Origin of the sequence: Microvirga makkahensis, assembly GCF_009830105.1 — a bacterium.
Classification (GTDB): Bacteria; Pseudomonadota; Alphaproteobacteria; order Rhizobiales; family Beijerinckiaceae; genus Microvirga; species Microvirga makkahensis.
On sequence record NZ_WURB01000012.1, the window covers coordinates 1 to 56,359 of the forward strand.

The following is a 56,359-nucleotide window of genomic DNA, read 5'->3' on the forward strand; positions in this document are numbered from 1 at the left end:
CCACCTCGGACTACGACCGTGAGAAGCTCCAGGAGCGCCTCGCCAAGCTCGCGGGCGGCGTCGCGGTGATCCGCGTCGGCGGCGCCACCGAGGTCGAGGTGAAGGAGAAGAAGGACCGCGTCGACGATGCCATGCACGCCACCAAGGCTGCGGTGGAAGAGGGCATCGTTCCCGGCGGCGGCACGGCTCTGCTGCGCGCCAAGGCTGCGGTCGCCAAACTCTCGAGCGACAATGCCGACGTGAAGGCGGGCATCAACATCGTGCTGCGCGCTCTCGAGGCTCCGCTCCGTCAGATCGCCGAGAACGCTGGTGTCGAGGGCTCGATCGTGGTCGGCAAGATCGTCGAGAACAAGTCCGACACCTTCGGCTTCAACGCTCAGACGGAAGAGTTCGTGGACATGCTCCAGGCCGGTATCATCGATCCGGCGAAGGTCGTCCGCACGGCTCTCCAGGACGCGGCCTCCGTGGCCGGTCTTCTAATCACGACCGAGGCCATGGTCGCCGACGCTCCGAAGAAGGAATCTGCTCCGGCCATGCCCGGCGGCGGCATGGGCGGCATGGGCGGCATGGACTTCTAAGTCCAGCCACCACGCGAGTACACAGAGAGGCCCTGGAGAAATCCGGGGCCTTTTATTTGGGCTCAAGTGAGCTAGAGCATCGCGCGGAAAAGCAGATCGAGTTCTTTGCAAGATGCTCTTAATTCTGGAAGACAGCATCTTATAGGCCTGTGGTGGGGGCCTTCGATCTCACCCTGCAACGGTAAAGGTCTCTCAATGGGCGTAGCCCAATCTAGGCAGCGCTCAATCATCCATCTCCCTGCGATACGTCATTGACGTCGAAGGAGTGAGACTGGCAGGAGCCGAGGGATTCAGGGTCAGCGGCACATTCCACGGCACAGTGCCAGCGGAATGCCCTATACGACTGCGGGAAGTCCTTGGCGGCCCTATACCGGCGCTCTACGCATGTTCGACTGATCCGCAGGGATGCAATGGCTACGATCCGAAAGCTGCGTCCTTCACAAGAAGCAGCGTATACGGACCTGGACTTCAGTCGTCGGTTGCAGTGACTTTCCAAGGGAAGCCAACCTAGAGGCCGAGTTTGAACGGTCTCACGCTTCTTTGAGTATGGCCTCACTGTTCCTGAGGCAGCCCTCATCAGCGGCCATCGTGATCCACGGATGTTGAGCCGATATACGCGCCTGGGGCCGGAAAAGGTGGCTGAGAAGCTAGACCAGGTGGCGGCCGGCTGACTCAAAAAGAAAAGCGCCCCGAAAGAGGCGCTCCCAAGTGGTCAGCCGTAGGGGCAAATCATGGCTGATGAGCAACACTAGACGAACAATCAGCGAAGCGGCAGTAGCTAAAGGTTCTACCACTTATGGCTACCTGTTCACCTGTAAACCAAATCAGATGCTCCTGAGCAGACCGTAGGGGCATACGGGCACAGGGCTGCAGACTTGGACCATCAGAGTTCAGGCGCGGCCCTTTTCATGGCCGGCGTCTTGTCCAACAGCAACAATCAGGAGCTTCGTTCGTTAGAAACCCGAAGGTGCTTCCTCCCGAAACCTTCTCACTGGCCCCATCGGTTGAGCACTTCCCGGTGGGGCCTTTTCATATCTGAAGCTCCTATAAACCCTGCTCATCCGGAGCTTCAGGCTTTCCAGCGTCTTCAACACCTCTGAAGGGAACCGTCAGAACCGTCTGATCCGCCTCGTCTACGATCTCAACCACGAAGTCATTCTGTTGATCAGGGGTCAGGGTTTTCCAGTAGGGCACAGCCTCGATGAAGGCTCTCGCTATGCGCAAGGCAACGCCTCTCACTTCGTCAGTATCAGCCAAGTTAAAGCTTTTCGGATACCTGACACGAGTCTGCTGGTTTGAGACGAAGAACCTGAACCGAGGCATGACGGGAATATTAGCTCCGCCAGCCTCAAAATTAAGACGCTCTTAGGGATTAGTTCACATTTGCGGATGGTCAATTCAGCCGCTTGCGAGACCACCGCCCTGCCAGCATCAACTCTTTTTCGTAAGCCAATGCGGCTCCCATGTTGCGCCACCGTTTCTGGGCCGAAGTAAGTTGAGCCTTTGCCCGCTCACAGACCGCCAGTGCAGCTTCTTCTTCATCAAACAGATTACCGAGAGGGGCGAATGACTGCTGTTCGTATGCCTGTTCTACAGCCCGGTCCAGCTTTGCGCGAACCCTTGCAAGCGCACAGGAGGCTTGACGGTACTTGGTCTGAGCCCTCTCTGCCTCTCGGATCGCGTCACATAGAGCATCGAAACAAATGAGCTTGGTCACATCCCCATTACCGTTCTCCAGAGTCAGGGAGAACATAGCCTCTAACTGTCCGGGAACGACCGCCTTAACATGGATTGAATGATAACTTCTTTGGCCCTAACTATTTTGAGGTAGGCGGCTCCGATAAGTAGGATGCCTTTCCCGCTATTACTCCTCGCACGCCACCCTTAGGCTCGTCCAGATCGCCCTTGCGCCTTGGAATCAGATGGACATGGCAGTGCATCACCGTTTGAACCGCGAACTCACCGCAGTTCATCTCAATGTTGAACCCTGTTCAGGCCCTCAGCACCCGTGGATTGTCCTACATAATCCCGAGCAGGGCTTGGAGCCATCCACAGCCTTGCGCTAGCGAGAACGGCTTGCCCACGCTCACTAATATCTCCGCCAGAAAGTTACGCTTGCGACTATGGCAACTTGGTCATTGTCCTAGACCCATGGAGCAACTCTGACTTAGGCTCCTGTAATGTCAGTACGGTATCCCTCAAGGTCAGGATCGTACTCTAGCTTCTCCCATGGGATTGTGCGGTGATGAACACCGATACCAAGGAAGCCTCCAAACGTTACGTCCACCTTTGTGACGCGACCGCTGATCTTCTCGATGAAGAGACGCTTGACGGTGCCGATGCGCTCATTGTCGCGATTGAATACCGGAGTGCCCTCGACCCTGTCACTTTCAATTTCGGGATGAGGCGATCTTGGTCGCTCGATAGGACCTGATAGATAGTATCCGTTTTCTAGTATTCCCGCGGCCACGACGGCTCTGCTGGTATCAACGTCCCACTCTTCATCAGGCTCGATCCTTCTGACCGCCTTCCAGGGTCCTTCGCCACTGGGAAGATGCCGACCTTGAGGCTCCTCTGTGAAGCCTTGAAGCTGGGGTGTTTTTTCAGACTGGAAGATGTAGTAGGTTCTCATAAGCACCTCCCTCTCAGCGAGATCGCTGCTCTCGTCGTCCGCAGATATTGACTCATGTCCGGTATGAGAACGCAACAGGTAGGTTATTGTAGGCGCAGCGCAGTACATCACACTTAAACTGTAAGCTTAGATTCTCTGCTTGGGACGAATACCCACTCACTGGAATGAAACTCACGTTGTCTTCTCTTTCCCAACCGTAGTAATGATGTATCTCGGGGCTGCTCCTAGTGGTTCGAATAGAGAATGGCACAGGGAGTTGAGCTTGGCCCGAAGCTAGAGGGTTTCTTCCTCCCACCAGCAAGAACGCCCTTTATCATGACTGCTCCTCGGACGTTCAGACGCAGGAGGCACTCGGAGGGGGACAACAGTCTGATCACGTTCAGTGGCCGGACTCCGGTGAGGCTTTGCCTAATAGCAGCCCACCACATCCTAAGGACATGACCCATGATTACTGTTACCGACTCCATCCCGGGGTCAGTAAGACCACATACATGACAAAGCTGATGAATGAGGCTCGCACTCAGTCTCTGGGGAGGTCTTTCATCGATCCGGAGCATAAGCCTGTACGCTTCCCCTATGTCGCTCCCCTTCTGTCCGAGGCGGATCGTATCAGTGAGGCTTGCTCTGGCCTGAACTTCCGCAACCCTACAGCCTGTAGAAGGTCGCAAGCTCCATCGCCTTTCCACGCTGATTGAGGAAGGAGCGATCTGCACGACCCATGCCCTCTTCCGTCTCCTTAGCAGAGACATTTACCGGAGGCTGAGGAGCAGAACTACACTCTGATCATTGATGAAGTCTTAGACTGCATGACGATGTTCGAGGAACTGTCGGCATCAGACAGGAAGATCCTGTTCAGGGGCCATCCTGTCTATGCTGATCCTGCTACCAAGCGATTGAGATGGAAACATTGGGATCATCCAACCTACTCAGGCAAGTTCAACGTCATTCGTGCCCTATGCGACAACGGCAACCTGGTGCTGTACCGAGACACAGCCCTGATCTGGGAGTTCCCCACGGACTTCCTCAGGTGTTTCAATCAGGTCTATGTCCTCACCTATATGTTTATGGGTTCTCCTATGTCGGCTTATCTCAGGGTTGAGGGTCTGCCTTTTGAGATGATGACCCCGGTTGATCATCAGCTCACCACTGGGGCACACCTAAGGGTAGAGAGGGCCCTATGTCCTCAGGATGCTGCGAGAACCTGATCGGACGAAGCCCTGATACATTAGCTCAGATGAAGGCTGCGACTGAGCACTGGTTTAAGGCTGTGGCTCAGACTAAGGCCAATGATAACGCTTGGACTTCCTTCAAGAAGGCCAAGAGTCGTCTCAAGGGTAATCGGACTCCAAGAAGGACTGCTGGATACCGCACAATGCCAAAGCGACTAGTGACTACAGGCATAAGCGGTCACTGGCCTGCCTCTGCAATGTCTTCCACAATCCGATGATCAAAGGCTACTTTGAGGACCGTGGGATCACTGTTCATGAGGAGCTTTTCGCATTGTCTGAAATGCTCCAGTGGATTGAGCGCAGTCAGGTCAGAGACGATCAGCCTATCGAGGTTTTCATCCCGTCAGAGCGGATGAGGAGCCTGTTCGTTCGGCGGCGGCACAGCGCCAGTGTCCATGAACTGATGCAGTCTGAGCAGAAATTGGCCGCTTAGCCCTCCGCCTCACCCACTCCAAGCACTATCCAAGAGCCAGCGACCCTGATCGGTCCTGGCTTTTCTCATTGCTACGATCCAACACCAGCGAGAGAACCCAATGAACATCACCATCCGGCCACTTGGCCGGGGGCGCTTTGCTGCATCCTTAGGCCAGCGTCTGCTCTGCAAGAGTAAGACACCTTTGATGACTGCTGCTCGTATCCTGCAAGCCAAGGGGATACCCGATGATGAACGTATCACCACGACACATGAAGGCCCATCTATCATCTCAATATGGTCCACGATGGGTGAGGCCGCAGGTAAGAGCGTTCATGAGGCTGACAAGGAAGGACCCAATCTCGAACGGTACCGCCCTATGACTGCTCAGATGCCCCGCCAGAGGGTGAGCCATGAGGCAAGGACGGCGGTGAGCGAGGTTGAGGTAGGCAGAGCTAGAGGCAAGCCGGAGCCGCTTTCATTCTTTCAGCCCTACTTGTTTGGCGAGCACGCCTCGTACTGACAAATGGCCCTCTCGGAAGCTAGTCACCGCATCCGGGAGGGAACGCTGATCCGTGGGTTTGTCAGGGTATTTTATCGGATTGCTTGGCGCATAGCCTTCTCGGCTTCTACCAGAACATCCAACGCTCTCCACGGCTTCGGCATAAACTTCACATCTCTCATTGCTCTCTCATTACCATCCTCAAGAGGAGCGCCAGAGGTAAGGACGGCCCTAATCCATGGCCACTTCAACTTGACGATCTGCGCAAGATCAACACCGCTCATAAGGCATGGGAGCCTCACGTCAGAGAACAGGAAGGCGACTTCATCAGCATGGTGATGCAGGTAGCGCAATGCCTCTTCGCCACTTGAAGCCTCGACGATCTCTAGATCAGTTTCCTCTAGCAGTGCAGCAGCTAAAGCCCGTAGCTCCTCGTCGTCCTCAACGATCAATGCTTTACGATTGGGGTTAATCCGTTGTCCCATCTTTCAGGCTTTCCTCGGCTAGCAATTGTTTTTCGTGATGCTGTTCGTATGAGCGGATCAGGTCATAAAGCTGCTCAGGCACAGGTAGAGTGAGAAGACTGTTGTACGTCTCGCGCACATACCGATCCACTGCCGGAGCCAAAGCGGTAAGGCGATCCATTGGCGTCATCTCGCCAGTGACTAGGCTCATGATGTTGGAAGCCCTTGCTGAGCCTTTGCGGCTTGTCGCATTAGTACAGTTTGTTAACTTAGGTTAATGGCAATCCAACAATGAGCGACGGAGCGGGTTCCAGCTTGGCAATGAAGTAAGATGTTAGACGTTCGTAGGGAAGTTAATCGGGCTAACGTTACCGTTGTCTGCCTTACGTCCTTGACCTAACCCTAAATCGTTGAGCTTCACCGCGAAACGCCAGAACTTTAACCTAGGTTAATCGGTTTCTTACCGGCACTAAGAGCATTGGAGGCAGGGATGAAGAAATCTCCGCCGGATGACGATGTTGCGTCTCTAGGGATCAGCGACCATTGGAGCATTGGTTCCAGTCAACTCACGGCGAAAGGTGAAGCGGAACTGATGCGTCATATAGGAGCCAAGTTGGAAGCATGTTACGCGCAGATTGTCTCGGAGCCATTGCCTGATCGATTTACGTCATTGCTGGTCATGCTTGATGCAAATACGAGGCCAACGGAATAGAGGCTTCTGATTTGCGTTCTAGTGGATATTACGAGGCTTGATGGATGGGATAATCTAAACTTGCCTGAAATGGAGCTTCGTCGGGAGTATCACGACTTGGAAGGACGGTTGTGGGCGCTGGACCGTCGCTTGGCTGATGCGCTTCACCGAGGAAAACACGCATCTACCGCAGCCGACTTAGAACAAGCTCGGCAAGATGAGAGAGCTATCCTGACGCAACTGGATCGGCTCATGACAAGGATGAGGGCAATAGAAGGTCAGCTTCTACAGATCGCAAAGAAAGAGAAGCTTTACTGAGCTATCCTCTTAGGGGAACATCAGCGCCGAAGCCAGCACACTTGCTATGAAGGCTAGCAGGACCAGGAGCGGCACAAGCACTGAGGACATCACGATCAGTAGCAGGGATAGGCTGAGGCGTCGCATGGTGAGGCTCCCCACGTCAGCAGGTAAAGCCTACGAAAAACCTTGGCCGCAATATGTTGAAGCCAATATCCCTTTAGGATAGGCTTCACTTCTGGGTGTAAGCAATCTCTGGGCCTATTGCTCAACCCTCGTTCAGCCCTGTTCCCCCCAAGGGGTGAGCCTTCGGCTTGTCACAGTAGTTGTCACACTCTGTGCTAAACTCTGCTTCGGAGTCCGACAGCCGCACCCGTGGCGAATTTGCCTTGAACTTCTTTCTGCACCCGCTAGAGTCTTGACTGCGGCTAACGGGATTCCCGTTGGTTTCTAATGAGTTCCTCACTCCTATCTCGTCAGAGGTTGTCTTGGCGCCCCTAATCGGGTAGGGAAGAGATCAGGCCCATCGCCGCAAGCACCCGTAGCTCAGCTGGATAGAGCGTTGCCCTCCGAAGGCAAAGGTCACACGTTCGAATCGTGTCGGGTGCGCCAATATTTCCCTTAAAAGTCAATGTCTTACTGGTTTAGGGCAAGTGCTTGTTGCCTCGACTTTTCGTCGGGTGTGCCAAAGTCATCCCATGAACGCCTTAGCCACGCTTTGCCAATAAAGGCTCTCCAAGGTTCCAAAGCCTAGATCATGATGCCCCGCAACTCGATTCGGTTGCGAGTTCGTGGGCTGGCGGACCACCGTCCGAAGGGGAGGCGGTAGTTATCTTATTATCTCCAAAATAGGGGATCTCATTATTTTCAGAACAGGGGATCAAAACCCGATCAAATGCGAGTCCTATGCCCAGAAAGGGACATAGCCCGCTCTCGGGCTTTCCGGATCTGCTGGCTTGATCAGGTTCCTATCTTTCGCCTCATCAATGATCCGGGTGACCTGAGCGGCGTTCTGTTCGGCGATCTCTAATCGCTGCCGAAGGGAGGCATTGGTCAGCTTCTCGCCTGCTATGAACCTGAGAACCGCGGGTTGGTAACAGGCACGAACTGGCCGACCGCCTGGCCACAGGATGCTCGCCAGGGTTCGTAGCCTCGCGCTGCCGCTCGCGCGGTTAGAGGCCTGCTGCGATGGCGCGGCCCTGGATTCTCCACTCGGATATAATCCTTTCTCGCCCGACGAGACCCCGTGGCGTATCCAGGAGCCAAAAAGAACCAGGGAGTTAACTCCTAGGAGCCTTCCCGAGGGGGCACCAATCATCCGGCCGACGGTTTAAGCTCCTAGCGAGGGAGCATGAAGATGCGCAGTATAATCATCATCGCAATGAGCTTGGCAGTCCTCGCCCCGGGAGGCGCCCGGGCGCAAGACTGGACACCCTCGCTGGACAGCCAGCGAGAGGCCCGATGGGACGCCTGCTACAAGGAAACGAGACTGATCTACCGGACCCGAAACATGTCGCAAGAGCAGTTTCGGGTCACCATCAAGGACGCTCGCAGGAAGCACATGAGAATCTGCATGACCCGCGCAACGCCCCCTCGGCCGATCGCCTCGGTTGAAATTGCCGCGAACAAGCGCCCGTCGATTATCGCCGGGTGGGCTGCCAATCCGTAACGGCACTCTACAGGCTGCGCTCGACAGCGGGCTGCGCCAGGTTGCCAACGCTTGCGATACTATATTACCTTGAAGCGTCGGCTTTCTCGGCAGTGCTTGCAATGCTCTCCCGTCGAGGCCGATCGGCTGGACGGCCCGACGAACAGGGCCGAACAGGAGCCCTGCTTACCTCTCCATGCGGCAGGGCAGTACAGGGGGCGCCTATGAAACCAGCGGAGCAGCGTCGCGCCAGTCCTCGCTTGCACACCCTTCTCAAAGGGCAGATCATCTACGACAATCGTCTCTCCCGCATGGAATGCACGGTGCGGGACCTGTCCGAGGCCGGCGCGCGCCTCGTGTTCGCGCAGCCTGTCAAAATCCCCGCGGAATTCGAACTGCAGGTTCCCAGGAAGAAGCTCGTCCAGCGCGCGCAGGTGATGTGGTATGACGGGCGCAATTACGGCATCAGGTTCCTTGACGATGATGCGGAAGCCGGAGGCCACGTCGAGCCGCTTCCCGTCGCCCGGGAGATATCGGGCGTGCCGGAAATTCTGGAGGAGGCTTGCCAGCGAGTCGCGCGGATTCTCGGCGTTCCGGTCGAGGCGATCCAGTTGAAGATCGAATTCAGGCGATGATTCTGCCGCGGCAGCGGGGGTGAGGAAAAAAACCAGCCTCTTCCGATCGATTCCGTGATCCAGCGGAAACCGGAGCGCTCGTCGCCGACGCTGACCTCCGGTTCCGCACCGTGCGCTACGCCACCATCCACTCGTGGTCCGGATCGTTGTGGAATTTCCAGATCCGCTTCGGGCCCGCCATGACGTTCAGGTAATAGAGCTCATAGCCGTGCGGCGCGCCGACCGGATGATAACCCTTCGGCACCAGTACCACGTCGCCATTGCTGGCGGCGAGCGTCTCGTCGAGGGAACGGTCGTCCGTATAGACGCGCTGCAGCGCAAAGCCCGCCGGCGGATTGAGGCGGTGGTAATAGGTTTCCTCCAGCAGCGATTCGTGAGGCAGCATGTCCCGATCGTGCTTGTGGGGCGGATAGCTCGACCAGTGGCCCGAAGGCGTGATCACCTCCACCACGAGCAGGCTTTCCGCAGGCTCCGTCTCGGGCAGGATGTTGCGGACATGGCGCGTGTTCGTGCCCTTGCCGCGCGTTTCCTGGCCGACCTGGTCGGGGGGGATGATGCGCGCCGGCAGCTTGCCCTCGGCGGGTGCGGTGCAGACCGCGATCTCGCAATCCGTTTCGGCTTCCAGCGACCACTCGGAACGGGCAGGCGCATAAAGCGACCACGGATCCGGCTCGAACGGCGAGGCGCGCCCACCGATCACACCGAAATCCCGGCTCCCCGCGCCCACCCGCGCGCAGCCTGAAAGCATCACGATGCAAGCCTCCCGGTCTCCCGTCTGCTGTTTCAAGCTCTGACCGCTTTTAAGCTGGTAGACCTCGAATCCCACATAAGTCCAACCGGCCGATTCCGGCGTGATGGCGTGGATGCGCCCGTTCGTATCGGGCTTGGACGGTTTGACGAGAAGCTTCGACATCGTGCGCTCTCCTTATCGCAGGCCCGCTTCCTTCAGGAACCGGGTGAGATTGGCGTATCCCATCTTGGCATAGGTGAGCGGATGCGCCTTCTTGGGGTCCTGCTCCGCTTCGATGACCACCCAGCCATTGTAGCCCGGCAGTTCTTGGAAGACCGAGACGAAATCCACCATGCCGTCGCCTGGAACCGTGTAGACGCCCTCGATGACGGAATCGAGGAAGCTCCAGCCTTCGGCCCTCGACCTCTCCATCACGGACTTGCGTACATCCTTGGTGTGCACATGGCTGATGCGGCTGCGGTAGCGGCGTGCCAGGGCGGCCGGATCGGCGCCGCCCCAGGTGGCGTGACCGGTGTCGAGCAGCAGATGCACCGCCTCGCCCGTGACGCGCATGAAGGCATCGATATCGGCTTCCGACTCCACGATGGTGCCCATGTGGTGGTGATAGACAACACGCACGCCTTCCTGCAGGGTCCGTTCGGCGACCTGGGTGATGCGGCGTCCGAACTCCGCCCAGTCGCCGTCCTTCATGACGGGGCGCTGCGAGAGCGGCTTGAGGCGGTCCCCGTGAATGGCGTTCGAGGTTTCGGCGAAGACGAGCACGTTCGAGCCCATGGCCTTCAGGAGATCGAGATGCGGGCGCAAAGCCGTCATTTCCGCATCGGCGTCGCGCTTGAGCAATTCCGCCGAATACCAGCCGGACACGCAGGCGAGACCGAAGGGCGCGAGCGCCTTCCTGAGCGTTTCCGGCTCGCGCGGGAACTTGTTCCCGAGTTCCATGCCCTCGAAGCCCGCCTCCTTGGCTTCCGCCAAGCATACCTCCAGCGGCGTCTCGCCGCCGAGTTCCGGCATATCGTCGTTGGACCAGCCGATGGGGTTCGCCCCGATGCGGATCGTCATCTGTCGTTATCCTTCTGAGTGGTCAGTCGCCCACGCGCTGTGCAGCGACAGCTAATTCATATTCTTTTCGCGCGGCCTTCACCTGTTCGCGTGATGACACTTCGGGCACCGCCACGTCCCACCAATGACCGCCCTCGTCGGTGGAGGCGAGCGGATCGGTGTCGATGACAATCACGGTGCTGCGCTCGGACGCGCGCGCTTTCTTCAATGCATCTTCCAGTTCGGCGATGCTCTTCACCTTCAGCGATTGGGCGCCGAGACTCGCCGCATGGGCCGCGAAATCGATCTCGGGCAAGGTCACGTGATTGGTGTGCCGGAGAAGATTGTTGAAGCTCTCTCCGCCGGTAGCGCGCTGCAGGCGGTTGATGCAGCCATAGCCGCGGTTGTCGAGCAGTACGACCGTGAGCTTCTGGCCCAGCATGACGGAGGTGGCGAGTTCGGAATTCATCATCAGATAGGAGCCGTCCCCCACCATCACGATCACCTCGCGCGCGGGCTCGGCCATCTTCACGCCGAGGCCGCCCGCGATCTCGTAGCCCATGCAGGAATAGCCGTATTCCATATGATAGCCGAGGGCGGCGCTCGCCTTCCAGTGCTTGTGCAGTTCGCCGGGCAGGCCGCCCGCGGCACAGACCACCACATCGCTGGGAGAGGCGCTGCGCTGCACCGCGCCGATCACCTGCGCATCGGAAGGAAGCTCCGCGTTCGTCGGATCGGTGAAGCGCGCCGCGGTCTCGAACCAGCGGGACTTCTCCTCGTGGCCCCTCGCAGCCCATGCCTCGGGTGCCCTCCAGGCGCCGAGGGCGCGGCTCAGTTCTTCGAGGCCTACACGCGCATCGCAGACGAGCGGCAGCGCATTGTGCTTGGCGGCATCGAAGGTCTGCACGTTGAGACCGACGATACGGCGGCTCGGATTCTTGAACAGGGCCCAGGAGCCGGTGGTGAAATCCTGCAGGCGCGTCCCGACGGCGATCACCACGTCGGCTTCCTCGGCGAGCGCATTGGCGGCTCCCGTGCCGGTCACGCCTACTGCGCCGAGATTGGCCGGATGGTCGTGTGGCAGGCTCGACTTGCCCGCCTGCGTCTCGCCGACGAACAAGCCATGCTTGTGCGCGAAGTCAGCCAGCATCTTCTCGGCGCTGGAATAGAGCACGCCGCCGCCCGCCACGATGAATGGCTTCTTCGCGTTACGGATGAGGTCCGCGGCTTGTGCGAGTTCCGACTCGTCCGGGCGGGTGCGGCGCGGCGCCCAGATTTTCTCGGCGAAGAAGCTCTCGGGATAATCATACGCCTCGGCCTGCGTGTCCTGGCAGAGCGCGAGCGTCACCGGTCCGCAATCGGCGGGATCGGTGAGAACGCTCATGGCGCGCTGAAGGGCGGGGATGATCTGTTCGGGACGGGCGATGCGGTCGAAATAGCGGGAGACCGGCTTGAAGCAGTCGTTGGCCGAAACCGTGCCGTCCGAAAAGCTCTCGATCTGCTGCAGCACCGGATCGGGCTTGCGATTGGCGAAGACGTCGCCGGGCAGGAGCAGGACGGGGAGGCGATTGACGTGCGCCACCGCTGCTGCCGTGACCATGTTCGTTGCGCCGGGGCCAATGGAGGTGGTGCAGGCCATCATGCGTCGGCGGCGCGAGGTTTTCGCGAAGGCGATCGCCGCATGGGCCATGCCCTGCTCGTTGTGGGCGCGAAAGGTGGGGAGCCTGTCGCGCACGTCGTGCAGCGCCTCGCCCATGCCTGCCACGTTGCCGTGACCGAAGATGGCCCAGACGCCGCCGAACAGCGGCAGGACCTGTCCGTCAATCTCCGTCTTCTGTGCGGTGATGAACCGGGCAACGGCTTGCGCCATGGTGAGGCGGATCGTGCTCATGAGCGTTTCTCTCGAAATGCGCCGGACGCGATGCCGGCAGCGTTCTCAGGTTTTGCAGTTCATGAAAAGAGGGCGGAGCCGGCAACCGGCTCCGCCCTTCGTCTTAGGCAGCCTTGGCTTGTCCGGACGCGCGCTGCCAGATGTCGACAAGCCGTTGGAAGCGGCCGGCCATGTCGGCGACGGCGGCCTCGTCCGAGATCTCGCCCTTGAGCCAGCGCCGCGCGGCATCGTTGAAGATGGTGCGGCCGACAGCAAACCCCTTCACCCGAGGCTCCGATGCTGCGGCGGCGAAGGCGATTTCGAGCTGATCCTCCGGCGCTTCGAGGCCGAGCAGCACGATGCCGCGGCAATAGGCGTCGTTCTTCGTGATCACGGCGCCGACGGCCTTCCACGCTGCTTTGTCCTGCTGCGGCTCGAGCTTCCACCAGTCGGGCCGAATGCCGAGATCGTAGAGATGCTGGACGATACCCGCGACCGTATTGGTCTTCAGCGGTCCGTGCTTGCCGGCGATGATCTCGATCAGAAGCTCCCGTCCGATGCGCCGCGCGGCGTCATGGATGCGCAGCAACTCACGTTCCTGGCGTGCTTTGATCTCCGGCGGGTCGTCCGGATGGTAGAAGCACAGGCATTTGATAGTGTGGCCCACAGGCCATTCCACGAGTTTCGCGCCGATGCTGCCGCTGCCCTCGAAATCGAGCGGGCGCGAGCCCGGCAGCTCCACCGGGCGGCCGATCCAGAACGGATGATCGGCCGCCCGGAACAGCGCTTCGCGGCCATAGGTGTCGTCGATCAGCATGCCGAAGCCGGGGCGGCCATCGGCCACCTGCGCGGCGGCCTGCACGGCGAGCACTTTGAGGGCGGGGATGCGGTCGACGGACGCACCGACCTCGTTCGCCATCGCCTCCAGCTGAGCGCGGTGATCGATGGCGAACGCCATAAGCGTATCCGCTTGAGGACGGCGGGTCGTCGCCCAATGGATGTGGTTGATGCCCTCGTCGAACCGCAGCGCCTTGTGGCGGCTGCCCTCCTTCAGGAAGTGCTGCAGCTCCGGGAAGGTCGGGATCTCCGGCGAGCAGAGCAGGCGCGAGACTGCGAAGGCCCCGCTCGCATTGGCATAGGCGCAGCACGTCTCGAGCTTCTCGTCCCTGAGCCAGCCGCGGAGGAATCCGGACAGGAAGGCGTCACCCGCGCCGAGTACGTTGTAGACCTCGACCGGGAAGCCGGGACCCTTCTCGCCGTCGTCGAGGGAATCCGGGACGTCGCCGGGAAACACAACGCAGCCCATGGGTCCGCGCTTGCACACGATGGTGGCCTTCGAGATCGACCGGATCGCGCGGATCGCGGCAAGGGTATCCTCCGAGCCGCCGGCGATGTGCAGCTCCTCCTCCGTGCCGACGACAAGGTCGCAATCGGCCAAGACGGGCTTCAGGTGTTCGGTGACCGCATCGGAGCGCACGTAGCGCGACTCGCCCGCGCCATGGCCGAGGAGGCCCCAAAGATTGGGGCGGTAATCCACGTCGAACACCACTTTGCGCCCATGCGCTTTGGCGATGCGGATCGCCTTCTTCTGTGCGGCGGCGGTGCTCTCCCGCGAGAAATGCGTGCCGGTGACGACGACGGCGGCAGCGGAGGCGACGAATTTCTCGTCGATGTCGTCCTCGGTCAGGGCCATGTCGGCGCAGTTGTCGCGATAGAAGATGAGCGGGAAGGAATCCTCGTCCCGGACGCCGAGGATGACGAGGGCGGTCAGGCGCTCCCTGTCGGTGACGATGCCTTGCGTGGAGACGCCCTCGCGCTCCAACTGCTCGCGGATGAAGCGGCCCATGGCCTCGTCGCCCACGCGGGTGATCAGGCCCGATCTCAGCCCGAGGCGTGCCGTTCCGATGGCGATGTTGGCAGGGCACCCGCCGACGGCTTTCGAGAAGGAGGCCATGTCCTCCAGCCGGCCGCCGACCTGCTGGCCGTACAGATCGACCGAGGCGCGGCCGATGGTGATCACATCCAAGGTCGGCTCCATGCTATTCCTCCCACGGCCGGCCTCCTCTCGGAAGCCGTATCAGGGCAGCGTTCTGCCCTTGCGCTTATAGAACGTTTATTCTACTAGCAACATATCCTGGAATATCAATTCCAAATTCGCCGGTAGTCGGCAAAGAACCCGGGGGAAACATGATCAGGATCGCCGTTCTGGGCGCAGGTCGCATCGGCCGCATTCACGGGCGCAACGCCGCCAACCATCCCGACGCCCGCCTGGTGGCGGTCGCTGATCCACATGCCCCCTCCGCCGAGGACCTGGCGGTGGCGACGGGGGCGGAAGTCGCGGCCCTCGACGAGATCGTCGAGCGCTCCGACGTCGACGCCATTCTCATCTGCACGCCGACCGCGACGCATGCCGATCTCATCGAGCGCGGCGCGAAGGCGGGCAAGGCGGTCTTCTGCGAGAAGCCCGTCGATCTTTCGAGCGCCCGCATCGAGACCTGTCTCGCTGCCGTCGAAAAGGCGGGGACGCCGCTGATGATCGGCTTCAACCGCCGCTTCGACCCCAACTTCGCTTCCCTGCGCCGCCGTCTGGCCGACGGAGAGGTGGGCGAGGTGGAGCTCGTGACGATTCTCTCCCGCGATCCCGGTCCGCCGCCGGTCAGCTACATCAAGACCTCCGGCGGCCTGTTCCGGGACATGATGATCCACGATCTCGACATGGCGCGCTTCCTGCTGCTCGGCGACGAGCCCGTCGAGGTGCACGCGGTCGGCTCCTCTCTGGTCGACCCGGCCATCGGCGACGCGGGAGATGTGGATACCGCGGCGGTCATGCTGAAGACGGCCAAGGGCAGGATCGTCCAGATCTCCAATTCCCGCCGCGCGACCTACGGCTACGATCAGCGCATTGAGGTGCATGGCTCGAAGGGCATGATCCGCGCGGGCAACATTCACCGCACCACGGTGGAGGTGGCGAACGCCTCCGGCATCACCGCCGACCCGGTGCAGGATTTCTTCCTGGAGCGCTATGCGGAAGCCTATCGCGACGAACTCGCCGCGTTCCTGAACGCGATTCGCGACGGCAGGCCATGCGATCCTACCGGCCGTGACGGCCTGATGGCCCAGCGCCTCGCGGATGCGGCGACCGAGTCGGCGCAGACAGGCAAGCCGGCGAGGCTGTAAGCCGCAAGCGCTGTCCCGGGACTGCATGGCAGGGGCGGAATCGCTTGCTGAATGCTCGTCCTTGCCATGGCCGTTCCCGGACGTGATCCGGGGATCGGTCCCGGCCATCCCGATCCCGACAAGGGCGGCCCTTCCTAAGCATCGGGATCATCGACGCAAGGCCGGTGATGACGGAAGGAGGGAACGTGATGTCCGGTAGACGAACCCGAGTCGGCTCCGCCACCCGAGGCGCGCGTCTCAGGTGCCTTGCGCGCGCTTCTCCGCCGTGCCCACCGCGAGCGCCATGGCGAGAGCGAAGGAGGCCGAGAGCGAGCGGAAGGCGCCGAAATCCGCCTCCGCCACCTCGAGCCATACATCGGCGCTCGAAACCAGGGGGCTGAAAGCGGAATCGGTGATCGCCACCACGGGAATGTTGTTCCGCGCCGCCGCCGCCGCGAGATCGGCGGTCACCGGCGCATAGGGCGTGAAGCTGATGGCGAGAACCGCATCGCGCACCGTCGCGGTACCCAGCTGCTCCGGGCCGAGCTGTCCCACATGATCGATCAGAATGGTGCGGATGCCGAGCTTGCCGAAGGCATAGGCGCAATAGGCCGCGATGGGAAACACCCGGCGCGCGCCGAGAAGGTAGATCGTGTCGGCCTTCGCGAGGGTCTCGATGGCGCGGGAGAGCTCTTCTGGCTGCACCGAGTCGCGCATCTTCTCGAGCGAGATCGCGGCCGCGTTGGTGAAGCCCTCCAGAAGAGCGGCCGCGTGGACATGGTCGCCTTCCAGATCGCGCAGCACCTTCAGCCGCTCGCGGTAATCGGGAAAGCGCTCCCGCAAGCGGTCCCGAAAGATCTGCTGCAGGTGTGAGAAGCCATCGTATCCGAGGCTCTTGGCAAAGCGCACAAGGGTGGAAGGCTGTACCCCGGCATGCTCGGCAATTCCGGCGACGGTGCCGAACGCGACCTCCTCGGGGTGCTCCATGGCAAAGGCGGCCAGCTGCTTGAGCCGCTTCGGCATCGTTTCCCGGCGGATGAGCAGCAGCGCCCGCAGGCTCTCGTAGTCGCTGGGCGCCTCGTTGGCGCTAGCAGCCTCGGTCATGCTCTTCTCGATCTCCATATGCCTGCTGCCCCAGATTGAGTCGGACCTTGACACCGATCCTCGAAGAATGGAATGAATATTCCAATGTATAAACAAAAAGGTTCTGGCGTTCCATAAAATTGGGCGACCGGAGCGGCAGAGGGAACGGCCCAGGAGAGGACGATCGGGTCTCCAAATCATCTGTTGCCTCTGCGAACTCATGCACGGCGTTCTTTGCAGCCGGGGCCTCCGGTTGCTCACGCACATAAGAATCCTTTTGGGAGGAAGTCATGAAATCGCTTGTAACCGGTCTTGTTGCAGCCGCGGTCCTGACCGCTGCCGCCGCGGTCCCCGTCTCCGCTCAGCAGAACAATCGCATCATCGTCGTCACCCATGGCCAAGCCAACGATCCCTTCTGGTCGGTGGTGAAGAACGGCGTCGCCAAGGCCGGCGAGGACATGAATGTCCAGGTCGATTATCGCGCACCCGAAACCTTCGACATGGTCAACATGAGCCAGCTCATCGATGCGGCCGTGAACCAGAGGCCCGCAGGCCTCGTGGTCTCGATTCCCGACGCATCGGCGCTGGGTCCGTCGATCCAGAAGGCCGTCGCCGCCGGCATTCCGGTGATCTCCATGAATTCCGGATCCGACGTGTCGAAAAAGCTCGGCGCGATGCTCCATGTGGGCCAGGACGAGGTCGAGGCCGGACGCGTTGCAGGCGCGAAGCTGAAGGAAATGGGCGGCAAGGTCGGCCTATGCGTCAACCAGGAGGTCGGCAACGTGTCGCTAGACCTACGCTGCAAAGGCTTCACGGAAGGCTTCGGCGGCAAGGTGACGGTGCTGCCGGTGACAAACGATCCGGCGGATGTGCGCGCCAAGGTGAAAGCGGCGCTCGCGGCCGACGGCTCGGTCGACACGGTGCTGGCTTTGGGCGCAGGCACGGCGGGCGAACCGACGGTGGCGGCGGTGAAGGAATCCGGCAAGACGGGCACGGTCCGCGTCGCCACCTTCGACCTTTCCGCGAACTTCCTCAAGTCCGTTGCGGCCGGGGAAGCCGCCTTCGCCATCGACCAGCAGCAATATCTGCAGGGTTACCTGCCTGTGGTCTTCCTGGCTCTCAACGCGAAATACGGCCTGATGCCCGGCGGGAACGTACCCTCCGGCCCGAACCTGATCACGAAGGAAAAGGCCAATCAGGTGATCGAGCTCTCCGCGAAGGGCATTCGCTGAGACAAAGACAAGTCCGCGGCAGCAGCACGCGCCGCGGACTTCTCATTCCATGTGTCGTTTTTTCCGAGGGAGGCTCTTCATGGTGAACACCACCCAGCCGACCGCCGATCTAACGACGGCTCCCGCCGTCAAGCAGATCCAGGACGAGCGTCTGAAGGAGGTTTCCCTCCTGACGAAGATCATGCGCCGTCCGGAACTCGGGGCCTTGGCCGGCCTGATCCTGGTCACGATCTTTTTTCTCTCCACCGCCGATTCCTCCATGTTTTCGCTGGCGGGCGTGATGAACATTCTCTCGCCTGCGGCACAGCTCGGCATTCTCGCCATCGCGGCGGCGCTGCTCATGATCGGCGGCGAGTTCGATCTCTCCATCGGCTCCATGGTGGCCTTCACGGGTCTCGTCTTCGGCTCCTTCATCACGCTCACCGGATGGCCGCTGCTCCTGGCGATCGCGGCGACTTTCGTCGTGGCCGCCGTCCTCGGCGGCCTGAACGGGCAGATCGTTATCCGCACGCGGCTGCCCTCCTTCATCGTCACGCTGGCCTTCCTCTTCATCCTGCGCGGTTTGTCTCTCGTCGGTCTGAAATGGGCGACTGGCGGCTCCACGCAGATGCGCGGCATCGGCGCGGCGGCGAACGAGGATTGGGTCCGCGAGATTTTCTCTGGCAATGCGCTCGAAGGCCTGTTCGCGTGGCTCGCCGCCAACGACCTCATCGCGAAATTCCCGAACGGGACTCCCACGGTCACGGGCGTTCCGGTGTCCATTCTTTGGTTCATCGGCTTCGCGCTGCTCGCGACATGGGTTCTGCTGCGCACGCGCGCGGGCAACTGGATCTTCGCGGCGGGCGGCGACGCCAACGCGGCGCGCAATTCCGGCGTGCCAGTGGACCGCGTGAAGACCGGCCTCTTCATGCTCACTGCCTGCGCGGCGGCGCTGGTCGCGATCCTGACCGTTCTCGATGCGGGATCGACGGATGCGCGGCGCGGTTTCCAGAAGGAGTTCGAGGCCATCATCGCGGCGGTGATCGGCGGCTGCCTGCTCACCGGCGGCTACGGCTCGGCCATCGGCGCGTTCTTCGGCGCCATCATCTTCGGCATGGTTTCGATTGGCCTCACCTATACCCGCTTCGACTCGGACTGGTTCCAGGTGTTTCTGGGCGCCATGCTGCTGCTGGCGGTTCTGTTCAACAACTTCATCCGCCGCAAGGTGACGGGAGAGCGCTGATGGACGTCCAGGTTCCTCTCATCGAGGTCCGCAATCTCGTCAAGCATTTCGGATCCGTCATCGCGCTGTCCGGCGTGTCGCTGTCCGTTCATCGGGGTGAGGTGATCTGCCTGCTCGGCGACAACGGCGCGGGCAAATCCACGCTGATCAAGACGCTCGCCGGGGTGCACAAGCCCACATCGGGCGAATTCCTGGTAGAGGGACGGCCCGTGTTCTTCAACAGCCCGCGCGATGCGCTCGATGCGGGAATCGCCACGGTCTACCAGGATCTCGCGATGATCCCGCTCATGTCAGTGACGCGCAACTTCTTCATGGGCCGCGAGCCGGTGAAGGGGGTCTGGCCCTTCCGTCATGTGGATTTCGACCATTGCGACGCGGTGACCCGCGAGGAGATGCACAAGATCGGAATCGACGTGCGCGATCCGCATCAGGCCGTGGGCACGCTCTCCGGCGGTGAACGCCAGTGCGTGGCGATCGCGCGCGCGGTCTATTTCGGCGCGAAGGTGCTGATCCTCGACGAGCCGACCTCGGCGCTCGGCGTGGCACAGACCTCCATGGTGCTCAAATACATCCATCAGGTGCGCCAGAAAGGCCTCGGCGTGATCTTCATCACCCACAACGTGCGCCACGCCTATGCGGTGGGCGACCGCTTCACGGTGCTCAACCGCGGCAAGACGCTCGGCACCTATGCGAAGTCGGAGATCGCCATCGACGAACTGCAGAACCTCATGGCCGGCGGCAAGGAATTGCAGGCCGTGTCGGAGGAATTGGGCGGAATGGTATAGGACGAAGTGCCTTGCGGATCTTGAAGGGTGTTGCTGAGGGGGGATCGATTATCGGGTGGCTTTTCTCTTTTGGGGCCGTCTTCCTGTACACGGTGCACCGTCCATATACGGCGCAAGGCACGACCTTGCCTGGATGTCAGCGTGAGGGCGGGCCGTTTACGCTGAGCGAGCACGTCGCATGTGGTGGAGCATGGAATGAGAGGATCCTGTCCGAGCGTCGCAGCCTGGCACTGCTCTGGGCAGCTGAACTCAAAGCATTTGTCTCTTTTCTCATACCAATTCTTGCGCTCGTATCCATCGCTATCGTCCCGGGAGGTCTTTGGGCCTCCTCACTCGCTCTGGCACTCATGGGAGCGTTCCGCATCGTGAAGCGGTTGCATGGATTGGATGTTGCGAGGAGGATTGGGAATACGGCATGACAGCGCTCAGCATCGGCCTCATCGGAACAGGCTACATGGGCAAGTGTCACGCGCTTGCTTGGAACGCGGTCGCTTCCGTCTTCGGCGATGTGCCTCGCCCGCGTCTTGCCATGCTGGCCGAGGCCTCGCAGGAACTCGCTGAAAGAAAAGCGCGGGAACTCGGCTTCGAGCAAGCGACCGGCCACTGGCGCACGCTCGTGAACAGCCCTGAGATCGACGTGGTGTCGATCACAACTCCCAACGCCTTTCATCCCGAAATGGCAATCGCGGCGCTCGAAGCCGGTAAGCATGTGTGGTGCGAAAAGCCCATGGCGACAAGGCTCGAGGATGCGGAGCGCATGCTCGCGGCCGCGCGCGCCTCCGGCAGGGTCGCGGCGCTGGGCTACAACTACATCCAGAACCCGGTCATGCGCCTGATCCGCCGCATCCTCGACGAGGGGCGGATCGGCGCGGTCAACCATGTCCGCATCGAGATGGACGAGGACTTCATGGCCGACCCGGAGGATCTCTTCTCCTGGAAGAGCGAAGCCTCGTCCGGTCACGGCGCGCTAGACGATTTCGGGGTCCATCCCTTGAGCCTGCTTCAGGTTCTCGTCGGCGGCGTGCGCCGCGTGTGCGGTCACATGGTCAAACCTCATGCGGATCGCCCCGTGCCGGACGGCGGCCGCCGTGCGGTCGAGACCTTCGACATCGCGACGGTGCTGATGGAGCTGGGGAGCGGCGCATCGGGGTTGCTCGCCGTCAACCGCTCCGCCTGGGGGCGCAAGGGCCGTATCTTCGTGCAGATTTTCGGCGCGAAAGGCACCATCGTCTTCGACCAGGAGCGCATGAACGAGGTACAGCTCTACACCGCCGACGGCGCGAAGGATCGCCAGGGCTTTTGCACCATTCTCGCCGGGCCGCAGCATCCGCCGTACGACAGGTTCATTCCCGCGCCGGGGCACGGCCTCGGCTTCAACGATCTGAAAGTCATCGAATGCCGCGAGCTGATGCGGCGCATCGCGGGCGAGACGGCCCATCTCATCGAATTCGAGGACGGCATCCGCATCGAGCGCACGGTTCACGCCATGGCGCGCAGTGCGCACGAGGGGCGCTGGGCGGAGGTGGCTCCTTGAACGGTTTCCCTCGCGCAAAATCACCTTTCCTCTTTGGCTTTTGATTGGCGAGCATCTTTTCACGCGAAACCGGTGCCCACTTTCACGTCCGATGCTCTAAGCCGCGTGGGCCTTGAGCACTTCGAGGAAGGCATCCGCATAGCGGTCGAGCTTGGCCTGGCCGACGCCATGCACCTCGCCGAACCCCCGCGCGGTGACGGGACGCTTCGCCGCCATGTCGATGAGGCTGCGGTCGGAGAAGATCACGTAGGCCGGAACGCCCTCCTCCTTTGCCAGACGGGTGCGGAGCGCCTTGAGGTCGAGCAGCAGGGGATCGTCGGAAGGCACAACGGATTCCGCCTCGATGCGCGAGCGGCGGCGGCGGCGGTCAGCGGGCTTGATGAGCACGTCGGAGCGCAGCTCAATCCTCTCCTGACCTTTCAGCACGGCGACACCTTTGTCGGTCAGGGTCCAGCGGCCGTATTCCGCAAGCTCCAGCCCGATGAGCCCGGCGGCGTAGATCTGGCGCAGGAGGGAGCGCCATTCGTTCTTCGAGCGATCCTTGCCGACGCCGAAGGTCTTCAGCTTGTCGTGGCCGAAGCGAAGGATGGCCTCCGTCTCGTCCCCCACGAGGATGCCGATGAGATGCTCGGTGCCGAAGCGCTCGCCCGTGCGGACGATGGCCGAAAGGATCTTCTGCGCCTCGATGGTGCCGTCGAAGGACATGACGCCTTCGATGCACAGATCGCAATTGCCGCAGGGCTCCGTGGTCTCGCCGAAATAGGCGAGCAGGGTCTGCCGGCGGCAGCGGGGCGCCTCGCATAGGGCGACGAGGGCGTTGAGCCGCTGGCGCTCCACGCGCTTCTGCTCGTCGGCCGCGTCGCTCTGCTCGATCTGCAGGCGGCGCAGGCGCATATCGTCGAGACCGTAGAGGGTAAGTGTGTCGGCGGGCGCGCCGTCACGGCCCGCGCGGCCGATCTCCTGGTAATAGGCCTCAATGGATTTCGGCAGGGCCGCGTGCGCCACGAAGCGCACGTCCGGCTTGTCGATGCCCATGCCGAAGGCGACGGTGGCCACCATCACCACGCCGTCCTCCTGCAGGAAGATGTCCTGATTCCTGGCGCGCTCGGCCTGGTGCATGCCGGCATGATAGGGAAGCGCCCGGTAACCCGCCTGACTGAGCGAATCCGCGAGCCGCTCGGTCGCGTCGCGGGAGGAGCAATAGACGATGCCGCTCTCGTGCCGGTGCTTGTCGAGGAAGGAGAAGAGCTGGCGCCGGGCGTGCTCCTTCGCCTGCATGGCGAGCCTCAAGTTCGGGCGGTCGAAGCCGTGGATGAAGAGGCGCGGCTCGTCCTCGAACAAGCGATGCATGATGTCGCCGCGGGTCGCCACGTCAGCGGTGGCGGTGAGCGCGATGGTCTGCACGCTGCCGAGGCGCCGCCGCACGTCGCCCAGCATGGCGTATTCGGGGCGGAAATCGTGCCCCCATTGCGAGACGCAATGCGCCTCGTCGATGGCGAGCAGGTTCACGCCGGAGCGGCCGAGCCACTCGGTGGTGCCCGTATTCGCCAGCCGCTCGGGGGAGGCGTAGAGAACGCGCATGCGCCCGTCGCGCACGGAATCCACCACGCGGCGGTTCTCCTCCGGGTCGTTGGCGGAGTTGAGGCTGCCTGCTTCGATGCCGAAATGGCGCAGGGCCGCCACCTGATCGCGCATCAGAGCGATGAGGGGCGAGACGACCACGGTCAGGCCTTCGCGCGCGAGTGTCGGGAGTTGATAGCAGAGCGACTTGCCCGCGCCGGTGGGCATGATGGCGAGCACGTCCTCGCCGGCCAACACGGCACGCACGATTTCTTCCTGTCCTTCACGGAAGGAGGGGAAGCCGAACACGTCGTGGAGAATCTTGCGCGGGTCGATCACGGATGCGGTGTGGCCGATCAGGGATTCAAGGTCAATGCGGCATCGGGAATCCGCAGGGCTGCCAGCGCGCCTCGGGCGGCGGCCAGCCCCGTCGCAAAAGCGGCCTGGAGCAGGTATCCCCCAGTCGGCGCCTCCCAGTCCAGCATCTCCCCCGCCACGAAGACGCCCGGCAGGCGCCTGAGCATGAGATGTCCATCCACCTCGCCGAAGGGAACGCCGCCTGCGGTGGAAATGGCCCTATCCAGGGATTTCGTCCCCGTCAGCGTCAGGGGCACGGACTTGATGAGCCTTGCCAGCGGCTCGGGCTCCAACGGCAGGTGCGGCGTTGATTCGCGAAGCAGGGCGGTGCCGAGGGGATTCAAGCCCGCCGCCTTGCGCAGGAAGGTGGAGGCGGACTGGCCCTTGCGGGGCCCGCTCAGGCGCTTCGTGAGGGTCTCAAGGGAGAGATCGGGCCGAAGGTCCAGAAACAGCGTGGCGCTGCCCTGCCGCTCGATGGCATTGCGCAGACGGCTCGAGAGGGCATAGACCGCGCCCCCTTCGAGACCCTCCGCCGTGACGATCGCTTCGCCCTTCACAATCGCACCCTCGAAGGTCAGGGCAATGCGCTTGAGGGGCTCGCCCTCGAAACGGCGCATCACATCGGACCAGGCAAGGGTGAATCCCATATTGGCCGGGCGTAGGGGGGTGACCGTGACGCTCTTGCTCTGGAGGATGCCCGTCCAGGCGCCGTCCGAGCCGAGCCGGGGCCAGCTCGCGCCGCCCAAGGCGAGGATCGTGGCGTCGGGTTTGGCTTTCACCGTCTCACCCCCGGGGACCGCGAACACCAGGGCTTCTGCCTCGTCCCAGCCCTGCCACGTGTGGCGGAGGGCAAACCGTACGCCGAGCCCCTCCAGGCGGGTCAGCCATGCCCGGAGCAGGGGCGAGGCCTTGAAAGCCTTGGGAAAAACCCGTCCGCTGGACCCGACGAAGGTTTCCTGGCCCAGACCTTCGCACCAGGAACGCAGATCCTCGGGGCGGAAAGCCTCGATCAGGGACTTCAGCGCGGGGGCGGCCTCGGCGTAGCGGGCAACGAATTGCCCGAACTCCTCGGAATGGGTCAGGTTCAGGCCTCCCCGGCCTGCCATGAGAAACTTGCGGCCGACCGAGGGCATCCGGTCGTAGACAGTCACCCCAACGCCTGCGCGGGCCAGGGTTTCCGCCGCGATCAGGCCGGCAGGGCCTCCGCCGACAACGGCGGCCTGAGAAGGGGTGGGAGGCAGGGACATGCGCTCAGCTGACGCGGAAAGGGGAATGGGAACCGTCTGGACCCTCACGCTGCATCATGGCATTCAGCGCATCGGATCATGGCTTTGCACATGACTGCCACAGGACCTTTTTTCAAGAGGAGCGGTGTCTCAAGCCGCCCCCGAGGGGAATGTCGATGCGTGTTCTTTTCATCTCGGCCCTGGTTGCCCTGGCTCTTTCGGGCTGCGCCGGCAATACGTCCCTCACGGGTGGGGATGCCGTTCTCGCCAGCTCCACGAGCGATGCGGCGGCAGCCGCCAGATTGATCTCCGCCTACCGGGCCTCCAAGGGCTTGAGCCCGGTGAGCGTCGACCCCAAGCTCAACGAGGCGGCGGAATACCAGGCTCGGGTGGTGGCGGCCGCGGGCAAGCTGAGCCACGGCAATTTCGCGAGCCGCATGGATAAGTTCGGCGTCATGGGCTACGCGGCGGAGAATCTCTCCGCAGGTTCCGACACGGTCGACGGCGTCATCGGCCGCTGGAAGGCTTCGCCCGGACACAATGTCAACCTGCTGATGCCTCAAGCCCGCAAGATCGGCCTCGCCCGCGCGGATGCCAACAATCGCTATGGGCGCTACTGGGCCCTCGTCCTCGGGCAATAGGCAGCGGGGCACAAAGGAGGCCCGTCGCGCGTTAGGGCAAAAGCTCCCACTTACGCACATCCCTCATGACACATCAGCAAATGCTCTCCTTCGCCATCGTCGCCGGGATGATGGCGCTCTTCGTCTGGGGGCGCTTCCGGTACGACCTCGTCGCCGTGATGGCGCTGCTGGCTGCCGTGCTCGTCGGCATCGTGCCGGCCGAGGAGGCCTTCTCGGGCTTCAGCGACGACATCGTCATTATTGTCGCCAGCGCCCTTCTCGTCAGCGCGGCGGTGGCGAAATCCGGTGTGCTGGAGGTGGCCCTCAACTGGGTGGGACCTTACCTGCGAAGCGAGCAGAGCCAAGTGATCACGCTGGTCGCGTCTGTGACGATCCTGTCCGCCTTCGTGAAGAATATCGGTGCGCTGGCGATGATGATCCCGGTTGCGTTCCAGATTGCGCGGCGGACGAAGACGCTCCCCTCCAGCTTTCTCATGCCCATGGCCTTCGGGTCTCTCCTGGGCGGCATCGTGACCCTGGTGGGCACCTCCCCCAACATCATCGTGTCTCGGGTGCGAGGCGAATTGCTGGGCGAGCCCTTCGACATGTTCGACTTCACGCCGGTGGGGGTCGGCATCGCACTGGCGGGCATGGTGTTCCTCGCCTTTGGCTATCGTCTTCTGCCCAAGGGCCGCAAGGGGGCCGCTTCCCTCGACGAGGCGCTCAACATCAAAGACTACGTCACCGAGGCGCGTGTCACGGCCGAGTCCGATGTTGTCGGGCAAACGGTCGCCGATCTGCACAAGCTCGCCAATGGCGAGGTCAAGGTGGCTGCCATCATTCGCAACGAGACCCGCAGTTCGAGTCCGCTGCCTGACATGACGATCCGCGAGAACGATCTTCTCATGCTGGAGGGTGAATCCGAGGCACTTGAGAGCACCGTGGCGCGTGCCGGTCTCAAGCTCACCCGTGAGCACCGTCTGCCTGAAATGGACGAGGCGAGCGATGAAATCGGCGTGATCGAGGCGATCGTCGGCCCGAATTCGGTGCTTGCCGGCCTGTCCGCCGCACGCATCGGTCTCTATGAGCGATTCGGCGTGAACCTGATCGCGGTGAGCCGCAGCGGTGAGCGGTTCAAGGAGCGCCTGCGCACCATCACCATGAGGGCGGGCGATGTCCTCGTGCTCCAGGGTAATCTCAAGAAGCTGCCCGATACCTTGCGCGATCTCGGTTGCCTTCCCCTGGCCGAGCGCGAGATCCGGCTCGGCAACGCACGCCGCAGTCTCCTGCCGGTGGCCATCCTCGGCGTCACCATGGTGCTCGTCGCGTTCAATCTGCTGCCCGTTTCCATAGCCTTCTTCGGTGCGGGCGTTCTGCTCGTTCTGTTCGGTTCGCTCACCCTGCGCGAGGCTTACGAGACGATCGAGTGGCCCATCATCGTCATGCTGGGCGCGCTCATTCCCGTCAGCGAATCCATACGAACCACGGGCGGAACGGATCTGATCGCGGGCTGGTTGTCGTCGGCGGCGAACATGCTGCCGCCTACCGGCGCTCTCGTGCTCATCATGGTGGCCGCCATGGCGGTGACGCCGTTCCTCAACAATGCGGCGACGGTGCTTGTGATGGCGCCCATCGCCGCGAGCTTCGCTACCCAGCTCGGTTTCAGGCCCGATGCTTTCCTGATGGCGGTGGCGATTGGCGCGGCCTGCGACTTCCTCACACCCATCGGGCACCAGTGCAACACGCTCGTGATGGGTCCCGGCGGCTATCGCTTCGGCGATTACTGGCGGCTCGGTCTGCCGCTCTCCATCATCGTGGTCGTGGTGGGAACACCGCTCATCATGTTCTTCTGGCCGCTCAGCTAGTACCTCGTGCGAAAAGATCGGATCCGCATTGTCGCTAACGTGTCCCCTCGGGCCGCACCGAACGATGCGCTATCCTGATGATGGAGCATCGGATCTGCCCCGCAAGTGCACATCCAATCCTGGGTTCGAACCTCCAGCGTATCGAAGGGCTCCGTCCCAGGAACCGGTGTCCGAGAGAGGCTCAGTGCAGGAAGGCGGTGAGGAGCAGGGTGGTGCCGGCGGCTGACGAGGCCAGGGCGATGATCATGGACCAGCAATGCAGCCGGTCCCGCTCCTCCTGGTTGAGCAGCGGGCGGATGCGAGAATCCGAGCGGCCGAAGATGAAGCTGGCATTGCGCCCGGGATGCGGGGTGTGGGGCATGATGCAGAAGCTCGACCGCACATGGCCGCGCGCCTGCCCGTAACCGGAATCGTCGGTGCCATAGGACGGCTGATGTGAGGTCTGCGGATTCATGCCTGACGCTTCCAGGGTCGTGTGATGCCCTTAAACTCGCGCTCAAGGCGTGAACGAGCCGTAAAGATCCGGAACAACCCACATCTTTCGTAAATCAAACCTTTCCGCGTCGCGTGCGCGCGGATCCGCAGGAGGGGCGGGAGGGCTGATCGGAGATCCATCACAGAAATCGGGTCGCGGACCATCGTGTCCCGTGCCAGGAGGGAGCCTTCTCATCCGGAACCGGCGCATGTCTCAGGCTCCCATTCAGAAAACCGTTGCAGCCTCGGATTGGGCGCTGCTAGGCCTCCTCTCCGTCGTCTGGGGTGGATCATTCCTGTTCGTCGGCGTGACGGTGCGGGAGCTGCCGCCCCTGACCATCGTGGCGCTGCGGGTCCTGCTCGCGGCGCTCGCATTGCAGGTCGTGCTGCGGGCCATGGGCATGCGCTTTCCCCGGGAGCGTCAGGTGTGGGCGGCCTTTTTCGGCATGGGCATCCTCAACAACGTCATTCCCTTCACCCTGATCGTCTGGGGGCAGAGCCACATCGCGAGCGGCCTTGCCTCCATCCTCAACGCGACGACGCCGCTCTTCACGGTCGTCGTGGCGCATTACTTCACCAGCGACGAGCGGTTGACGGGTTCGCGCCTGGGCGGGGTCATCGTCGGATTCGCCGGAGTTGCGGTGATGATCGGGGCCTCGACCCTGGCGTCGCTGAACGCCAGCGTACTGGCGCAGCTCGCGGTGCTGGGCGCGGCTTTATCCTATGCCCTCTCCGGCGTGTTCGGCCGCCGCTTCAAGACCCTGGGCATCCCGCCCTTGGCGGCCGCCGCCGGGCAGGTGACGGCCTCGAGCTGCATTCTCCTGCCGGTGAGCCTCATGATCGACCGGCCCTGGACCCTTTCCATGCCGAGTACCGGAGCGGTTCTGTCCCTTTTCGCGCTTGCGCTCGTCTCGACGGCCTTCGCGTATCTCATCTTCTTCCGCCTGCTCGCGCGGGCGGGGGCGACCAATGTCGGCCTCGTCACCTTCCTGATCCCCGTCAGCGCCATTCTCTTCGGTGTGCTGATCCTAGGGGAAACGCTGGAAACGCGGCACATGGCCGGCATGGCTCTGATCGCGGCAGGGCTCATGCTGATCGACGGCCGGCCTGTGGCTGCGATCGCCGGGCTGCTCAGCGCGAAGGCGCCGGCTCCGCGCGGAAGCGATTGAACATCATGTCCGGCGCGCTGGTGTTGTGGCGGGAGGGGACGAGCCGTCCCATCCAGGCATCGGTGGCCGTGGCATCGCGGAAATTCATGATCATCTCCTCGCGCCAGGAGCGGGCCTTTTCCTCCCGCACGGCGATGCGCGCCACATCCGCGTTGAACTCGGTCACGTACATGGAACGCAACGTCGCGAAGGGCGCGCCCGCGATCGCCTGGTCGAAGGCGACGTCGAGGGTCATGCGCTCCTCGTCGAGATCGGTGACCGTGACATGGGCCTTGCCGCCCTTGGCGAGGGTGAGCGTAAAGCGCATGGCCCGAGGGTCGAAGGCCACGTCCTGCAAGTTCGCCACGGGGCGCTGATCGAACTCCACCGGGCCGACGATGAAGGATGAGCCATAGGCGGTCCATTCCAGATGCTTCGGCGGCAGCGGCTTGATGCGCCAGTATCCGTCGCCCGGATAGAGGGCGATCACCTCTTCCGCCTTGCCTCCGTGCTTCTTCAAGAGCTGGAGCAGGTGGATGTCGCGCGAAACCTTGTCTGCGATGGTGACCGTGGCGTTGGAGGGGCGCCAGAACTCGCTGAAGGTCAGCCCCGTGATGCGGATCCGGTCATCCTCGTAGAGGGTGTGCATCACGGGATGCGGCTTCGTGGAGGTTTCCTCGGAGATGTCCTCGCAAGCGGTCCAGTCCGGCTCCCAACGGTCCTGGCGAAGGCTGCCTATATAGGCGGGGTGGACGGCCTCGATCCGGAAGCTCCTCACCGCGGGCGAGGCGAAGTTGATGGCCACGTTGTCCTTTTCGGCGCAGAGCACCGGCTCGCTCGTATTCGTGACCCGGACGGCCAGCCCGTCGAGGGTGGCGGCCTGCGCCATCGAGGCGAAACCCCAGAAGCCAAGGGCGAAAAGTCGGGAAAGCAATGCGCGCGCCATCAAACCGTCTCAAAAGATATCGAAGCCGTATGAGCCGCACAGATAGCCCGGCGAGCATTCCCCGTCGAGCGGCCTGTTGATAGGGCATGGCTGCCATCCTATCTCCGGGATTAGGGTTCATGGGAAGCCTGTGATAAAGTGCCTCGAAGCGGCAAGCTCGGCTGTCGGCAGCCTGTTGGTCCCGAACCCCTGACATGAAGGGTCTCCCTGAGTTCATCGATGATGCGCCTTGTTTTAAGCCTGTCGGACAATCCCGCCGTGACCTCGGTCGAGCGGGCGATCATGGAGTTTCGCAGCGCCCGCCCCGTCGTGGTCGACGGGCACGAGGGCAGCGCGCTCGTGGTCGGCGTCGAGGATCTGGACGAGGGCCGCAGCGCCGAGATCGAGGTCCTGGCCGGCGGCCACGCCCATCTCGTCCTTCCGCCGGCTCGCCTGCGCCGCTTGGGCCTCGAGAGGGACAGGCCTGGCCGCCTCGCCCTGCCCGTCGTGGAGCGGGAGCGGATCGAGGTTCTGGCCCTCAGGCTCGACGGGCGCATCGACGCGCCGGTCAGGCCCGCCGGTCCCCTCGACGAGGAGGCCCTTGAGCTCGCCCGTCTGTCCCTGGTCCTGCCCGCCGTGATCGTGGTGCCCCTCTCGGCAGGCATCGAGATCGACAAGTCCGTGGTGCGCGTCACGGGCGCCGCCATTCGCGACTACCGCCGCGCCAAGGCGGCGGATCTTTCCATCGTCAGCCGCGCTCCGGTGCCCCTCGAAGGGGCGCCCACGAGCGAGTTCGTGGTGTTTCGCGGCGGCGAGGGCCTGCGGGATCAGGTGGCGATCATCGTCGGAAGGCCCGATCTCTCCCAACCCGTGACGGTACGGCTCCACTCCGCGTGTCTGACAGGCGATCTGTTCGGCAGCCTGAAATGCGATTGCGGCGACCAGCTGCGCGGAACCGTTCAGTTCATGGCCGAGAACGAAGGCGGCATCCTGCTTTATCTCGATCAGGAGGGGCGCGGGAACGGCATCGCCAACAAGATCCGTGCCTACAAGCTCCAGTCCCAGGGCTACGACACCTACGAAGCCGACGAAGTCCTCGGCTTCGAGGCGGACCAGCGCCGGTTCGACTTTGCGGGCACCATGCTGAAGAAGCTCGGAGTGAGCGCGGTGCGTCTCATGACCAACAATCCGGAAAAGATCCGGGCCCTCTCCGAGGCGGGTCTTCAGGTGATCTCCGATCACCGCGTGCTGGGCCGGCCGACGGCGGAGAACGTGAGCTATCTCGCCGCCAAGCGGGATCGCGCGGGGCATTACATCGATCTGGAAGGGCTGCTGGCCTGCTCCAACAAGGATTGAATGCCGCGCGCGTCAGCCGGGATGTCCCCTTCCGGACGCATCACCGGGCAGGCATGCCGCTTTCGATGATCTTCGCCCAGAGCGACACGCCATAGGGTGTGGCCGCATCGTTGAAGTCGTAGGCGGGGTGATGCACGCCCGCCGTCTCCCCGTTGCCGAGGAAGACATAGGCCCCCGGGCGCTTCTCCAGCATGTAGGAGAAATCCTCGGCGCCCATTTCCGGCGGGAAGTTCGTCTGCACGGCGCCCTCGCCGGCGACGGCCTTCGCGACCGAGGCGACAAATTCGGTTTTCCCGGCGTCGTTCACCGTTACCGGATAGCCGCGTTTGTACTCGATGGAGGCGGTGGCCCCGAAGGTTGCGCAGGTGTTCTCCACGATGGCGCGGATCCGCGCCTCCGCCGCGTCGCGGGCAGCGGGCGAGAGCGTGCGCACGGTACCAAGCAGCATGGCCGTCTGCGGGATGACGTTGAAGGTATCGCCGGCCTTGATGGTGCAGACGGATACCACGACGGAATCCAGAGGGTCGATGCTGCGGGATGCCACGGATTGCAGGGCGGTGATCACATGAGCCGCCGTGACGATGGGGTCGATGCACTTGTGGGGATAGGCCGCATGCCCGCCCTTGCCTTCGATCGTGATCGTGAACCGGTCGGCCGCCGCCATGGTCGGGCCTGCGCGCATGGCGAAATGCCCGACGGGCACGCCCGGCCAGTTGTGCATGCCGTAGACCTCCTGGATGCCGAAGCGTTCCATGAGGCCGTCCCGGATCATCGCGTCGCCGCCGCCGCCGCCTTCTTCCGCGGGCTGGAAGATCACCACCGCCGTTCCGTCAAAGTTGCGGGTCTCGGCAAGGTATTTCGCAGCGCCCAGGAGCATGGCCGTGTGGCCGTCATGGCCGCAGGCATGCATCTTGCCGGGCACCTTGGATCTGTAGGGCAGGTCGGTCGCCTCCAGGATCGGCAGCGCGTCCATGTCGGCGCGCAGGCCGATGACCTTGCCGGACGAATCCGTCTTTCCCTTGATGACGCCGACGACGCCCGTGCGTCCGATTCCGGTCGCCACTTCGTCGCATCCGAAGCTCCTCAGCTTTTCGGCAACGATTCCGGCGGTGCGGTGAACGTCGTATCCGAGTTCGGGATTCTCGTGAAAATCCCGGCGCCATGCGGTGATCTCGTCGGCAAGATCGGCAACGCGGTTGATGATGGGCATGGGAGTTCCTTTGCAAGAATCGAACAGCCGCCAGCGAACCAGAGGCGGGGGGCACCGGTCAACTCGTTGGCAGGGCTCCGGGTGAGGCCCGTCTCAGCGCAGGCGGCGCAGAATGGCCTTCGGGCGTTTGGTGCGGAACTGCCCGCGCTCGACGGCCACGAAAACCAGCACCAGAACGACGAGTGCCGTGAACCACCAGACCTGGGCGGTGCCGATGCCGCAGGCGCCGAAGGCGAAGGCGGATGCGAAGGACGCCATGATGCCGGGGCCGAGGATGGGACGATGCCCTCCTGCGCCGAGGGCCGCCTGGGAGAGCAGCACGGCTCCGGACATGGCCCCCACGATGCCAAGCTCGTACCAGATCTCGAACAGGAGACTGAACGGGGCAGCATGGGGCAAGAGGCCGAACAGGCGTCCGCGCCAGGCCGTCTCGAGACCATGACCGGTCAGAAAGCGCAGGGGCTCCTTGAGCACGAGCGCCTGCCACATGTCGAGCGTTCCGGCCGCGGAACCGGCTCCGGCGAGTTCGGCAACCGGCTTCAGCAGGAAGGGCAGAACAGGTGCGGATATGAGAAGCCCTGCCATCAGGAAGCCGATCAGACGCGAGCCGGTCTGCGGGAGCGCCGCTGTCAGGGCAAAGGCAACGGCGCCGACAGCAAGGCCGATGAGGGGCAGGGGATCCGCCGTGAGGACGGTGCCTACGGCCACGGCCAGGGCAAGCGCCACGGCTTCCAGGTTCCGCCCGCGGGAATGGAGCCATGTCAGCGCGGGCCAGAGCAGCAGGACGAGAACCACCATCCCACGCTCCACCCCCAGCCCGTCGGGCTCGAGGCGGCCATCCTCCCGCAGGAGCATGACGGTTCCGATCAGGGCGGCAAGGCCCACCCCGACCGGGAGCAGATACAGGTTGGCCGAGCGCATCCGTTCCGGCAGGGCCAGATAGCCCGCCACGGCCATCAGGCCCATGGCGATGATGTTGAGGAGCCGTTCCGACGCCTGCGGCACGAAAGGGGTCCAGATCAGCGACAGGGCTGACCAGAGCACCAGAACGAACCCGGCGATACCCGCCCGCGAGGTCGCGATACCGATCGCCTTCTGCAAAGGGGTCTTCGCACTGCCGTCCAGAAAGGCCGCCATGCCGATGAGCGCCACGGCCAGGGGCGCCATCACCACCAGAGCCCGGCGGGTGAAGAGCGCGGCCAAGGGGATGGCGAACAGCAGAATCGCGAAACCGAGGCGCCGCAGCAGGGCGGCGGCGTCGGTGGATGGATGGGCCGTAGGGGAGGCGGAGCGAACCATCAGGCTAGCAATCGGCGGTTGTGCGATCAGGGAAGGGCCAAGCTAATGGACGAAGCCCGCAAAAGCTGTAGGTGTTGCGCAACACATCGCAACCCTTTGCGTGTGCCGCAGACGTCGCAGCGTCTAGGGCGGCCAGCTCGGCCGGGTTGCCGTCACGGATCGGCCAGGTCATCGAGGATCACCCCTCTGCCCGCGCAGGAAGTTGACGATGCCCGAAAAGTCGTCACCCTCGTGGCCCGCGCCGTTGAACAGCGCATAGAGCTGGGCCGCTTCCGCGCCGAGGGGGGTGGAGGCGCCGGAGGCGAGCGCCGCTTCCTGCGCGAGCTTGAGATCCTTCAGCATCAGGGCTGCCGCGAAACCAGGCTTGTAGCCGTTGTTGGCGGGCGAGGTCGGCACCGGTCCGGGCACGGGGCAATAGGTGGTCAGCGACCAGCACTGGCCAGAGGAGGTGGAGGCCACATCGAAGAGGGCCTGATGCGAGAGCCCGAGCTTTTCACCCAGCACGAAGGCTTCCGCCACGCCGATCATGGAGATGCCGAGGATCATGTTGTTGCAGATTTTTGCCGCCTGACCGGCGCCGGCCTGACCGCAATGGACGACTTTCTTGCCCATTCTGGAGAGGATGGGCTCCGCCCGGTCGAAGGCCTCCTTCGCACCGCCTGCCATGAAGGTCAGCGTCGCGCCCTTCGCGCCGCCGACGCCGCCGGAAACCGGTGCATCGAGGCTCAGGAGACCACGCTCCTGCTCGCCGGCCATCGCATGCGCCTTCCGGGCGCTTTCTACATCAATGGTGGAACAGTCGATCAGGAGCGAGCTGTCCTTCACGGACGGCAGAATGTCGGTCCAGACCGAGAGCACATGCTTGCCCGCCGGCAGCATGGTGATCACGATCTCCGCATTGCGTACGGCATCGGCCGCGGAGCCGGCGATGCTCAGCCCGTCGGCACGCGCCTGATCGCAGGAGGCGGGAGAAAGGTCGAAGCCCGTCACATCGTGCCCCGCTTTGACGAGATTCGCGGCCATGGGGCCGCCCATGTTGCCGAGGCCGACGAAGGCGATGTTGGTCATGATTGTCCTCCCGTTTTGTCGTGTGCGGATGTTCGTAAGAACCAGATGGAGCCCGCCGCCATCACGGCGGCGCTCGCTCCATGGAGCAGCAGATTGAGGACGGCATCGGATCCCCGCGCCACGCTCACGAGGATGATGTCGCCGATGGGAATCACGAGGGTCGCGGCCAGAATCAGGCCGAGCGTGCGCCGCGTCGCCATGACGGACAGGATCAGCAGATAAAGCCCGAACGCGAGATCGCGCAGGCCGATGGCGGGCAGGTAGCCGGAGGCTTCCCCGCCCGGTGCGGCAAGGCCGAAGAGAGCGGCTCCGGCGTGCGGGGCGACGAGAAAGAGGATCCCTAAGCCGATGAAGGCAACGCTCAGGATGCGCACGAGCCATGTGCTCGACGCGCCGTTCGAAAGCTCTCGCGTGCCTCCGGCACCCCTCATGGCCCGCGTGCCCTCCAGAGCGCGCCGGCCAGGCCGAAGCCGTAGAACCAGAGCATGAGGGAGCCGAACACCTTGTCGAGGGAAGGGTTCAGGTCGGGAAAGAACACGGCGAAGTGCGAGCCGACGGCCGCCATGATCAGCATGCCCGGAACGGCGACGAGCGCCATGGCGCCGGCAGCCTTCCGAGCGGGCACGTTCAGGATGCGGGGGGCCGACAGGCCGAGTAGCAGGCCCAATGCGGCTCCTGCAACGAAGTTGATTTGGAAGGGCCTGCGTCCCTCGAGAAAGAACCAGGGGCCCGCCAGCCAAAAAAGCGCGAAGATCGCTGCGGCGATGGAAAAGCCGAGGACGAGCGGTTTCAATGTGGGGATCATGCCTCCCGACCTCGTCCCGAGGAGCCGCGGAAAGCGGCGTCTCGAAGGATCCGCATGGCACCGGGGGCGCCCTCGTTCTTCGAGGCGGATTGCCGGCGCAATCCCTTCGGGGTGAGGGCGCGGAGGCCAAGCGTGCCGCTTGTCATCATCGGTTCCCGCGTCCCACGAGGTCCCGCGCCACGATCAGGCGCATGATCTCGTTCGTGCCCTCCAGGATCTGGTGCACGCGTAGGTCCCGCACGATCTTCTCGATGCCGTAATCCGCGAGGTAGCCGTAGCCGCCGTGAAGCTGGAGAGCGGCATTGGCGACCTCGAAGCCGGTATCGGTGGCCATGCGCTTGGCCATGGCGCAGAGCTTGGTTGCATCGAGAGCCTTGGCGTCGAGCGCGGAGGCCGCGCGCCATAGGAAAGTGCGCGCGCATTCGAGCTCGGTCGCCATGTCGGCGAGCTTGAACTGCAGCGCCTGGAAATCGGCGATGCGCCTGCCGAAGGCCTTGCGGTCGTTGGTGTAGGCCAGCGCCTTGTCGAGGGCGGCCTGCGCGCCGCCGAGCGAGCACGCGCCGATATTCAGGCGCCCGCCGTCGAGGCCGGACATGGCGATCTTGAAGCCCATGCCCTCGTCCGACAGGCGGTTGGCCAGGGGCACCCGCACATCCTCGAAAATCACGGCGGCGGTGGGCTGGGCATTCCAGCCCATCTTTCTTTCCTGCGCGCCGAAGGAGACCCCTTTCATGTCCTTTTCGATGATGAGCGTCGAAATCCCGGAAGGCCCTTCCTCGCCCGTGCGCACCATGGTGAGGTAAATATCGGACGTGCCGGCGCCCGAGATGAACTGCTTCACGCCGTTGACCACGTAATGATCGCCGTTCCGTACCGCCTTCGTCTTGAGTGCGGCTGCATCCGAACCCGATCCCGGCTCGGTGAGGCAATAGCTGCCGATGAGCTCCATGGTGCAGAGCTGCGGCAGGAAGCGGCTCCGCTGCTCCTCCGACCCGTAACGGTCGATCATCCACGCGACCATGTTGTGGATCGAGAGGAAGGCCGAGATGGCGGGGCATCCGGTGGCGAGCGCTTCGAAGATGAGCGCCGCGTCGAGCCGCGTCATGCCCGACCCGCCCACGTCGTCGCGGGTATAGATCGCGGCCATGCCGAGGGAGGCGGCCTCCCGCAGCACGTCGACGGGAAAATGCTTTGTCTCGTCCCATTCGAGGGCATGAGGCGCGAGGTTCTCCGCCGCGAAGGCGAGGGCCATGTCGCGGACGGCAATCTGGTCTTCGGTCAGAGAGAACTGGGTCATGGTCCTAAATCGGCATGATGTGGGCGCTCCGTGCACCCCGACTTTGGATCTAGAGCATCGGACCCGAAAGTGGACTTGCAGCTTCGGGTCCGATGCTTGCTCTCTCGCTGGCGCATCTTTCGGCGAAGCGGTCCCGGCTCGCCGGCGAAAGATGCGGCCACGAAAGACGGGATGCGGCTCCACGCATGCGCAAGCGTTCCGGCAAACGAGAAAACGGCCGGGAGGAGGTCCCGGCCGTCGTGATCGTTCTCAGCGCATCGTCGGAATGGAGAATTCCGCGCCTTCCTTGATGCCGGACGGCCAGCGCGAGGTGACCGTCTTCGTCTTGGTGTAGAAGCGCACCGCATCCGGGCCGTGCTGGTTGAGGTCGCCGAAGCCCGAGGCCTTCCAGCCGCCGAAGGTGTAGTAGGCGAGCGGCACGGGGATCGGCACGTTGACGCCGACCATGCCGACATTCACCTTGGAGGCGAAGTCGCGGGCGGCGTCGCCGTCGCGGGTGTAGATCGCGACGCCGTTGCCGTATTCGTGCTCGGAGGGCAGGCGCAGCGCCTCGTCGTAGTTCTTGGCGCGCACGACCGAGAGGACGGGGCCGAAGATCTCCTCCTTGTAGATGCGCATGTCGGGGCGCACCTCGTCGAAGAGGCAGCCGCCCATGTAGAAGCCGTTCTCGTAGCCCTGCATCTTGAAGTCACGGCCGTCGACCACGAGCTTCGCGCCTTCCTGCACGCCGAGATCGACGTAAGACCGCACCTTCTCCATGTGCGCCTTGGTCACGAGTGGGCCGAAATCGGCGGAGGGGTCGGTCGACGGGCCGACCTTCAGGTTCTCGACGCGCGGGATCAGCTTGTCCATCAGGGCGTCGGCGGTGGCCTTGCCGACCGGTACCGCGACGGAAACCGCCATGCAGCGCTCGCCCGCCGAGCCGTAGCCGGCGCCGATGAGCGCGTCCGCCGCCTGGTCGAGATCGGCGTCGGGCATGATGATCATGTGGTTCTTCGCGCCGCCGAAGCAGTGCGCGCGCTTGCCGTTGGCGGTGGCGCGGGAATAGACGTATTGCGCGATCGGCGAGGAGCCGACGAAGCCCACGGCCTTGATGTCCGGATCGTCGAGGATTGCGTCGACCGCTTCCTTGTCGCCGTTGACCACGTTGAGGATGCCGGCAGGAAGGCCCGCCTCGATCATGATTTCGGCGAGGCGCATCGGCACGCCCGGGTCGCGCTCGGAGGGCTTCAGGATGAAGGCGTTGCCGCAGGCGATGGCGGGCGCGAACTTCCACATCGGAATCATGGCGGGGAAGTTGAACGGCGTGATTCCGGCCACCACCCCCAGCGGCTGGCGGATGGAGTACATGTCGATGCCGGGGCCGGCGCCCTCGGTGAACTCGCCCTTCAGGAGGTGCGGGATGCCGCAGGCGAATTCCACCACCTCGACGCCGCGCTGGATGTCGCCTTTCGCGTCGGGAATGGTCTTGCCGTGCTCGCGGGCAAGGAGCTCAGCCAGCGAATCCGTTTCCTTGGCGATCAGCTCCAGGAACTTCATCATCACGCGGGCGCGGCGCTGCGGGTTGGTGGCGGCCCAGGCGGGCTGGGCGGCCTTGGCGTTCTCGACCGCTTGGCGCAGTTCGTCCCTGGAAGCCAGCGCGACCCGGCCGATCACCTCGCCGGTCATGGGCTGGAAGAATTCAGTGGTGCGGCCCGACTTCCCGGGAACCTGCTTGCCGCCGATGAAATGTCCGACTTCGCGCATGGCGTTTCTCTCCTGATGATGGTGTCCTGTTCTAGCATTGGCGAAACTGCACGGCTATGGGCGAAGGTGAAGCTGCATTGTGCAAAAATCCCAATATGCTAGGGGATGGGCATGAACACTTTCGACTGGGACGATCTCCGCTTCTTCCTGGCAGTCGCCCGCGCGGGCCGGCTGACCGTGGCCGCCCGCCGGCTCGAGGCCGATCATACCACGGTTTCCCGCCGGATCTCGTCCCTCGAAAAGGCACTTCAGGCCAAGCTCTTCGAGCGCAGGCCGCAGGGCTATTCCCTGACCCAGCAGGGTGAGCTTCTGCTGGCGAAGGCGGAAGCCATGGAAAGCCAGGCGCTGGCGGTAGCCAGCGAGGTGGGCGGATCGGACCTTGCCCTCACCGGCACCGTGCGCGTGGGCGCGCCGGACGGACTCGGCACGTATTTCCTGGCCGCGGAACTCGGCACGCTGGCCGAGCGCCATCCCCATCTCACGATCCAGCTCGTGGCCTTGCCGCGCACCTTCTCGCTCTCCAAGCGCGAGGCGGATATCGCGGTCACCGTCGAGCAGCCCACGGAGGGGCGGCTGGTTTCGCGCAAGCTCACCGATTACCGCCTGAGGATGTACGCCTCGCAGGGCTATATCGACCGTCACGGCGTCCCCGCCACGCCGGAGGAGCTGTCGGGCAGGCTGCTCGTCACCTATGTGGCGGATCTCATCTACAGCCCTGCGCTGGAATACTTTTCCGGCCTCGAGAAATACGGCCCCCGGCGCTACGAATGCGCCAGCGTGGTGGCTCAGCTCGAGGCCGTGCGGGCCGGGGTCGGCATCGGCATCCTGCACGATTATGCCGCCCGGCAATATCCGGAGCTGCGGGTGATCCTGCCCGGGATCGCCTTCACCCGCACCTATTGGATCGTCACCCACGCGGAAGTGCGCAACCTGCAGCGCATCGCGGAGGTCCACGCCTTCATGCTGGAGCGGGTCAGGGCCAATCGGGCCCTGTTCATGTGAGCCGCGCACTCGCCTGCTTCGTCTTCCCCGGCACGAGGCAGGGATGACGAAGGAGGGCACGAGGCCAGGTATGACACCGAAACGTCTTCACGCCGGGGCCCTAACACCTTAAGTCTGGCGCCAACGAAACCCCAAAGAACCCCAATGGAGACCGGAATGCCCTCCAAGCTCGACCAATTGCGCGCCATGACGGTGGTCGTCGCCGATACCGGCGATCTCGACGCGGTGCGCCGCCTGAAGCCTCAGGACTGCACCACCAACCCGACCCTGCTCTTGAAGGCGGTCGAGACCCCGGCCTACGGGCACATCGTCGAGGAGGCGCTCGCCTGGGGGCGCGGCCAGGGCGGCTCCCGGGAGGGCGTGGTGGCCGCCGTCTGCGACCGGCTCGCCGTGGCCTTCGGCGCCGAGCTCGCGGGCCTCGTCCCGGGCCGCGTCTCCACGGAGGTGGACGCCGACCTGTCCTTCGACACAGAAGCGACCGTCAGCAAGGCCCGCGCCATCATCGGATCATACGAGGAGCGCGGCATCGGGCGCGACCGCATCCTGATCAAGATCGCCTCGACCTGGGAGGGCATCCGCGCGGCGGAAATCCTCCAGAAGGAGGGCATCGACTGCAATCTCACGCTCCTGTTCTCCATGACCCAGGCTCAGGCCTGCGCGGAAGCGGGCGTGTTCCTCATCTCGCCCTTCGTCGGCCGCATTCTCGACTGGCACGTGAAGGCGGGCGGCGGGCCCTATACGGGCGAGACGGACCCGGGCGTTCTGTCCGTGCGCAACATCTATGCCTCGTACAAGGCGCAAGGGATCAGCACCGTGGTGATGGGCGCGTCCTTCCGCAACGTCGGAGAGATCGAAGCGCTCGCGGGCTGCGACCGCCTCACCATCTCGCCCGCGCTCCTCGACGAGCTGGCGAAGGATGAAGGCGATCTGCCCCGCAGGCTCTCGCCCGAGAGCGTGGAGAAGATCCCGGCCCTGCCGCGCATGGACGAAAAGACATTCCGCTTCGCCCTCAACGAGGATGCGATGGCGACTGAAAAGCTCGCCGAGGGCATCCGCTCCTTTGTCAAGGACCTGCGCTCCCTGCGCTCCCTCGTGGCGAAGCGGCTCGACGAGGCGAAGGCGGCGTGAAGCACCCGCCTGTCATTTCCGGGACGCGTAGCGGAACCCGGGATCGCCGGACACGAGCGTGAAACTCCCCTGGGTCATGGCCGCCCCCGGACCCGATCCGGGGGCAATGCCAGCAATCCCGATGCGAAAGGCGCGTGTCGACGGATCGGGATCACCGGCACAAGGCCGGTGACGACGGAAAGGGAACCGTCCCATCCTGCGCCCGATCCCGGATCTTCGCTATGCTTCGTCCGGGGCGACGCGCAAGCCGGCTCTCGTTACTTCTTGCCTTCCAGCGCCTTCTCGCGGATCGCCGAGAGGGACATGGCGGGCGTGATCGCCTCGGGGTCGAGCATGCAATGCAGGATCGCCGGCTTGCCGGAGGTGAGCGCCCGCTGGAGAGCGGCGGGGAAGTCTTCCGTGTTCTCCACGCGCTCGCCATAGCCGCCGAAGGCCTTGGCGTAGGCGGCGAAGTCCGGGTTCTTGAGCATCGTGGCCGAGACGCGGCCCGGATATTCGCGCTCCTGATGCATGCGGATGGTGCCGTACATGCCGTTGTCGAGCAGGATCACGAGGATCGGCAGATCGTATTGGACGGCGGTCGCGAATTCCTGACCGTTCATCAGGAAGTCGCCGTCGCCGGCGAACACCACGACCGTGCTGTCGGGATTGATGCGCTTGGCGCCGACGCCCGCCGGGACGCCGTAGCCCATGGAGCCCGAGGTCGGGGCGAGCTGCGTACCGTAATGGCGGAAGGGCCAGAAGCGGTGGACCCAGGTGGCGAAGTTGCCCGCGCCGTTGCAGTAGATCGTGTCCGAGGGCATCACCTCGCGCAGGTGAGCCATCACCTCGCCCATCTGCAGATGGCCCGCGTGCCTGATCGCGGCGGGATTGCTCCAGGCCAGGTAATCCGCGTGCCCCGTCTTCGTGCTCTCGGACCACGGCAGGCTCGCCGGAGGGTTCACGTCTTCCAGCGCAGCCGCGAAGGCGACAGGCGAGGCGTTGATGGCCAAGTGCGGGGAATAGACCCGTCCGAGCTCGCTCGGATCGGGGTGGATATGAACGAGCTTCTGCCGGGGCGACGGGATGTCGAGGAGCGTGTAGCTCTGGCTCGGGATCTCGGAGAGACGCCCGCCGACGAGCAGGATCAGGTCGGCTTCCTTGATGCGCGCGAGCAGCTTCGGGTTCACGCCGAGGCCGAGATCGCCGACATAGGACGCGTGATCGGCGGGGAAGAGCATCTGGCGGCGGAAGGTGCAGGCGACCGGCAGCTCGAAGCGCTCGGCAAAGCGCACGAAATCCTGCACGGCTGCCTCCGACCAGCGGCTGCCGCCGAGCAGCGCCACGGGCTTCTTCGCGTCCTGCAGGAGCTGCTGCAGCTCGGCCATCTGCGCGGGCGACGGATGCGCCTCGATCACCTGATAGCGCGGCGCGTCGGCGACCTCCGCCATCTCGGTCAGCACGTCCTCCGGCAGAGCGATCACCACGGGGCCGGGACGGCCCGAGGTCGCCACATGGAAGGCGCGGGAGACGATCTCGGGGAAGCGCGCCGGATCGTCCACCTCCGTCGCCCATTTGGCGAGCGGGCCGAAGGCGGCGCGATAATCGAGCTCCTGGAAGGCCTCGCGCTCGCGCATGCCGCGCTCGATCTGGCCGACGAAGAGGATCATCGGCGTGGAATCCTGCTTGGCGATGTGGATGCCCGGCGACGCGTTGGTCGCGCCGGGGCCGCGGGTCACGAAGCAGATGCCGGGGCGGCCCGTGAGCTTGCCGTAGGCTTCCGCCATCATCGCGGCGCCGCCTTCCTGACGGCAGACCGTTACGCTGATGTCGGCATCGTGCAGGGCGTCGAGCGCTGCGAGGTAACTCTCGCCCGGAACGCAGAAGATGTGATCGACTCCATGCAGAGTAAGCTGATCGACAAGAATCTGGCCGCCGGTGCGGGAGGGGGCTGTCATGGAACGCTCGCGAATCCAAAAGGGGAGTGAATAAGGAAACGGAGGGCGTCGCTGCCCTCCGCGTGGTGTTTCAAGTCGATCAGGCGTCCACGTCGAACTTCACGCCCTGGGCGAGCGGAAGCGAGGTGCCGAAATTGATCGTGTTGGTGGCGCGGCGCATATAGGCCTTCCAGGCATCCGAGCCGGACTCGCGTCCGCCGCCGGTCTCCTTCTCGCCGCCGAACGCGCCGCCGATCTCGGCGCCCGAGGGACCGATATTCACGTTCGCGATGCCGCAATCCGAGCCCACTGCCGACACGAAGGTCTCGGCCTCGCGCAGGTTGAGCGTGAAGATCGAGGAGGAGAGGCCGGCGCCGACGGCGTTGTGCAGCTCGATCACCTGGTCGAAATCCGTGTAGCGCATCACGTACAGGATCGGCGCGAAGGTCTCGCGCAGGACGGGACCCGTCTGCTCCGGCATCTCGACCAGAGCGGGACGGACATAGACGCCGTCGCCCGGCATGTCGGTGTAACGTCCCCCGCCATGCACCGTGCCGCCGACACTGCGAGCCTCGTCGAGGGCGCGTTCCATGCCTTCGAAGGCGGCCTTGTCGATCAGCGGGCCGATGAGCGTTCCTTCCGTGCGGGGGTCGCCGATCTTGGCGCTGCCATAGACCTTGACGAGACGCGGAACGAGCTGGTCGTAGACGCTGTCATGGACGAAGAGGCGGCGCAAGGTGGTGCAGCGCTGGCCCGCCGTGCCCATCGCGGCGAACGCGATGCCGCGCAGCGCGAGGTCGAGATCGGCCGAGGGAGCGACGATGGCCGCGTTGTTGCCGCCGAGCTCGAGGATCGCGCGGGCGAAGCGCGCCGCGAGCTTCGGGCCGACCTGACGGCCCATGGCCGTGGAGCCGGTGGCGGAGAGAACCGGAACGCGGTGATCCTCGACCAGGATCTCGCCGATCTCGCGGCCGCCGAGGAGAACCTCGAGGAGTCCCTCCGGCACGCCGCCGAAGCGCTTGGCAGCGCGCTCCGCGATGGCGTGGGTGGCCAGAGCCGTCAACAGGGTCTTCTCCGATGGCTTCCAAACCACGGAGTCGCCGCAGACGAGGGCGAGAGCCGCGTTCCAGGACCACACGGCCACCGGGAAGTTGAAGGCCGAAATGACGCCGCAGACGCCCAGCGGATGCCAGGTTTCCATCATGCGGTGATCGGCGCGCTCGGTGGCGATGGTCAGGCCGTAGAGCTGGCGGGAGAGACCGACCGCGAAGTCGCAGATGTCGATCATTTCCTGAACTTCGCCAAGGCCCTCGGACACGATCTTGCCGGCCTCAAGCGTCACGAGACGGCCGAGGTCTTCCTTCGCGGCGCGCAGCTCCTCGCCGAGCAGGCGCACGAACTCGCCGCGCTTCGGGGCGGGGATCCTGCGCCAGGCCTTGAAGGCGGCGTCGGCGCGGCCGATGGCGGCCTTGGCTTCGTCCGGCGTGGTCTCGCGGACATGGGCGATCACCTCGCCGGTAATGGGAGAAGCGGCGGGGCGGCCGGTGGGGGCGAAAGCGCTGTCCGGCACGCCGAGACGGGCGAGAATGGCGCGGGCTTCCTCCGCCACGCTGGCGGACGAGGTCGAAACGGATGGCAGGGCGGACATGTTCAATCTCCCATGGGAACGGGGGTCGGGCTCCTTCCGCGAGCCCGCCACCTTCGCTCGTTCTTGAAACAGAGACGACGGCGGCCTTCAGGCCACCGTCTTAAAGCATGACCGGGAAAAGTGGGAACTTCTTTTCCCGAATAGGATCATGCGATTTCGGAAAGAAGCCGGGCGGGTTCCCGCTCGTGTACCGACGGGAGCCTGTTCCGAATCCTCATGCAACCGCGTCGAGGCGGATGTTCTTTGCGGCCGGTTCGCGGCTCTCGTCCAGGCGCACGCCCGCATAGACGCGGCCGAAGCGGTTGGCGAGGAAGGTGTCGAGATCGATCTCCTCCTGGCGCACGAAACCCTGTTGTGGCAACTTGCCCTCCACGAGCAGGTCGAGCATGGCGCAGATCCCGGCGGCCGTGGTCACCTGGATCGCGGTGCGCTGGGTGCCTGCGACCTTTTGGCCGTAGATGCTGCGGGCATAGGTTTCCTGCACGTAGCGGCCGCCGCGCTCGCCGGTCACGGTCACGAAGACGATGACCATGTCCTGCATGGTGGCGGGAACCGCGTTCTCCAGGATGTCCTTGAGGACCTCGCGGCGGTTGCGAAGCTGCAGGTCGTTGAGGAGCACGCGCATCAGGGCGCAATGGCCTGGATAGCGGATGGTCTTGTAGTTGAGGTTGCGCACCTTGCCCTCGAGCGTCTCGCAGAGGGTTCCGAGGCCGCCCGAGGTGTTGAAGGCCTCATAGCGCGTGCCGTCGAGGGAGAATTCCTCCAGCTCTTCCATGGCGGGCACTTCGCGGAGCTTCCCGTCGACCACCGCCTCGCAGCGCTCGATATATTCGTTGATGACGCCGTCCGTGCTCCAGGTGAGGTTGTAGGACAGAGCGTTCGAGGGATATTGCGGCAGCGCGCCGACCCGCAGGCGCACGGTGTCGAGCTTGTCGAAGCGGCTGGCGATGTCGTGCGCCACGATGGAGATGAAGCCCGGCGCCAGGCCGCACTGGGGAATGAAGGCGGTAGCAGCGCCTTCCGACAGCTCCTTCACCATGCGGGTGGTCGCCACGTCCTCGGTCAGGTCGAAATAGTTCACCTCGGCGATGCGGGCGGCCTGGGCCACGTGGCCGGTCAGGTGGTAGGGGGCGGCGCTCAGGACCGCATAGCGGCCCTTCAGGGCGTTCTGCAGGGCCACCGCGTCATTGAAGTCGAGCTGGACGGTCTTGATCCCGGTCTTGCCCGCCGCCGAGAGGGCCTCGACGGAAGCGTCGGCAACGGTGACCTCATAATCGCCGGTCTCGTTAAGCATGTCGACGATGGTGGAGCCGATCTTGCCGGCGCCGATGACGAGAATGGATTTCATCTGGTGCATCTCCCTGTGATCCGGGGAGAAGAAGGCAAAGGCCTGCAGAATGCCATAGACAAACTGACCAGAAGCCGACTACTTGTCGGCAAAATGCCGTCATGATTGGTCAGAGTGATGCTCGATGCCACGGATCGTGCCTTGATTGCGCTTCTGCGCGAGAACGCCCGGATCGGCCATGCGGAGGCCGCCCGGCGCCTCAAGCTCTCCCGCACGACCGTCCAGGCGCGGGTGGAGAGCCTGGAGCGGCGGGGGGTGATCGTCGGGTATACGTTGAGGCTCGCCGAGGAGGTCAGCCGCCGCATGGTGCGCGCGCATGTCACCATCGTGGTCGCGCCGAAGGCGTCCGCCGCCGTTGCCATGGCGCTGCAGCGCATGCCAGAATTGCGCGCGCTTCATTCCGTTGCCGGTGTCTTCGATCTCCTGGCAGTGGTAGAGGCGGAAGACGTTCCCACCCTCGATGCCGCCATCGACAAGATCGGTGCCCTGGAAGGCGTGGAGCGCACGCAATCCTCCATTATCCTCTCAACGAAATTCGAACGATGACCTCCTCAGCTTCAAGTGCAGCCGATGTCGTGATTGTGGGCGGCGCCGTCATGGGCTCCTCCACCGCTTACCATCTCCTCGCCGATTCCGGCTTCAAGGGGCGCGTCGTCGTCGTCGAGAAGAATCCGACCTATCACCTCTCGGCCTCCGCCCTCTCGGCGGCCTCGATCCGCCAGCAATATTCCAGCGCGGTGAACATCCGCATCTCCCTTTATGGAATCCACTTCCTGCGCCATATCGGCGAGTATCTCACCGTCGACGGCGACAGGCCCGAGATCGGGTTGAGGGAGGGCGGCTATCTCTATTGCGCGTCGGAAGCGGGCGAGCAGATCCTGCGGGAGAACCAGGCGCTGCAGGCCGCCGAGGGCGCGGATATCCTCTTCCTGAAGCCGGACGAGTTGAAACGGCGTTTCCCCTGGCTCAACGTGGAGGACCTTGCGGCGGGCACCTGGGGACGTTCCGGCGAGGGCTGGTTCGACGGCTGGGGGCTTCTGCAGGCGTTCCGGAAGAAGGCCCGCTCGCTCGGTGCCGAGTATGTGAAGGGCGAGGTGGCCGAGGTGGAGCGGGACGGCAACCGGATCATCGCCGTGCGCCTCAGGGACGGGACCCGCATCGCCTGCGGCACGCTCATCAACTGCGCGGGCTCAGGGGGCAGGGCGATCGCCGAGATGGCGGGCGTCTCCATTCCCGTCCAGGCCAAGCGCCGCTACGTGTTCACCTTTTCCTGCAGGGAGCCGGTGGAGAACTGCCCGCTGCTCATCGATACCTCGGGCGCCTATGTGCGCCCCGAAGGCGAAGGCAACTTCATCTGCGGGGCATCGCCGGAAGCGGATGTGGACCCCGACTGGTCCGACGATGATCCTGCAAGCCAGGAGATCGACTTCTCCTTCTTCGAGGAGTTCATCTGGCCGTCGCTCGCGCATCGCGTCCCGGCCTTCGAAGCCATCAAGCCGGGCCGCGCCTGGTCGGGGCCGTACGACATGAGCCTCCTCGATCACAACGCGATCATCGGCAGGGCTGGCGGGATCGAGAACTTCTATCTTTGCAACGGCTTCTCGGGCCATGGCCTGCAGCAGGCGCCGGCCGTCGGGCGCGGCTTGTCGGAGCTGATCGTCCACGGCGGCTACCGCACCCTCGATCTCTCCGAACTCGGCTACGAGCGCGTCCTGGCCAATCGTCCGCTTCTCGAGCGCAACGTGATCTAAACCGAGCCCTCGTCGAAGGTGCGATAGGCCCAGATCCTGCCGCCGCGGTTCATGTGCCGGTGCATCAGGCCGGGCTGGTCCGGGGAGGGCTGGGAGGTGGCGGCGAGTTCGTTCACACCCTCCCGGTCCGCCCGCTCGTCGCTGCGGCGCGCACCCGTTCCCGTGGTGGTCTGCGCGCCCGCATTCGGCTGGCCGGTCTCGCCCGTGCGCAGATCGGCGGAGCCGAGATCGTCGGTCCCCTCCGCCATCAGGCCCATGCCGGGCAGGGAGCCCGTATTGGTCTGCCCTGCCTGCGAGCCGCCGGTCACCCCCGCACCCAAAGGCGCGCCGGGACCGGCGCCCGCGCCTTGACCTGCATCGGCCTTGAGCCATTCCCGGCTGCCGCTGTCGAGATCTACGGGATCGAACATCTCCAGCACCCGCGCAGCGTCCTCCATGTCGTCCCGGTCCACTTGGGCGGCAATCATTGTGCAGCCGCTGCGCAGGCCTTGCCCGAACACCCGCAGGTCGTCCTGCGGCAGGTTCAGGTCGTGAAGGGCTTCGAGGGAATCGTCTCTGGCGGATAGCGCCCGGAAACCCGAGATGGAGGAGATCTCCCGGGCGTCCTCCGTGCCGACAGCGACGATCCGGTGCCGGGCGATGCCCATTTCCATAAGCGCCTGAAGGGCCTGACGGGCTTGGGCGGGATCCCTGAACAGGGCTGTGATCATCTGAGGCATGTGCGTCTTCCGTTGGGCTATCCCCTCAACGAAGAGTGCTTCCGCCCTGTTCCCATCCCCAGCCGTTAAGTCTTTTCAATGAAAAGGGCTTCCATTTTGAAGCCGGCTATGATTGTCATGTTTGTGTCATTAAAGCGTCATCCGGCTTTCGTGCAGGGATGGTGAACGACAATAACATCCCCGAGGGGGATGGTACGGGAGAGACTAGAATGATGAAAAAATCCCTTCTCGGCGCCCTGGCCTTCGGTCTCGCGACGAGCACTTCTGCTTTTGCTCAGACGGAGATCCACTGGTGGCATGCCATGACGGGTGCCAATAACGAAGTCGTGAACCGTCTGGCCGATGAGTTCAACAACTCGCAGAAGGACTACAAGGTCGTCGTCAGCTACAAGGGGCAGTACGCCGACACCCTGAATGCCGGCATTGCGGCGTTCCGCGCCGGCAACGCTCCGCACATCCTGCAGGTCTTCGAAGTCGGCACCGCGACCATGATGGGCGCGAAGGGCGCGATCAAGCCCGTCTATCAGCTGATGGCCGAAGCAGGCGAGAAGTTCGATCCCAAGGCCTATCTGCCTGCGATCACCGGCTACTACTCAACGGCGAAGGGCGAGATGCTCTCCTTCCCCTTCAACTCCTCCTCGATGGTCATGTGGATCAACAAGGACGAGCTGAAGAAGGCCGGCGTCAACGAGATCCCGAAGACATGGCCCGACGTGTTCGAGGCTGCCAAGAAGCTCAAGGCCGCCGGCCACGACACCTGCGGCTTCTCGAACGCCTGGGCTTCCTGGGCTCACATCGAGCAGTTCTCGGCCTGGCACAACGTGCCGATGGCCACCAAGGCCAACGGTCTCGACGGCTTCGACACGGAGATGAAGTTCAACTCTCCGCTGCACGTGAGGCATCTGCAGAACCTCATCGACCTGCAGAAGGACAAGACCTACGACTACTCGGGCCGCGACTCGAAGAGCGAGGGCCGCTTCACCTCCGGCGAATGCGCGATCTTCCTCACTTCCTCGGGCTTCTACGGCAACGTGAAGGCGAACGCGAAGTTCGACTACACCTCGACCATGATGCCGTACTATCCGGACGTCCAGGGCGCTCCGCAGAACTCCATCATCGGCGGCGCTTCGCTGTGGGTCATGGGCGGCAAGTCGGCCGAAGAGTACAAGGGCGTCGCCAAGTTCTTCGCCTTCCTGTCGGATACTGACCGTCAGGCCAAGCTGCACCAGGAATCGGGTTACCTTCCGATCACGAAGGCTGCTTACGAGAAGACGAAGGCTTCCGGCTTCTATGAGAAGAACCCGGTCCTGGAGACTCCTCTGAAGGAGCTGACCAACAAGGAGCCAACGGAGAATTCCCGCGGTCTGCGCTTCGGCAACATGGTTCAGATCCGCGACGTGATCTCCGAGGAGATCGAGGCGGCTCTCGCCGGCCAGAAGCCTGCCAAGGATGCGCTCGACGCCGCGGTGTCACGCAGCAACCAGATCCTGCGTCAGTTCGAGCGCACCGTTCGCTAAAACTGAATGATTGTCGACCTTTCATCCCGGGCGGCCGAACAGCCGCCCGGGATGATCTTATAGATAACCTCGCAGACCGGTGGATGCCGTCATCTGCACCATCACCGGACGACCGTAAGCGCGATGGAAAAACGAGCTCATATTTCAGGTTGGACGCTGCCGCTGCTGCTGATCCTTCCGCAGATGGCGATTACCGTCATTTTCTTTTATTGGCCGGCCTCACAGGCCATCTGGCAGTCCTTCCTCCGGGAGGACGCCTTCGGCCTCGCGTCCGAGTTCGTCGGATTTGAGAACTACGCCGCTCTCTTCGAGCAGCCCGAATATTACAGGGCCATGGTGACGACTGCGATCTTCTCCTCGCTCGTCGCCTTCTTCTCGCTGTCCTGCGCGCTGCTTCTGGCCACCCAGGCGGACAAGAGCATCCGCGGGGGGCATGCCTTCAAGACTCTGCTGATCTGGCCCTATGCGGTCGCTCCCGCCATCGCGGGCGTCCTGTGGATCTTCATGTTCCACCCGACGCTCGGCACGCTGGCGCGTCCCATCCGCGCGGCGGGCATCGACTGGAACCCGATGCTCAACGGCACGCATGCCATGATCCTGCTGGTGCTCTCCGCCACCTGGAAGCATATCAGCTACAACTTTCTCTTCTTCCTCGCAGGCCTTCAGGCCATTCCGAGGAGCGTGATCGAGGCGGGGGCCATCGACGGCGCGGGCCCCATGCGCCGTTTCTGGACCATCGTCTTCCCGCTTCTGTCGCCCACGACCTTCTTTCTTCTGGTCGTCACGGTGGTTTACGTGTTCTTCGAGACGTTCGGCATCATCGATGCCGTGACGGGAGGAGGCCCAGCCGGTCAGACGACGACCCTCGTCTACAAGGTTTACGCGGACGGCCGCCTCGGCGGCGATCTCGGCGGCTCGGCCGCGCAGTCGGTGATCCTCATGGTCATCGTGATCGCGCTCACCGCCATCCAGTTCCGCTATGTCGAGCGCAAGGTGCAGTACTGATGGTCGAGAATCGTCCCTTTGCCCAATTCATGGCCTACCTGACGCTCGTTCTCGGCGTCGTCGTGGTGGCCTTCCCGGTCTACCTCGCCATCATGGCATCGACCTTCGATGCGGCTACGATCATCAACGGCAACATGCCGCTGATCCCGGGCGACCAGGCCGTCGAGAACTACACGCGCACGCTGTTCTATGGCGGCAAGCAGGCTCGCGAGCCCGTCGCGATGATGATGGTCAATTCGATGATCATGGCGATGGGAATCGCGATCGGTAAGATCATCATCTCGATCCTGTCGGCCTATGCGGTAGTGTATTTCAAGTTCCCGTTCCGCAAGACGGCGTTCTGGGTCATCTTCATCACGCTGATGCTGCCTGTCGAGGTCCGCATCTATCCAACCTACAAGATCGTCGCCGACCTGGGATTGCTCGATACCTATACGGGCCTCGTCATGCCGCTGATCGCATCGGCCACCGGCACGCTGCTTTTCCGCCAGTTCTTCATGACGGTTCCGGACGAGTTGTTGGAAGCCTCCAAGATCGACGGCGCGGGCGCGTTCCGCTTCTTCAAGGATACGCTGCTCCCGCTCTCCATGACGACGATCGCGGCGCTCTTCGTGATCCAGTTCATCTACGGCTGGAACCAGTATCTCTGGCCGCTGCTGATCACGACCAAGAGCTCGATGCAGACCATCGTCATCGGCATCAAGAAGATGATCACGACCACGGACGCGCTGACCGAATGGCAGATCGCGATGACAACGGCCGTGCTCGCCATGGTGCCGCCGGTGCTGGTGGTGATCTTCATGCAGCGACTCTTCGTGAAGGGTCTCGTCGAAACGGAGAAGTGACGCGCGGATCCCGCGCGTCCCCCTCCCGCCGCAGTGGGAGGGCTTCCAAAGGGTTATCGGAATTTTCAGCCCGCTGCCTCGTGCCGCACGGGTTGACGTGAAAAGGAATGAACCAATGGCTGGGGTAACACTCGATACGGTCCGAAAGATCTATGCGGGCAACGTGGAGGCCGTCAAAGGCGTCTCGCTCGGTATCGAAGACGGCTCTTTCTGCGTGCTGGTCGGCCCGTCGGGCTGCGGCAAGTCCACCCTTCTCCGCATGATCGCGGGCCTGGAGACGATCTCCGGCGGAGAGATCAGGATCGGCGACCGGGTGGTCAACCAGGTCGAGCCCGCCGATCGCGACATCGCGATGGTGTTCCAGAACTACGCGCTCTATCCGCATATGAGCGTCTACGACAACATGGCCTATGGCCTGCGCAACCGGAAGACTCCGAAGGACGAGATCGACAAGCGCGTGAAGGAAGCCGCCCGCATCCTCGCCATCGAGCCCTTCCTCGACCGTAAGCCGCGTGCTCTCTCGGGTGGGCAGCGCCAGCGCGTGGCCATGGGCCGCGCCATCGTGCGCAAGCCGCAGGTGTTCCTCTTCGACGAGCCGCTGTCCAACCTCGACGCCAAGCTGCGCGTGCAGATGCGCGTGGAGATCAAGCGCCTCCAGAAGGCTCTCGGCGTGACGTCGATCTACGTCACGCACGATCAGGTCGAGGCCATGACGCTCTCCGACAAGCTCGTGGTGATGTCCGGAGGCCAGATTGAGCAGGTGGGCTCGCCCTCGGAGGTCTATCGCCGCCCCGAGACCCGCTTCGTCGCCACCTTCATCGGCTCCCCGCCCATGAACATTCTTCCCGGCAAGGTGGAAGGTCCCGGCCGCGTGTCGGTGGGCGGGCAGATGATCGCCGTCACGGATATGCGCGAAGGCCTCGCCCCCGGTTCCGCCATCGAGGTGGGCCTGCGTCCCGAGGACGTTCAGGCCGGCAGCGCCCCCGGCGCCAGCAGCCTCGACATGGATGTGGATTTCGTCGAGGAGCTCGGCGCGACCCAGCTCTTTCACGGCAAGGTCGCGGGCACGGATTTCGTGGTGCAGGCCTCGACAGGCCAGATCGCGGCGGATACGCGCAAGCTGACCCTGTCCATTGACCCCGGCAATGTCCATCTCTTCGACCCGCAGACCACCAAGCGTCTGGGCCGGGTCTAAGACGCTCAAGGCTTGCTTTGTGCCGCAACAGCCGTTCCGGGCAAGCCTCGGAACGGCTGTTGCGCGTTCGAGGCCGCCCCGCTACTCCTTAAGAAAAGGTGAGGGATAGCGATGACGGTCAAGCTCGACGGAGCAACGCTTCGGATTCAGGATGTGGTGCGTGTGGCTCGCCCGGATGCCCAGGGGCGCTTCGCGCAGGCCGAGCTGGCGCCCGGGGCGCGCGAACGGATCGCGGCGACGCGAGCCTATATCGACCGCAACTGGATGCATGACGATGCGCCGCTCATGTATGCCTTCAACACTGGCGTTGGGCTGTTCAAGGACCAGCGTGTCCTGATCGCCGACATGGCGGCCTACCAAAAGAAAACCGTCTACGCCCATGCCACCGGCGTCGGCGAGCCCTTCGCCGAGGATGTGACGCGCGCCATGATGCTGTTGCGCGCTAATGCGTTCGCCTCGAACTATTCCGGCCCGCGCGTGGAACTCGTCGAGCGCCTTCTGGCCTTCCTGAACGCGGGGTTGCATCCGGTCATCCCGCAGAAGGGTTCGGTCGGCGCCTCGGGAGATCTCGCGCCCCTGGCCCACATGGCCGGGGCTGTCTGCGGGTTCGAGGAAGCGGACATGATCTATCAGGGGCGTGTGATGCCGGCTCGCGAGGCGATCGGCATGGCAGGCTTCGACCCTGATTTCGAGCTCGGCGCGAAGGACGCCTCCGCGCTGATCAACGGTTCGACCACGTCGCTCGCGCTCGCGTCCCTCGCCACGAGCGATGCCCGTCGCATCCTGAAGCACGCGGATATCGCCATGTGCCTGTCGCTCGAAGCCATGCGTGGCGAGCTGGCGGCATTCGATCCGCGCGTGCACGCGGCGCGCCCGCATCCGGGACAGGCGCGCGTGGCGCGCAACCTCCTGCGCATTCTCGAAGGTTCGAAGCGCTGCTCGCAGGGAGCGCGCGACATCGTCTTCCCCGACGAGCCGCGCCCGCCCGGCACGCCAGCAAGCCCCCGCGTGCAGGATGTCTATTCGCTACGCTGCACGCCGCAGGTTCACGGACCCGCTCTCGAGGCGCTCGAGTATGTGGAGCGCATCGTCGGCACGGAGATGAACTCCGCCACCGACAACCCGCTGATCGTCGACGACGGGCAAGGTGGCTACGTATCGATTTCAGGTGGTCACTTCCATGGGCAGTACATGGCGCAGGCCATGGATTTCTTGAGCATCGCCATGGCCGATCTCGGCGCGATCTCCGAGCGACGCCTCGCGCGCCTCATCGATCCCACCATGTCCTACGGCCTGCCGCGTAATCTCCTCGCCGGCAAGCGCGGGCTCAATACGGGGTTCGCTACCGTGCAGTGCTCCATGTCCGCGCTGGTCATGGAGAACCGCGGGCTTGCGACGCCGGGCTCGGTGGATTCCATCCCGGGCAAGTCCAATGCGGAGGATCACATCTCGAACTCCACCTGGTGCGGGCGCAAGGCGCGCATCGTCGTTGAGAACGTGGAGCAGATCGTGGCGGGTGAATTGCTGATGGCGGCTCAGGCCCTCACTCTCGTGGAGCCGCTCGCCAAGGATTATCCGCTCGGCAAAGGCTCGCATGCCGCCATGGAGGCGATCCGCGCGGTCATCCCTCCGGCGCTCGATGGCGACCGCTGGTACGCGACCGAGATGCGCCAGGCGCTCGACCTCGTTCGTTCCGGCGCCGTCGTGGAGGCGGTCGAGGGCGCCGTCGGGACGCTGGAATGAGAAAGGGCTCGGCATGATCCGAGCCCTCGAGACACGTGACGTTTTCCGCTTAGCGGCAGCGGCGAACCTTGCGGACAACGACGGAGCCGTCCGGGCGGTAGATACGCTCGCGGATCGTGCGGCAGCGCTCTCTCCTGCGCTCCCAGGCCGGCACGCCACACCGGCGCACAGTCCGATAGACCACACGGCCGTTGGGGCGCACGGTACGAACGCGGCGTGTCACGCAGGCGACGTTGTCGACGAGGGATGGCGTTTCGATCTTCTGCGGGCTGAAACGTGCCTGCGCCTCGGGAGCGGCACCGAAAAGAGTGGCTCCGAAGACGACGGCGACCGCAGGAATGATGAAGGCTCGCATGATCCTATTCCTTCTTTGCGAGGAGACCGACGATAACTTGAATGTGTAGGTCATGGTTCCTAGAACAGGGGTGAATGCATGGTTCATCGTGTCAACATCGAGCGTGTTCGACCTCGGGACGGCGCCGAGCTGGTTGCCGCCAATCTCGCGAGCATTGCGCTGCACGAGCCGTGGGTTTCACCCTGTCGTGACCTTGTGAGCTTTCAGGGATATCTCTCCCGCTGCGATGGCGACAGATCCATCGGCTTCATCGCGCGGGAGTGCGAGAGCGACAGAATCGTCGGCGTCGTCAATCTGAGCGAGATCGTCCGCGGCTTCTTCCAGAGCGCGTATATGGGCTATTATGCGGTTTCAGGCATGAACGGGCGGGGCTTGATGAGCGAAGCCGTCGGTCTCGTGGTGACACATGCCTTCACGGAGTTGAGGCTCCATCGCATCGAGGCCAACATCCAGCCCCAGAACGAGCCGTCGCGGGCCCTCGTGAAGCGCCTCGGCTTCAGGCAGGAGGGTTACTCACCGCGCTATCTCAAGATCGGCGGCGAGTGGCGCGACCACGAGCGCTGGGCGATCCTGTCGGAGGATTGGCGTGGTTGGGAGGGGCTCACGCCGCCGCGGCGGGTTTGAGTTTCTTTTGCAGGAAGAAGCGGCTGCCGCCTCTCGGGAAATCCTTCAGTTCCCCGAACCGTTCGTATCCCAGCCGCTCATAGAGTGCGAGAGCCTTCGGATTCAAGGTGTCGAGCCACACGGAATGACAGCCGCGCCCAAAGGCTTCCTCTTCCGCCATGCCGATCAGACGCGTAGCGAGCCCTTGGCCCCGGAGAGATTCCGGGACGAAGATATACTCGATGCTGAGCCATTCCCATCCGGTACGGCCCCACAGGCCGCCAAGAATCTCCCTGGTGTCGGCGTCACGGATCACGACGGCCAAATCCTGGATCCGAAGACCAGGCATCAGGGTTGTGCCGTTGAATTCGGAAAGACCGTTGAGAATGATCTGGCGGACGACATGATGCGGCTTCGCGAGAAGCTCCAGAGAATAGTTCAAGCAGCGATCCTCTTGACGGCATCAAGCAGAACGCGGGCCGCAATGTCGGCATCCTCCAACGTGATCGACTCGGCAGGGTTGTGGCTGACGCCTCCCTTGCAGCGCACGAAGAGCATCGCGGCAGGGCAGAGATTGGCCATCGCCACCGCGTCGTGTCCCGCGCCGGAGGCGAGATGCAGGGGTTCGATGCCGAGCCCTTTTACCGCCATCTCCAGTTGCATCATCAGATCCCTATGCATCGGAGTCGCGGGCGATTCCATGAAGGGCTCGATGGCGAAGGACACGCCGCGCCGTCGAGCGGCGGCTTCGCACTCGGTCACGATGTCTTGCACCATCGCATGACGTACCGCGTCATCCGGCGAGCGGGCATCGAGGGTGAAGTCGACACGTGCGGGAATTACGTTGATCGCGCCCGGCTGCACCTGCG

General features: G+C 63.6%; 53 protein-coding genes and 1 tRNA gene (1 of these 54 cut by a window edge). 25 read left to right on the forward strand and 29 right to left on the reverse strand.

The genetic code is table 11. The features are described from left to right. Window positions 1-578: TCP-1/cpn60 chaperonin family protein (locus tag GR328_RS16205; protein WP_281351980.1), on the forward strand; the 578-nt coding region annotated here is incomplete at its 5' end. A 1,044-nt stretch (window positions 579-1,622) separates the two neighbouring features. Here the strand turns inward: GR328_RS16205 and GR328_RS16210 are convergent. From GR328_RS16210 to GR328_RS16225, 4 genes are all read right to left on the reverse strand, one after another. Continuing rightward, window positions 1,623-1,901 carry a DUF6894 family protein gene (locus GR328_RS16210; protein WP_425487044.1) on the reverse strand — a complete coding sequence of 93 codons (279 nt, stop codon included), beginning with the start codon at window positions 1,899-1,901 and terminating at the stop codon, window positions 1,623-1,625. A gap of 70 nt (window positions 1,902-1,971) precedes the next feature. After that, window positions 1,972-2,331 (reverse strand): hypothetical protein, encoded by a 360-nt coding sequence (locus tag GR328_RS16215; RefSeq protein WP_205790062.1) that lies wholly within the window; start codon window positions 2,329-2,331, stop codon window positions 1,972-1,974. Window positions 2,332-2,395: 64 nt separating this feature from the next. Next, a complete protein-coding gene (locus GR328_RS28300; protein ID WP_343039410.1) occupies window positions 2,396-2,557 on the reverse strand; it encodes an HIT family protein in 162 nt (53 codons plus the stop codon). Window positions 2,558-2,745: 188 nt separating this feature from the next. Continuing rightward, entirely contained in the window at window positions 2,746-3,210 is a 465-nt protein-coding gene (locus GR328_RS16225; protein ID WP_160885572.1) for a PRC-barrel domain-containing protein, read from the reverse strand. 806 nt (window positions 3,211-4,016) lie between these two features. Here GR328_RS16225 and GR328_RS16230 point away from each other — a divergent pair. Then, the gene (locus GR328_RS16230; protein ID WP_160885573.1) at window positions 4,017-4,415 is read left to right on the forward strand and encodes a DEAD/DEAH box helicase family protein; all 399 of its coding nucleotides are present in this window, start codon (window positions 4,017-4,019) and stop codon (window positions 4,413-4,415) included. Between the two features lie 1,030 nt (window positions 4,416-5,445). Here GR328_RS16230 and GR328_RS16235 read toward each other — a convergent pair. Then, window positions 5,446-5,838, reverse strand: coding sequence for a response regulator (locus GR328_RS16235; protein ID WP_160885574.1), 393 nt, complete (start codon window positions 5,836-5,838; stop codon window positions 5,446-5,448). Beyond that, window positions 5,822-6,028, reverse strand: a complete 207-nt coding sequence (locus GR328_RS16240; protein ID WP_205790063.1) for a hypothetical protein — start codon at window positions 6,026-6,028, stop codon at window positions 5,822-5,824. The genes GR328_RS16235 and GR328_RS16240 overlap by 17 nt, the downstream gene beginning before the upstream one ends. A gap of 279 nt (window positions 6,029-6,307) precedes the next feature. Between GR328_RS16240 and GR328_RS16245 the strand changes: the two genes are divergently transcribed. The 4 genes from GR328_RS16245 (at window position 6,308) to GR328_RS16260 (ending at window position 9,088) form a co-directional block, all read left to right on the forward strand. Beyond that, on the forward strand, window positions 6,308-6,529 hold the full coding sequence (locus GR328_RS16245) for a NepR family anti-sigma factor (RefSeq protein WP_160885576.1): 222 nt from the start codon (window positions 6,308-6,310) through the stop codon (window positions 6,527-6,529). An 811-nt stretch (window positions 6,530-7,340) separates the two neighbouring features. After that, window positions 7,341-7,417, forward strand: a tRNA-Arg gene (locus GR328_RS16250). A gap of 739 nt (window positions 7,418-8,156) precedes the next feature. Further along, a complete protein-coding gene (locus GR328_RS16255) occupies window positions 8,157-8,474 on the forward strand; it encodes a hypothetical protein (protein WP_160885577.1) in 318 nt (105 codons plus the stop codon). Window positions 8,475-8,677: 203 nt separating this feature from the next. Then, the gene (locus GR328_RS16260) at window positions 8,678-9,088 is read left to right on the forward strand and encodes a PilZ domain-containing protein (protein ID WP_160885578.1); all 411 of its coding nucleotides are present in this window, start codon (window positions 8,678-8,680) and stop codon (window positions 9,086-9,088) included. A gap of 115 nt (window positions 9,089-9,203) precedes the next feature. Here GR328_RS16260 and iolB read toward each other — a convergent pair whose 3' ends face one another. From iolB to GR328_RS16280, 4 genes are all read right to left on the reverse strand, one after another. Next, complete coding sequence (gene iolB, locus GR328_RS16265; protein WP_160885579.1) at window positions 9,204-10,001, reverse strand: 5-deoxy-glucuronate isomerase; 798 nt, start codon at window positions 9,999-10,001, stop codon at window positions 9,204-9,206. Between the two features lie 12 nt (window positions 10,002-10,013). Beyond that, window positions 10,014-10,898 carry a myo-inosose-2 dehydratase gene (gene iolE / locus GR328_RS16270; protein ID WP_160885580.1) on the reverse strand — a complete coding sequence of 295 codons (885 nt, stop codon included), beginning with the start codon at window positions 10,896-10,898 and terminating at the stop codon, window positions 10,014-10,016. Between the two features lie 22 nt (window positions 10,899-10,920). After that, window positions 10,921-12,768: a 3D-(3,5/4)-trihydroxycyclohexane-1,2-dione acylhydrolase (decyclizing) gene (iolD, locus tag GR328_RS16275; RefSeq protein ID WP_160885581.1), complete on the reverse strand. Its 1,848-nt coding sequence runs from the start codon at window positions 12,766-12,768 to the stop codon at window positions 10,921-10,923. A gap of 103 nt (window positions 12,769-12,871) precedes the next feature. Further along, window positions 12,872-14,785, reverse strand: a complete 1,914-nt coding sequence (locus tag GR328_RS16280; protein ID WP_160885582.1) for a bifunctional 5-dehydro-2-deoxygluconokinase/5-dehydro-2-deoxyphosphogluconate aldolase — start codon at window positions 14,783-14,785, stop codon at window positions 12,872-12,874. 149 nt (window positions 14,786-14,934) lie between these two features. On the opposite strand from GR328_RS16280, the gene iolG reads away from it, so the two are divergent. Continuing rightward, window positions 14,935-15,924 carry an inositol 2-dehydrogenase gene (iolG, locus tag GR328_RS16285; protein WP_160885583.1) on the forward strand — a complete coding sequence of 330 codons (990 nt, stop codon included), beginning with the start codon at window positions 14,935-14,937 and terminating at the stop codon, window positions 15,922-15,924. 237 nt (window positions 15,925-16,161) lie between these two features. Here the strand turns inward: iolG and GR328_RS16290 are convergent, their stop codons facing one another. Next, window positions 16,162-17,007, reverse strand: a complete 846-nt coding sequence (locus GR328_RS16290) for a MurR/RpiR family transcriptional regulator (RefSeq protein ID WP_160885584.1) — start codon at window positions 17,005-17,007, stop codon at window positions 16,162-16,164. A 269-nt stretch (window positions 17,008-17,276) separates the two neighbouring features. On the opposite strand from GR328_RS16290, the gene GR328_RS16295 reads away from it, so the two are divergent. The 4 genes from GR328_RS16295 to GR328_RS16310 all read left to right on the forward strand — a co-directional run bounded on the left by GR328_RS16295 (window position 17,277) and on the right by GR328_RS16310 (window position 21,759). Then, window positions 17,277-18,218 (forward strand): sugar ABC transporter substrate-binding protein, encoded by a 942-nt coding sequence (locus GR328_RS16295; protein ID WP_160885585.1) that lies wholly within the window; start codon window positions 17,277-17,279, stop codon window positions 18,216-18,218. A gap of 79 nt (window positions 18,219-18,297) precedes the next feature. Further along, entirely contained in the window at window positions 18,298-19,440 is a 1,143-nt protein-coding gene (locus tag GR328_RS16300; protein ID WP_246215926.1) for an ABC transporter permease, read from the forward strand. Further along, window positions 19,440-20,225: an ATP-binding cassette domain-containing protein gene (locus GR328_RS16305; protein WP_160885586.1), complete on the forward strand. Its 786-nt coding sequence runs from the start codon at window positions 19,440-19,442 to the stop codon at window positions 20,223-20,225. Before GR328_RS16300 ends, GR328_RS16305 begins: the two co-directional genes overlap by 1 nt. A 415-nt stretch (window positions 20,226-20,640) precedes the next feature. After that, window positions 20,641-21,759, forward strand: coding sequence for a Gfo/Idh/MocA family protein (locus GR328_RS16310; RefSeq protein WP_160885587.1), 1,119 nt, complete (start codon window positions 20,641-20,643; stop codon window positions 21,757-21,759). A 96-nt stretch (window positions 21,760-21,855) separates the two neighbouring features. Here the strand turns inward: GR328_RS16310 and recQ are convergent, their stop codons facing one another. After that, on the reverse strand, window positions 21,856-23,658 hold the full coding sequence (gene recQ, locus GR328_RS16315) for a DNA helicase RecQ (RefSeq protein WP_160885588.1): 1,803 nt from the start codon (window positions 23,656-23,658) through the stop codon (window positions 21,856-21,858). A 17-nt stretch (window positions 23,659-23,675) separates the two neighbouring features. Continuing rightward, window positions 23,676-24,923 carry a BaiN/RdsA family NAD(P)/FAD-dependent oxidoreductase gene (locus GR328_RS16320; protein WP_160885589.1) on the reverse strand — a complete coding sequence of 416 codons (1,248 nt, stop codon included), beginning with the start codon at window positions 24,921-24,923 and terminating at the stop codon, window positions 23,676-23,678. A 155-nt stretch (window positions 24,924-25,078) separates the two neighbouring features. On the opposite strand from GR328_RS16320, the gene GR328_RS16325 reads away from it, so the two are divergent. Both GR328_RS16325 and GR328_RS16330 read left to right on the forward strand, forming a co-directional pair. After that, window positions 25,079-25,543, forward strand: coding sequence for a CAP domain-containing protein (locus GR328_RS16325; protein ID WP_160885590.1), 465 nt, complete (start codon window positions 25,079-25,081; stop codon window positions 25,541-25,543). Between the two features lie 65 nt (window positions 25,544-25,608). Next, window positions 25,609-27,387: an SLC13 family permease gene (locus GR328_RS16330; RefSeq protein WP_160885591.1), complete on the forward strand. Its 1,779-nt coding sequence runs from the start codon at window positions 25,609-25,611 to the stop codon at window positions 27,385-27,387. 181 nt (window positions 27,388-27,568) lie between these two features. Here GR328_RS16330 and GR328_RS16335 read toward each other — a convergent pair whose 3' ends face one another. Beyond that, window positions 27,569-27,841 (reverse strand): hypothetical protein, encoded by a 273-nt coding sequence (locus tag GR328_RS16335; RefSeq protein ID WP_160885592.1) that lies wholly within the window; start codon window positions 27,839-27,841, stop codon window positions 27,569-27,571. A 229-nt stretch (window positions 27,842-28,070) separates the two neighbouring features. Between GR328_RS16335 and GR328_RS16340 the strand changes: the two genes are divergently transcribed. Next, entirely contained in the window at window positions 28,071-29,030 is a 960-nt protein-coding gene (locus tag GR328_RS16340) for a DMT family transporter (RefSeq protein WP_160885593.1), read from the forward strand. On the opposite strand, the gene GR328_RS16345 is transcribed toward GR328_RS16340, so the two are convergent. Beyond that, a complete protein-coding gene (locus GR328_RS16345) occupies window positions 28,993-29,955 on the reverse strand; it encodes a hypothetical protein (protein ID WP_160885594.1) in 963 nt (320 codons plus the stop codon). The genes GR328_RS16340 and GR328_RS16345 overlap by 38 nt on opposite strands. A gap of 222 nt (window positions 29,956-30,177) precedes the next feature. Between GR328_RS16345 and ribA the strand changes: the two genes are divergently transcribed. Further along, the gene (ribA, locus tag GR328_RS16350; RefSeq protein ID WP_160885717.1) at window positions 30,178-31,290 is read left to right on the forward strand and encodes a GTP cyclohydrolase II RibA; all 1,113 of its coding nucleotides are present in this window, start codon (window positions 30,178-30,180) and stop codon (window positions 31,288-31,290) included. A 40-nt stretch (window positions 31,291-31,330) separates the two neighbouring features. On the opposite strand, the gene GR328_RS16355 is transcribed toward ribA, so the two are convergent. The 7 genes from GR328_RS16355 to GR328_RS16385 form a co-directional block, all read right to left on the reverse strand. After that, window positions 31,331-32,500, reverse strand: coding sequence for a M20 aminoacylase family protein (locus GR328_RS16355; protein ID WP_160885595.1), 1,170 nt, complete (start codon window positions 32,498-32,500; stop codon window positions 31,331-31,333). 93 nt (window positions 32,501-32,593) lie between these two features. After that, window positions 32,594-33,799 carry a peptide ABC transporter permease gene (locus GR328_RS16360; protein ID WP_160885596.1) on the reverse strand — a complete coding sequence of 402 codons (1,206 nt, stop codon included), beginning with the start codon at window positions 33,797-33,799 and terminating at the stop codon, window positions 32,594-32,596. Window positions 33,800-33,967: 168 nt separating this feature from the next. Next, window positions 33,968-34,867: a 3-hydroxyisobutyrate dehydrogenase gene (gene mmsB, locus GR328_RS16365; RefSeq protein WP_160885597.1), complete on the reverse strand. Its 900-nt coding sequence runs from the start codon at window positions 34,865-34,867 to the stop codon at window positions 33,968-33,970. Continuing rightward, entirely contained in the window at window positions 34,864-35,298 is a 435-nt protein-coding gene (locus GR328_RS16370; protein WP_160885598.1) for a DUF4267 domain-containing protein, read from the reverse strand. Before GR328_RS16370 ends, mmsB begins: the two co-directional genes overlap by 4 nt. Next, window positions 35,295-35,660, reverse strand: coding sequence for a DUF5367 family protein (locus GR328_RS16375; protein ID WP_205790064.1), 366 nt, complete (start codon window positions 35,658-35,660; stop codon window positions 35,295-35,297). Before GR328_RS16375 ends, GR328_RS16370 begins: the two co-directional genes overlap by 4 nt. A gap of 157 nt (window positions 35,661-35,817) precedes the next feature. Next, the gene (locus GR328_RS16380) at window positions 35,818-36,969 is read right to left on the reverse strand and encodes an isobutyryl-CoA dehydrogenase (protein WP_160885600.1); all 1,152 of its coding nucleotides are present in this window, start codon (window positions 36,967-36,969) and stop codon (window positions 35,818-35,820) included. A 249-nt stretch (window positions 36,970-37,218) separates the two neighbouring features. Next, complete coding sequence (locus tag GR328_RS16385; protein ID WP_160885601.1) at window positions 37,219-38,715, reverse strand: CoA-acylating methylmalonate-semialdehyde dehydrogenase; 1,497 nt, start codon at window positions 38,713-38,715, stop codon at window positions 37,219-37,221. A gap of 111 nt (window positions 38,716-38,826) precedes the next feature. Between GR328_RS16385 and GR328_RS16390 the strand changes: the two genes are divergently transcribed. After that, window positions 38,827-39,717 (forward strand): LysR family transcriptional regulator, encoded by an 891-nt coding sequence (locus tag GR328_RS16390; RefSeq protein WP_160885602.1) that lies wholly within the window; start codon window positions 38,827-38,829, stop codon window positions 39,715-39,717. A gap of 156 nt (window positions 39,718-39,873) precedes the next feature. Beyond that, window positions 39,874-40,845, forward strand: coding sequence for a transaldolase (gene tal, locus GR328_RS16395; RefSeq protein WP_160885603.1), 972 nt, complete (start codon window positions 39,874-39,876; stop codon window positions 40,843-40,845). Between the two features lie 257 nt (window positions 40,846-41,102). Here tal and GR328_RS16400 read toward each other — a convergent pair whose 3' ends face one another. From GR328_RS16400 to GR328_RS16410, 3 genes are all read right to left on the reverse strand, one after another. Further along, window positions 41,103-42,782 carry a thiamine pyrophosphate-binding protein gene (locus GR328_RS16400; protein WP_160885604.1) on the reverse strand — a complete coding sequence of 560 codons (1,680 nt, stop codon included), beginning with the start codon at window positions 42,780-42,782 and terminating at the stop codon, window positions 41,103-41,105. Window positions 42,783-42,861: 79 nt separating this feature from the next. Then, window positions 42,862-44,409: an L-piperidine-6-carboxylate dehydrogenase gene (gene amaB / locus GR328_RS16405; protein ID WP_160885605.1), complete on the reverse strand. Its 1,548-nt coding sequence runs from the start codon at window positions 44,407-44,409 to the stop codon at window positions 42,862-42,864. Window positions 44,410-44,623: 214 nt separating this feature from the next. Further along, a complete protein-coding gene (locus GR328_RS16410) occupies window positions 44,624-45,757 on the reverse strand; it encodes a saccharopine dehydrogenase family protein (RefSeq protein ID WP_160885606.1) in 1,134 nt (377 codons plus the stop codon). A gap of 117 nt (window positions 45,758-45,874) precedes the next feature. On the opposite strand from GR328_RS16410, the gene GR328_RS16415 reads away from it, so the two are divergent. Both GR328_RS16415 and GR328_RS16420 read left to right on the forward strand, forming a co-directional pair. After that, a complete protein-coding gene (locus GR328_RS16415) occupies window positions 45,875-46,303 on the forward strand; it encodes an Lrp/AsnC family transcriptional regulator (RefSeq protein ID WP_160885719.1) in 429 nt (142 codons plus the stop codon). Beyond that, window positions 46,300-47,508, forward strand: a complete 1,209-nt coding sequence (locus tag GR328_RS16420; RefSeq protein ID WP_160885607.1) for an NAD(P)/FAD-dependent oxidoreductase — start codon at window positions 46,300-46,302, stop codon at window positions 47,506-47,508. The genes GR328_RS16415 and GR328_RS16420 overlap by 4 nt, the downstream gene beginning before the upstream one ends. On the opposite strand, the gene GR328_RS16425 is transcribed toward GR328_RS16420, so the two are convergent. Further along, complete coding sequence (locus GR328_RS16425) at window positions 47,505-48,227, reverse strand: hypothetical protein (RefSeq protein WP_160885608.1); 723 nt, start codon at window positions 48,225-48,227, stop codon at window positions 47,505-47,507. The genes GR328_RS16420 and GR328_RS16425 overlap by 4 nt on opposite strands. Window positions 48,228-48,436: 209 nt before the next feature. Here GR328_RS16425 and ugpB point away from each other — a divergent pair, with 209 nt between their 5' ends. From ugpB to GR328_RS16450, 5 genes are all read left to right on the forward strand, one after another. After that, window positions 48,437-49,744 (forward strand): sn-glycerol-3-phosphate ABC transporter substrate-binding protein UgpB, encoded by a 1,308-nt coding sequence (ugpB, locus tag GR328_RS16430; protein WP_160885609.1) that lies wholly within the window; start codon window positions 48,437-48,439, stop codon window positions 49,742-49,744. A gap of 123 nt (window positions 49,745-49,867) precedes the next feature. Beyond that, a complete protein-coding gene (gene ugpA / locus GR328_RS16435; protein ID WP_160885610.1) occupies window positions 49,868-50,749 on the forward strand; it encodes a sn-glycerol-3-phosphate ABC transporter permease UgpA in 882 nt (293 codons plus the stop codon). Beyond that, window positions 50,749-51,594, forward strand: a complete 846-nt coding sequence (ugpE, locus tag GR328_RS16440) for a sn-glycerol-3-phosphate ABC transporter permease UgpE (protein WP_160885611.1) — start codon at window positions 50,749-50,751, stop codon at window positions 51,592-51,594. The genes ugpA and ugpE overlap by 1 nt, the downstream gene beginning before the upstream one ends. A 115-nt stretch (window positions 51,595-51,709) precedes the next feature. Beyond that, a complete protein-coding gene (locus GR328_RS16445; protein WP_160885612.1) occupies window positions 51,710-52,789 on the forward strand; it encodes a sn-glycerol-3-phosphate import ATP-binding protein UgpC in 1,080 nt (359 codons plus the stop codon). Between the two features lie 111 nt (window positions 52,790-52,900). Beyond that, window positions 52,901-54,532 (forward strand): HAL/PAL/TAL family ammonia-lyase, encoded by a 1,632-nt coding sequence (locus tag GR328_RS16450; RefSeq protein ID WP_160885613.1) that lies wholly within the window; start codon window positions 52,901-52,903, stop codon window positions 54,530-54,532. Between the two features lie 49 nt (window positions 54,533-54,581). On the opposite strand, the gene GR328_RS16455 is transcribed toward GR328_RS16450, so the two are convergent. Continuing rightward, window positions 54,582-54,887 (reverse strand): hypothetical protein, encoded by a 306-nt coding sequence (locus GR328_RS16455; RefSeq protein ID WP_160885614.1) that lies wholly within the window; start codon window positions 54,885-54,887, stop codon window positions 54,582-54,584. Between the two features lie 78 nt (window positions 54,888-54,965). Here GR328_RS16455 and GR328_RS16460 point away from each other — a divergent pair, with 78 nt between their 5' ends. Next, entirely contained in the window at window positions 54,966-55,511 is a 546-nt protein-coding gene (locus GR328_RS16460; RefSeq protein WP_160885615.1) for a GNAT family N-acetyltransferase, read from the forward strand. Here the strand turns inward: GR328_RS16460 and GR328_RS16465 are convergent. Both GR328_RS16465 and GR328_RS16470 read right to left on the reverse strand, forming a co-directional pair. Then, a complete protein-coding gene (locus tag GR328_RS16465; protein WP_246215927.1) occupies window positions 55,489-55,932 on the reverse strand; it encodes a GNAT family N-acetyltransferase in 444 nt (147 codons plus the stop codon). The two genes, GR328_RS16460 and GR328_RS16465, sit on opposite strands and share 23 nt — an antisense overlap. Next, window positions 55,929-56,359, reverse strand: partial view of an allantoate amidohydrolase gene (locus GR328_RS16470; RefSeq protein WP_160885616.1) — the end only. 808 nt of this gene lie beyond the right edge of the window; the window shows 431 of its 1,239 coding nt (coding positions 809-1,239); the start codon falls outside the window, past its right edge — the gene reads right to left on this strand; it ends in the stop codon at window positions 55,929-55,931. Before GR328_RS16470 ends, GR328_RS16465 begins: the two co-directional genes overlap by 4 nt.

Coding starts and splice junctions, on each gene's coding strand:
- GR328_RS16210 (WP_425487044.1), bottom strand. CDS start 1,901: ATGCCTCGGTTCAGGTTCTTCGTCTCAAACCAGCAGACTCGTGTCAGG.
- GR328_RS16215 (WP_205790062.1), bottom strand. CDS start 2,331: ATGTTCTCCCTGACTCTGGAGAACGGTAATGGGGATGTGACCAAGCTC.
- GR328_RS16225 (WP_160885572.1), bottom strand. CDS start 3,210: ATGAGAACCTACTACATCTTCCAGTCTGAAAAAACACCCCAGCTTCAA.
- GR328_RS16230 (WP_160885573.1), top strand. CDS start 4,017: ATGACGATGTTCGAGGAACTGTCGGCATCAGACAGGAAGATCCTGTTC.
- GR328_RS16235 (WP_160885574.1), bottom strand. CDS start 5,838: ATGGGACAACGGATTAACCCCAATCGTAAAGCATTGATCGTTGAGGAC.
- GR328_RS16240 (WP_205790063.1), bottom strand. CDS start 6,028: ATGAGCCTAGTCACTGGCGAGATGACGCCAATGGATCGCCTTACCGCT.
- GR328_RS16245 (WP_160885576.1), top strand. CDS start 6,308: ATGAAGAAATCTCCGCCGGATGACGATGTTGCGTCTCTAGGGATCAGC.
- GR328_RS16255 (WP_160885577.1), top strand. CDS start 8,157: ATGAAGATGCGCAGTATAATCATCATCGCAATGAGCTTGGCAGTCCTC.
- GR328_RS16260 (WP_160885578.1), top strand. CDS start 8,678: ATGAAACCAGCGGAGCAGCGTCGCGCCAGTCCTCGCTTGCACACCCTT.
- iolB (WP_160885579.1), bottom strand. CDS start 10,001: ATGTCGAAGCTTCTCGTCAAACCGTCCAAGCCCGATACGAACGGGCGC.
- iolE (WP_160885580.1), bottom strand. CDS start 10,898: ATGACGATCCGCATCGGGGCGAACCCCATCGGCTGGTCCAACGACGAT.
- iolD (WP_160885581.1), bottom strand. CDS start 12,768: ATGAGCACGATCCGCCTCACCATGGCGCAAGCCGTTGCCCGGTTCATC.
- GR328_RS16280 (WP_160885582.1), bottom strand. CDS start 14,785: ATGGAGCCGACCTTGGATGTGATCACCATCGGCCGCGCCTCGGTCGAT.
- iolG (WP_160885583.1), top strand. CDS start 14,935: ATGATCAGGATCGCCGTTCTGGGCGCAGGTCGCATCGGCCGCATTCAC.
- GR328_RS16290 (WP_160885584.1), bottom strand. CDS start 17,007: ATGACCGAGGCTGCTAGCGCCAACGAGGCGCCCAGCGACTACGAGAGC.
- GR328_RS16295 (WP_160885585.1), top strand. CDS start 17,277: ATGAAATCGCTTGTAACCGGTCTTGTTGCAGCCGCGGTCCTGACCGCT.
- GR328_RS16300 (WP_246215926.1), top strand. CDS start 18,298: ATGGTGAACACCACCCAGCCGACCGCCGATCTAACGACGGCTCCCGCC.
- GR328_RS16305 (WP_160885586.1), top strand. CDS start 19,440: ATGGACGTCCAGGTTCCTCTCATCGAGGTCCGCAATCTCGTCAAGCAT.
- GR328_RS16310 (WP_160885587.1), top strand. CDS start 20,641: ATGACAGCGCTCAGCATCGGCCTCATCGGAACAGGCTACATGGGCAAG.
- GR328_RS16320 (WP_160885589.1), bottom strand. CDS start 24,923: ATGTCCCTGCCTCCCACCCCTTCTCAGGCCGCCGTTGTCGGCGGAGGC.
- GR328_RS16325 (WP_160885590.1), top strand. CDS start 25,079: ATGCGTGTTCTTTTCATCTCGGCCCTGGTTGCCCTGGCTCTTTCGGGC.
- GR328_RS16330 (WP_160885591.1), top strand. CDS start 25,609: ATGACACATCAGCAAATGCTCTCCTTCGCCATCGTCGCCGGGATGATG.
- GR328_RS16335 (WP_160885592.1), bottom strand. CDS start 27,841: ATGAATCCGCAGACCTCACATCAGCCGTCCTATGGCACCGACGATTCC.
- GR328_RS16340 (WP_160885593.1), top strand. CDS start 28,071: ATGTCTCAGGCTCCCATTCAGAAAACCGTTGCAGCCTCGGATTGGGCG.
- GR328_RS16345 (WP_160885594.1), bottom strand. CDS start 29,955: ATGGCGCGCGCATTGCTTTCCCGACTTTTCGCCCTTGGCTTCTGGGGT.
- ribA (WP_160885717.1), top strand. CDS start 30,178: ATGCGCCTTGTTTTAAGCCTGTCGGACAATCCCGCCGTGACCTCGGTC.
- GR328_RS16355 (WP_160885595.1), bottom strand. CDS start 32,500: ATGCCCATCATCAACCGCGTTGCCGATCTTGCCGACGAGATCACCGCA.
- GR328_RS16360 (WP_160885596.1), bottom strand. CDS start 33,799: ATGGTTCGCTCCGCCTCCCCTACGGCCCATCCATCCACCGACGCCGCC.
- mmsB (WP_160885597.1), bottom strand. CDS start 34,867: ATGACCAACATCGCCTTCGTCGGCCTCGGCAACATGGGCGGCCCCATG.
- GR328_RS16370 (WP_160885598.1), bottom strand. CDS start 35,298: ATGAGGGGTGCCGGAGGCACGCGAGAGCTTTCGAACGGCGCGTCGAGC.
- GR328_RS16380 (WP_160885600.1), bottom strand. CDS start 36,969: ATGACCCAGTTCTCTCTGACCGAAGACCAGATTGCCGTCCGCGACATG.
- GR328_RS16385 (WP_160885601.1), bottom strand. CDS start 38,715: ATGCGCGAAGTCGGACATTTCATCGGCGGCAAGCAGGTTCCCGGGAAG.
- GR328_RS16390 (WP_160885602.1), top strand. CDS start 38,827: ATGAACACTTTCGACTGGGACGATCTCCGCTTCTTCCTGGCAGTCGCC.
- tal (WP_160885603.1), top strand. CDS start 39,874: ATGCCCTCCAAGCTCGACCAATTGCGCGCCATGACGGTGGTCGTCGCC.
- GR328_RS16400 (WP_160885604.1), bottom strand. CDS start 42,782: ATGACAGCCCCCTCCCGCACCGGCGGCCAGATTCTTGTCGATCAGCTT.
- amaB (WP_160885605.1), bottom strand. CDS start 44,409: ATGTCCGCCCTGCCATCCGTTTCGACCTCGTCCGCCAGCGTGGCGGAG.
- GR328_RS16410 (WP_160885606.1), bottom strand. CDS start 45,757: ATGAAATCCATTCTCGTCATCGGCGCCGGCAAGATCGGCTCCACCATC.
- GR328_RS16415 (WP_160885719.1), top strand. CDS start 45,875: ATGCTCGATGCCACGGATCGTGCCTTGATTGCGCTTCTGCGCGAGAAC.
- GR328_RS16420 (WP_160885607.1), top strand. CDS start 46,300: ATGACCTCCTCAGCTTCAAGTGCAGCCGATGTCGTGATTGTGGGCGGC.
- GR328_RS16425 (WP_160885608.1), bottom strand. CDS start 48,227: ATGCCTCAGATGATCACAGCCCTGTTCAGGGATCCCGCCCAAGCCCGT.
- ugpB (WP_160885609.1), top strand. CDS start 48,437: ATGATGAAAAAATCCCTTCTCGGCGCCCTGGCCTTCGGTCTCGCGACG.
- ugpA (WP_160885610.1), top strand. CDS start 49,868: ATGGAAAAACGAGCTCATATTTCAGGTTGGACGCTGCCGCTGCTGCTG.
- ugpE (WP_160885611.1), top strand. CDS start 50,749: ATGGTCGAGAATCGTCCCTTTGCCCAATTCATGGCCTACCTGACGCTC.
- GR328_RS16445 (WP_160885612.1), top strand. CDS start 51,710: ATGGCTGGGGTAACACTCGATACGGTCCGAAAGATCTATGCGGGCAAC.
- GR328_RS16450 (WP_160885613.1), top strand. CDS start 52,901: ATGACGGTCAAGCTCGACGGAGCAACGCTTCGGATTCAGGATGTGGTG.
- GR328_RS16455 (WP_160885614.1), bottom strand. CDS start 54,887: ATGCGAGCCTTCATCATTCCTGCGGTCGCCGTCGTCTTCGGAGCCACT.
- GR328_RS16460 (WP_160885615.1), top strand. CDS start 54,966: ATGGTTCATCGTGTCAACATCGAGCGTGTTCGACCTCGGGACGGCGCC.